The following is a 55,663-nucleotide window of genomic DNA, read 5'->3' on the forward strand; positions in this document are numbered from 1 at the left end:
ACAATAAAAAGCCTATGCCCTTACGAAAAGGTATAGGCTTTTGTCAACAATCTGAAGAGATGGAATTTTCCATCTCTTTTACTTTATTTGATGATTTTTAATGATTTCTAATAAATGATTTTCATCTGGGTCAATATAAATGGTCTTATTGGATTTCATTGTCACAAAACCAATCTTAGATCCAGGTACCTTTTTAATTTGTGAGATCAAACAATAATCTACGGGTACGGAACTTGAATCTTTACCTTTTGAGTAATACGCGGCTAACATTGCGCATAATCGAATTTGTGGTTCGGTAAAGTCTTCACTCTTTAATAGTACGTGCGAACCGTGATAGTCTTTCACATGGAACCATAAATCGTTCTTTCTAGAGACTTGGTGTGTCACATAGTTATTTTGAATGTTATTTTTACCTACATAGATTTCACAATCATCAAATTCTAAATGAAGGACATTTGGCTTATTGTTCTTCCTTTTACGTTTATTGTCCTTTTTAGGCATCAATACACGTTGTTTAACAAGTTCCTCTCGAATTTCCCCAGCATCAAAGACACTGCAGTATTGAAGCTGTTCTTCGAGTTGTGTATAGTATTCAATATCTTGTTTACATTGTTCAATTTGTTCTTCTAAGATCACTAAACTACGTTTCATCTTATGATATTTCTGATAATATTTATTCGCATTTGTTTTTAGATCGTAACGCATATCAATTGGAATTGTTACATCTTCATTGGTTTCAAAAGAAGGTAATACAATTGTTTTTTCTTTTTGAATCTGGTACATATACGCAAAGATCAAATCACCATATTCTTGATATTTATGATAGTCTTTTCCATCTTCTAAGGCTTGTTCTAGCTTTGGAAGCTTTTTTGTTTGTTTCAATTTTTCCTTTTCTACAGTACGAATAATATCGCCATATTGTTCTTTGATCCGCTTTTTTTGTTCATCTTCTTCATATAAATGATTTAGCCCTTCCATGATCGTATAGGTATTTGGTTGTTCATTTAAATGTTTGAGTTCAATACAATGAAAATCTTTTTGATAGATATATAAAGTGTTAGAAGTAATAAGTTCATTTAATATATTGATGTATTTTTCGTTGTTTTTTATGCGATACATAAATTCATTGGATAGTAATGGTGAAAAGCCATAGATCTGTTTAACAAGACTTTGATCTAAATCGATATCTTGGATCTCAAACGGATTTTTCTTTTCCGGTTGAGCAGGAGCTACATAGTTTGCGCCTGGATGGATGAATCGTTTGGCATTTTCATATACGGGAATCCGTTTTAATGCATCTACAATTACATCATCTTTGACTAAGATCATATTGGCGTATTTCCCCATAAGTTCGATATTTAGATCGTATTTCACAAGGTCTTGAAATTCATTGCGACAAGATAAGTGTAAACATAAAATGCGGTCATAGCCAACTTGTTCAAAAGATTCGACAATGGCTTGTGAGCAGAGCTTTCTTAAGACCATTACAAAGTTGGATGGTTCTGGTTGAATGCCAGGAACAAAGTTTGCGATATATACACGGTTTGTGTTGGAATGTACATTAATGACAAGCTTTTGGTTTCCTTCATTTCGTGTGTGTAGATGAATCAATATTTCTTCATCGCTGATATTTTGTATTTTACCAATTTTACATGGGGTATATGCGTTTAATTTTTCTTGAATATTGTATAAAAATAATCCGTCAATAGCCATAGTGGACCTCCTTAGTCTGATAAGAATTATAACATAGTTAAATTAAATTTGACACACATGGTTTGGACTTGTAAAATGGATGAAAAGAGGGAGAGCAAGATTGTCATGCAAAGAGGTCTATTAATCATTTTGAGCGGTCCTAGTGGTGTTGGTAAAGGGACAATTCGAAAATATTTTGAAACAGATGAACGCCTAAATTTAGCGTATTCCACATCAATGACAACACGTAAACCACGTGCTGGAGAAGTGGATGGAAGAGATTATTTCTTCTCAACACGTGAAGATTTTGAAAAAGCCATTCAAGAAGGTGGACTTTTAGAGTGGGCCGAGTTTGTCGGAAACTATTATGGAACACCTTTAAAGGAAGTCAATCGCTTGCGCGATGAAGGAAAGAATGTCTTATTGGAAATTGAAGTGCAGGGAGCGATTCAAGTCCAGGAAAAGTGTCCGGATGCGATTTCTATCTTTATTATTCCACCTTCAATGGAGGAATTGGAAAGACGTATTCGTGGTCGTAGCACTGAGCCTGAAGAAATCATTCAACAACGTCTTGCCAAGGCTAGCAATGAAATGAAAATGGTATCACAATACAAATATATTGTATGTAATGATGATCCAAAGCTTGCAGCTGAGCTAATCAAGACGATTATTCTTCGTCATGTTGAGCTTGAAGAAAACAAATAGTTGCAAAAAAAGCTTTTTTGTGCTATAAATAAATTGTATAGAGATTCAAGGAGTGGGTTGTACCACTCCTTATATTTTGCTACTAAGGAGAAATGTATGGACAATCTTAAAGAATGGATTGAAGAAGTTCTTAATGACAATGGATGCCATTTGTATGAATTAGAATGGATTACAAATCAAGGTACACCATTATTAAGAGTTTCGGTTGAAAAAGAAGACGGTACAATGGATTTGGATACTTGTGCAACTTGTTCAGATGCGATTGGCACAATGCTTGATGAAAAAGACTGGTATGCCAAAGAATACATGCTTGAAGTTTGTTCGCCAGGAGCGGAAAGAGAGCTTCGTACGGATGAAGAAATTCAAAGAGCAGTTGGCAAATATGTTTTTGTCAAAATGAAAGATCCAAAACAAGGCTTAGATCAAGTCATCGGTGATCTAATTGAAGCTACAGAAAATGATGTAACGATTTCATATCGTGATAAAACAAGAACTAAGAAGATCACTATTGAAAAGAGTAACATTCAGCTGATTATGACGGCTGTAAAGGTATAGGAGAAAAAAGATGAAACCAAAAATTAAAGTTGCAGATTTAGCAAAAGCTCTACAGGGCATTGAAACAGATCGTCAATTAACGAAAGAAATTGTTGAAGATGCTTTAAAAGAAGCTTTGACAAAGGCTTACCGCAAACACATCGAAATTCCAGATGCTTATGTTCGTGTGGATGTTGAGGATGGAACGATTCACATTTATCACGAGCGTATGGCTGTTGAAGAAGTGGAAGATGATGAATTAGAAATCGAACTGGAAGAAGCTCAAAAAGAAAATCCAAACATTCAATTAGGTGATATGGTTGGAGAAGAAGTAGATTTTACGGATTTTGATCGTGCGGCTGTTGTACTTGCCAAAAACGTAATGAAACAAAAGATTCGTGAAGCTGAAAAAGCATTGGTTTACGAAGAATATTGTGACAAAGTCGATGAAATGGTTTTAGGAACGATTGAAACAGTTGAAGAAAAATTCGTCATTGTAAATATTGGTAAAACATTTGCGATGATGAAAAAATCAGCTCAGATTCCAACAGAACATTATAAGGAAGGCGACAACATATTAGTTGTGATTACTGAAGTCAACAAAGAAACAAAGGGTGCTCAAGTTTTAGTGTCTCGTGCAACTCCAGTATTTGTTCGTCGTTTATTCGAACGTGAAGTTCCAGAAATCTACAATGGAATTATTGAAATTAAAGCCATTGCTCGTGATCCTGGTGAAAGATGTAAGATTGCCGTTTATTCACACAATGAAAACATCGACCCAATTGGAGCATGTATTGGTCCTCGTGGAAGTCGTGTACAGACAATTATTGAAGAATTGAACGGTGAAAAAATCGATATCTTCGAATGGTCTGACAACATTAGTGAGTTAATTGCGAATGCATTAAGCCCTAGTGTGGGTGTTGCGGTGATTCCAAATGAAAATGTAAAAGACGGATTGATTGTTGTTGTTCCAGATAATCAATTATCATTGGCAATTGGTAAGCGTGGTAAAAATGCGCGTTTGGCTGTAAAATTAACAAATCACAAGATCGATATCAAATCGGAAAGCGAAATGCAGGAATTGGGTATTGATTACATGGCTATTAGTGCGAAAATGCAAGAAGAGTATGAAGAAAAGAAAGCCAAAGAACGTGCTTATAAGCAACAACAGAAGATTGAAGAATTAAAGTCAAATGAAGCAGATATTGAAAACATCGATGTAGCTGATTTTACTTATGAAGATGAAGAAGTGGATGCTGTTGAAGAACATTCTCAAGATACATTATTTGAAAAAGAAAATACAGTTGAAGAAAAAGAAGTCGATGAAATGGAAGAATTGGCTCGTATTGCGAAACAAAATCGTAAAGAAAAGACAGCTGCCGATGTAAAGGAATATACTTCTAAGTTTGAATCTATGGCAGATGCTTCAAATAAACAAGAAGAGCCTCAAGTTTCTAAACCTAAAAAAGAAAAGGTTGAAGAAGAAAAGAAACCAGTTGAAGTAAAAAAATTCAACTATGAAGATATGAAACCAATCTATTCGGATGAAGAGTTAGCAGAAATCGAAGAACAGGAATATGAAGATGAAAATGCCTGGGACGATGATGTTGACTACGAAGAATATGATGAATACTATGATGACTAGGAGTTTGTTTAATGCGTAAGATTCCAATGCGAAAATGTGTCGTAACACAAGAACGTTTCCCAAAAAAGGATTTGATTCGTGTGGTACGTACACCTGAACAAACAATTGAGATCGATTTGACAGGTAAAAAGAATGGGCATGGGGCTTATATTTCTAAAAGCTTAGAAACGTTGGCTCTTGCCAAAAAGAATAAGGCTTTACAAAGGGCTTTAGAAACTGAAATTCCTGATGAAGTATATCAGGAATTAGAAGCAATCATTACCAATGAATAAAGTTACGAATTTGATACAGCTAGCTTATCGTGCTGGTAAAGTAGCAAAGGGTGATTCTTTACTTGTTAGTATTCAAAAATCTCAAGCAAAACTTGTACTTGTATCTTCTTTATGCGGACAAAACCGTATGAAGAAGATTCAGGATAAATGCACATATTACAATGTGCCGTATATAGTGGTAGAACCATCTGTATTAGATGATGTTTCTTATAAAAAGATGAGTGCTATTGCGATTGTAGATAATGGCTTTGCCAAAGCGATTATCGAAAAGATGAAAGGTTAGGTGATTCGATGGCTTATAACAACAACAATAAAAACAAAAAGAAACCAAATCGAAAAGGGCATAAGAGTTCGTATCAGTCTAATGCACCTAAAAAGGAAGAAGTAGTAAAGGAAATCACATATAGTGATGCGATTACTGTAGGTCAGTTAGCACAATTGCTTCACAAAAATAGTTCTGAAATCATTAAATTCTTATTTATGATGGGAAATATGTCAACAATCAATACAGTATTGTCAGATGAGGATATTGAATTGATCTGTATGAACTTCAATGTGGAAGTACATAAAGAGGTTGTTGTTGACGAAGATGATATTGAAGAACAACTTCAAAATGTGGAAGAAGATGAATCAAAACTAGTGTCTCGTCCTCCTGTTGTCACAATCATGGGTCACGTTGACCATGGTAAAACAACATTATTGGATACAATTCGTAAAGCGAATGTTACAGAAGGAGAATTTGGTGGTATTACACAGCACATTGGTGCGTACCAAGTATCCTTAAAGGGAAGAAAGGTAACATTCTTAGATACTCCAGGTCACGAAGCATTTACAGCTATGCGTGCTCGTGGTGCTGAAGTAACTGATATCGTTATTATCGTTGTTGCAGCAGATGATGGTGTCATGCCTCAGACAAAAGAAGCAGTAGACCATGCTAAAGCAGCGGGTGTTCCAATTGTAGTTGCGGTAAATAAAATTGATAAGCCAGGCGCAAATCCAGATCGTATCATGTCTGAAATGAGTGAACTAGGAATTATGCCTGAAGAATGGGGTGGAGATACAATCTTTACTCAAGTTTCTGCTAAAAAGGGAACAGGTGTTCCAGAATTGTTGGAAACAATGTTGTTAGTGGCAGATATGCAAGAATTAAAAGCAAATCCAGATACAAATGCTTCTGGTACAGTAATTGAAGCCAAGTTGGATAAAGGTCGTGGACCAGTTGCGACATTATTAGTTCAGCGTGGTACATTACAAACGGGAGATAGTGTTGTAGTTGGTACTAGTTATGGTCGTGTTCGTAAAATGACAAACGATCGTGGTATGGAAATCAAACATGCTGAACCAAGTTGTCCAGTTGAAATCATTGGTTTAAATGAAGTTCCTAGAGCTGGTGATGTATTCATGTCTTATGATAGCTATAAGAAGGCTGCTGAAATCGCGGGTCATCGTTTGGATAAACAAATTGAAAAAGAACGTAATTCATCAAGTGCTATGTCTTTAGAAGATTTGGCTAAGAAAATTGATGAGGGTGATGTTCAAGAAATCAATGTCTTGATCAAAGCCGATGTTCAAGGTTCTGCGGAAGCTTTAAAGGCAAGTATGGAAAAGCTAGAAGTTGATGGAAATGTTCGTATCAATGTCATCCGTTCAACTGTAGGTACTATTACAGAATCAGATATCTTATTGGCAAGTGCTTCAAATGCGATTATTTATGGATTCAACATTCGTCCTAGTGCAGCTATTCGTAAAAAAGCCGAAGAAGAAGGCGTGGAAATCCGTTTACACAACATCATCTATAAGGCTCTTGAAGAATTACAGGCTGCTATGAAGGGTATGCTTGCACCAGTATATGAAGAAGTTGTCATTGGTCAGGCGGATGTTCGTCAGATCTATAAGGTAAGTAAGATTGGTACAATTGCCGGATGTATGGTTATGGATGGTAAGATGAAACGTGACTGTAAAGTTCGTTTGATTCGTGAAGGTATTGTTATCTATACAGGAAAACTTGGATCATTACGTCGTTTCGACAATGATGTTAAGGAAGTTATAAATGGTTACGAATGTGGTATGACAATCGAAAACTTTAATGATATTAAAGTGGGAGATATTATAGAAGGCTTCGAAGATCAGGAAGTGGAAGAATAGTATGTCATTAAAAACAGAACGTATGGAAATGACAATTCAAAGAGAGATTTCACATATTCTTCAATTTGAATTGAAAAATCCAAATTTAGGTTTTTGTACGATAACGGATGTACAGTGTACAAATGATTTATCACAAGCCAAAGTCTATGTTACATTCCTTGGGAAACAAGGTCGTAACGATGCAGGTATGCGTGTTTTAAATCAATCAAAAGGTTTTATTCGTTCTCAAGTTGCAAAAAAAATTAAGATTCGTAAGATGCCAGAATTGATCTTTATTCAAGATACAAGTCTTGAACAGGGAAATAAGATTGAAAACATCTTAAAGGAAATCGAAAAATAGAGAAGACTTAACGGTCTTCTCTTTTATTTTGACTTGATAGTATAAAGAAACAAATGCCTAAGGGTATGTAGGTGATGTTCTTTGACAACAGGTAGGTAATAATAAATGCAATGCCTGCGATAATAAATAGTATTTGATGTAGATTATATTTCATAGTTACTCCTTCATATAGATTATAGCAGTAAAATTGTTAAAACAATGAAAAAAGAGATTCAGTTTTGTCTGAATCTCTTTTTAGGAGTAGTCAGTTATTATTGATTTAAATCAGTCACGTTCTACGATAGTCGCACAACCCATACCACCACCGATGCAAAGTGTAGCTAAACCTTTCTTAGCATCACGTTTTTGCATTTCGTGAAGTAAAGTAACTAGGATACGGCATCCACTAGCTCCAACAGGGTGTCCTAATGCAACGGCGCCACCGTTAACGTTAACTTTGCTCATATCGAATCCTAAGTCTCTAGCAACAGCAACTGATTGTGCAGCGAAAGCTTCGTTTGCTTCGATTAAGTCCATATCATCAACTGTTAATCCAGTTCTTTCCATAACTTTACGAGTGGCAGCAACCGGTCCAATACCCATTACTTCTGGTTCAACACCAGCTAATGCACCTTGTACCCAAGTAGCCATTGGTGTAACACCTAATTCTTTAGCTTTTTCTTCGCTCATAACAACGATTGCAGCAGCACCATCATTGATTCCTGAAGCATTACCAGCAGTTACCATTCCGCCTTCTTTACCAGAGCAGCAACGTAATTTAGATAATGATTCAGCAGTTGTTCCTGGACGAGGTCCTTCATCCACTTTAAATTCAACGATATCTTTTTTAACTTTAACTGGAACTGGTACGATTTCATCATCGAATTTGTGTTCAGCCATTGCTTTTTCAGCTTTTTGTTGAGAGTTAGCTGAGAATTCATCTAATTCTTCACGAGTTAAATTCCAACGATCACAGATGTTTTCTGCAGTGATCATCATGTGGTAGTGGTTGAATGCGTCTGTTAATGCATCATTTACCATTGTATCAACGATAGTAGCGTTGTTCATACGGTAACCGAAACGTGCTTTAGTCATAGCATATGGTGCCATTGACATGTTTTCCATACCACCAGCAACAACGATATCAGCTTGACCAGCCATGATCATTGCAGCAGCTTGGTTAACACAGTTCAAACCAGATCCACAAACAACGTTTAATGTTACGGCAGGAACTTCAATTGGTAGACCAGCTTTGATACTAGCTTGACGAGCAACGTTTTGTCCTTGAGCAGCTTGGATAACGCATCCCATTAATACTTCGTCAACTTGTTCAGGTTTAACACCTGCACGGTTCAATGCTTCTTTAATAACAATAGAACCTAATTCAGCAGCTGGAGTGTTACTTAAAGCTCCACCCATTTTACCAATAGCAGTACGACATGCACCTGCTAAAACTACTTTTTTTGTCATATTAATATTCCTCCATGTAAGACTATTAGTCATTTACCTTTTAAACTTTAACATAGTGAATGATGAAAATCAATCACAAATTAAAAAATTCACAAGTGAATTTAAAGAAATAAGGAGAACACGTCTCCTTATTGATTAATCGCACATTTTTACGATAACAGCGGCACCTTGTCCTCCACCAATACATAGGGAAGCAAGACCAATTTTTGATTTACGTTTTTGCATTTCGTATAACAATGAAACTAAGATACGGTTTCCACTAGCACCTACTGGGTGACCTAAAGCAATGGCTCCACCATTTACGTTTGTCTTAGCTAAGAATGCTTCACGATCCATACCTGTAGCTTCTTCTAATTCGTGGATAACACCTAATGATTGAGCAGCAAATGCTTCATTCAATTCAACTAAGTCAAGATCTTCAATCTTTAGATCTGCATATTTTAATGCATTTAAGATAGCTGGAGTAGGACCTAATCCCATAACTCGTGGATCAACTCCACCTTGTCCAAATCCGATAACTTCAGCAATTGGTGTTAAGTTATATTTCTTAACAGCGTCTTCACTAGCAACGATTGTAAATGAAGCACCATCATTGATACCAGAAGCATTACCTGCAGTTACAGTTCCATCTGCGTTGAAGGCTGGACGTAATTTAGCTAATTTTTCTAAGCTTGTTTTACGAGGGTGTTCGTCTGTATCGAATATTACTTCACCTTTACGAGTTTTATAAGTAATAGGAACAATTTCGTCTTTAAATTTACCTGCAGCAATAGCAGCTAAAGCTTTTTCTTGAGAAGCAAATGCAAATTCATCTTGTGCTTCACGTGAAATGTTGTATTTTTTAGCAATGTTATCTGCAGTACATCCCATGTGAATTCCATACATTGCATCTGTTAAACCATCATGTAACATAGCATCCACTAATTTTTGGTCTCCCATTTTAGTTCCTGTACGGTTTTTGTAGCTCAACATGAATGGAGCACGTGTCATAGATTCAACACCACCAGCAACATATAAGTCACCAAAGTTAGCTTGAATACGAAGTGTAGCTTCCATAACGGCTTTCAAACCTGAACCACATAACATATTGATAGATTGTGCACATACTTCAACAGGAATACCTGCATCGAATGCAACGTGACGAGCAATGTTTTGTCCTAAACCTGCAGCGATTACGTTACCAATAATAACTTCATCCAAGTTTGCTGGATCAATGTTTGCTTGTTTAATAGTTTCTTTTAAAACTGTAGCCCCAACAGTTGCTAAATCAACATCTGTTAGACTTCCTAAAAAAGTACCAATTGCACTACGTTTCGCAGCAACAATATAAGCTTTTCTCATTTGTATACCTACTTTCTACTCTGAATCGAGATTTACTTTACATGCTTAGTCTAGTCCTTAAAATAGGGGATGTCAACCACTTGTTTATATTTTCACATGTTAAAAATACTTTATATATATTAATAAGAATATGTGTTTAAAACAATTTGTTAAAATATTAACAAAATCATTGACGACACTCAAAAAAGTATGTAGAATATGACTGTGTGAAAAGTTTAACATACTTTCTCATGCTATCGATGTCCTAATTCGAATAGTTCAAGAAAACTGGAAAGGAGAACTTCATTTATGGATTTCAATTTAACAGAACAACAATTAATGATGCAAAAGTTGTTCAGAGAAGTTGCGCAAAACGAAGTAAAAGAAAACGCAGCGGATGTTGACGAAAACGAAAGATTCCCTAAGGAATCTGTAGAAGTGATGCGTCAAGCTAAGATGCTTGGTATTCCTTATTCTCGCGAATATGGAGGAGCTGGCGCAGATTATTTATGCTACATTTTAGCAATTGAAGAATTGTCTAAAACATGTGCAACAAGTGGTGTAGTTTTATCAGCTCACACTTCATTAGGTACTTGGCCAATTGCTCAATTTGGTACTGAAGAACAAAAACAAAGATTCTTAACTGATCTATGTACAGGTAAGAAATTAGCTGCCTTTGGTTTAACTGAACCAAATGCCGGTACAGATGCTGCTGGACAACAAACAACAGCTGTATTAGATGGTGACGAATATGTTATCAATGGTACAAAAATCTTCATTACAAATGCTGGAGAAGCTGATGTATATGTAATTTTTGCCATGACAGACAAAACAAAGGGAACTCGTGGAATTTCTGCTTTCATTCTTGAAAAAGGAACTCCAGGATTCACATTCGGTCTTCACGAAAAGAAATTAGGTATTCGTGGATCTGCTACATGTGAATTAATTTTCAATAATGTACGTATTCCAAAAGAAAACTTATTAGGAAAAGAAGGTATGGGATTCAAGATTGCCATGCAGACACTTGATGGTGGACGTATTGGTATCGCTGCTCAAGCATTAGGAATTGCTCAAGGTGCTATCGACGAAGCAGTTGCTTATGTAAAACAACGTAAACAATTTGGTCGTCCAATCGCTAAATTCCAAAACACTCAATTCCAATTAGCTGATATGCAAACAAAAACTGATGCAGCTCGTTGGTTAGTATACTCTGCAGCTACTGCTAAACAAGAAGGTCGTCCTTATACTCAATTAGCAGCTGAAGCAAAATTATTCGCTGCTGAAACAGCAATGGAAGTTACAACTAAGGCTATCCAATTGTTAGGTGGATACGGATATACTCGTGACTTACCAGTAGAAAGAATGTTTAGAGATGCTAAGATTACAGAAATCTACGAAGGTACTTCAGAAGTACAACGTATGGTTATCTCTGGCGCTATGTTGAAGTAAGAAAGGAATTGGTGTTGAAAAATGAAAATCGTTGTTTTAGAAAAACAAGTTCCGGATTCAACTGAAATTACAGTTGATAAAAAAACGGGTGCGTTAATTCGTGACGGTGTTCCTGCAATCACAAACCCTGATGATTTAGCTGGTTTGGAAGCTGCATTGGAATTAAAAGATAAAAACCCTGACACTGAAGTTGTCGTAATGACAATGGGATTACCTAAAGCTGCTGAAATGTTAAAAGAAGGCGTTGCTATGGGTGCTGACAAAGGTGTTTTATTAACAGACCGTGTATTAGGTGGGTCTGATACATGTGCTACAAGTATTGCTTTAGCTGCTGCTTTGAAAAAAGTAGGATTCGACTTAGTTATCGCTGGTCGTCAAGCTATCGATGGTGATACTGCTCAGGTAGGACCTCAAACTGCTGAACGTTTGGATATTCCTCAAATTACTTACGTAGATGAAATCTTAGAAGTAAAAGAAGATTCAATCACAGTAAAACGTTCATTAGAAGATGTTGAACAAATCGTAACTGCTAAGTTGCCATGTGTTATCACAACATTATCCGGAATGAACAAACCTCGTTACATGCAATGTGATAATATCGTTGACTTGTGTAAAGAAGACAAGATTGAAGTTTTAACAAATGCTGAGTTAGGAATTGATCCTGAAACAGTTGGTTTCAAAGGTTCTCCTACATCAGTTAAAACTACTTTCACAAAAGACGTTACTGATAAAACAGAAGTATTCACATTGTCTGAGCAGGAAACTGCAGATATGATTGCTAAGACTTTGAAAGAAAAGCAAATCATTACAAAGTAGGGAGGATGAAGTAGAATGGCTCGATTTGAAGAATTTAAAGATATCTTCGTTTTCGTTGAACAAGAAAACGGAAACATTGCAGAAGTAAGTTATGAACTTATTTCAGAAGCAAGAAAACTAGTTGCTTCTATCCCTGAATTTGGATACAAAGTAGTTGGTGTATTGCTTGGAGAAAATGTAAAAGAAAAAGCTCAAGAAGTTATTAGTCACGGAGCTGATAAAGTAATCGTTGTTGATGATGCTTTATTAAAAGACTATTCAACTCAATTCTATGCTGATGCTTTAACACAAGTTGTTTTAGCTCACAAACCAGATTCAATGTTAACTGGTGCCACTCCATTAGGACGTGATTTAGCACCACGTGTAGCTGCTCGTTTAAATGTAGGTCTAACTGCAGATGCTACTAAGATCGAAGTAGACTTAGAATATGCTAAAGAAAATGGTGAATCATTATTAGACGTAACTCGTCCTACATTCGGTGGTAACTTATTTGGTACAATCGTATGTAAAGATACTCGTCCACAGATGGCTACAATTCGACCAAAAGTATTCGAATTAGCTCCAGCAGATACAACTCGTACTGGTGAAGTTGAAGAATTTACACCAACTTGGAGAACAACAGATCCTCAAGTATTCGTAGAAAAAGTAATTGAAAAAGTTAAAGCTGATGTAGATATCACAAAAGCTGACATCTTAGTAGGTGCTGGTCGTGGTGCTGAAAACTGCTTAGATGTACTTCAAAAAGTAGCTGACGAATTAGGTGGAGTAGTTTGCTGTACACGTGCCGTTGTTGAAGATGGATTCTTAGACAAAGATCGTCAGGTAGGTCAAACAGGTAAGACTGTACGTCCTTCATTATATATTGCTTGCGGTATTTCTGGAGCTGTACAACACTGTGCAGGTATGGATAAATCAGATTTGATCATCTCTATCAACCGTGACCCTCAAGCAGAAATCTTCAATATTTCTAACATGGGATTTGTTGGAGATTGCGCAACTGTATTACCTTTATTAGTAGAATCAATTAAAGCTGCAAAAGCTGAATAATAAAAAGGAGCATATTTAAAATGAAAAATGTAGGTGTTATTGGTGCTGGAACAATGGGGCAAGGTATTGCCAATGCATTTGCTACAGCTGGATACAATGTAACTGTGTGTGATATTAAAATCGAATGGGCACAAAATGGTATCAACAAAATTTGTGCTAAATTAGATAAATTAGTATCTCGTGAAAAAATGACTGCTGAAAAAGCAGAAGGTATCAAAGCTAACTTAACTGCTGGTGAATACAAAGACTTAGCTGACTGCGATTTAATCGTTGAAGCTGTTCTTGAAAAAATGGAAATCAAAAAAGACTTATTCAAGACTTTAGATGAAATCTGTAAAGAAGACTGCATTTTCGGAACAAACACTTCAAGTTTAAGTGTTACTGAAATTGCTAACGGAATCAAACACAACGTTATCGGTATGCACTTCTTTAACCCAGCTGATCGTATGAAATTAGTTGAAGTTATTTCTGGTGAAAACACTCCAGTTGAAACAAAAGAAGCTATCATCGAATGCTCTAAATCATTAGGAAAAACTCCAGTAGAAGTTGCTGAAGGACCTGGATTCGTAGTTAACCGTATCTTAATTCCAATGATCAATGAAGCTTGCTTCATTTACCAAGAAGGATTGGCAAGTGTTGAAGATATCGATACAGCTATGAAACTTGGAGCTAACCACCCAATGGGACCATTGGCTTTGGGTGACTTAATTGGATTGGATATTGTTTTAGATGTAATGGAAGTATTATATACTGAAACAGGAGATCCAAAATATCGTCCATGTACATTATTAAAGAAAATGGTTCGTGCTGGAAAATTAGGTCAAAAAACTAAACAAGGATTCTACAGCTACAACTAGTGAAATAACTAAAGTGAAACACTCGTTGTTTCACTTTTTATTTAAATATAGAGGAGAACAATCATGGAAAACGTATTATTAGAAAAACAAGGTCACGTTTCAATTATCACAATTAATCGTGAAAAAGCATTAAACGCTTTATCAACAGCTGTATTAAACGACTTAGAAGAAGCTGTGAATACAGTAGAAGCAGATAAAGATACTTATTGTGTAGTTATCACTGGTGCTGGAAACAAATCATTCGTTGCTGGTGCAGATATTGCTGAAATGAAAGACAAAACTGTTGAAGAAGCTGCTGAATATGGAGCTTACGGAAACAAAATCTTCCGTCAAATTGAAACTTTACACTGCCCAGTAATTGCAGCAGTAAATGGTTTTGCATTAGGTGGTGGATGTGAATTAAGCATGGCTTGTGATATTCGTATTGCGGCTGAAAATGCTGTATTTGGACAACCAGAAGTAGGATTAGGTATTACTCCAGGTTTTGGTGGAACTCAACGTTTAGCTCGTTTAGTACCTGCTGGAATTGCTAAAGAAATGATCTTTACAGCTCGTAATATCAAAGCAGATAAAGCATTGGCTATTGGATTAGTAAATGCGGTCGTTCCTCAAGAAGAATTAATGGCAACTGCTTTAAAGATGGCTAATGGAATCTGCAAGAACGCTCCAATTGCTGTTGCTCAATCTAAAAAAGCAATCAACGCTGGACTTCAAACAGATATGGATTCAGCTATCGCTATCGAAGTAAAAGATTTCTCGGATTGCTTCGCAACAGAAGATCAAACTTACGGAATGGAATGCTTCGTAAACAAAGTAAAAGAAAAAGAATTTAAAAACAAATAATTATTTGAAAGGATGATTTAAATGTCAAAAGTAATGTCAGCCCAAGAAGCCATCAGTTTGATCAAAGATGGCGATAAAATTGGTGTTGGTGGATTTATTGGGATGGGTCACCCTCAAGAACTTAGTGTTGCCATTGAAAAGAGTTTCTTAGAAACTGGACACCCTAGAGATTTAACAGTTATGTTCTCTGCAGGTGTAGGAGATGGAACACCTGATCTTGGATTGAACCACATAGGTCACGAAGGATTGTTAAAAAGAATTATTGGTGGTCACTGGGGATTGATTCCTACTTTCCAAAAATTAGTTTTTGAGAATAAAGTAGAAGGATACAACTTACCACTAGGAACCATTAGTTTGATGTTCCGTGAAATTGCTGGACACCGTCCTGGCGTTATCACTAAAATAGGTTTGAAAACATTTATTGACCCACGTATAGAAGGTGCGAAAATGAATGAACGCACTAAAGAAGACTTAGTTGAATTAATCAATATGGATGGAGAAGAATGGTTACGTTATAAATCATTCCCATTGGATATTGCTTTAATTCGTGGTACATATGCCGATGAAGATGGAAACTGCTCAATGTGTAAAGAAGCAGCTACTCTTGATTCAATCAGTATTGCCCAAGCTGTTAAAAACAGTGGTGGTAAAGTTATTCTACAGGTAGAAAAAATCGTAGAACGCGGTTCATTAAAACCAATGGATGTTAAGATTCCTGGTATTTATGTTGATGCAATCGTGGTTGCAAATCCAGAAAATCACTGGCAAACTTACTCAGATCCATACAATCCATCATTCTGTGGTGAAATTCGTGTACCAGTTAATTCAATTGAACCAATGCCCTTAAATGCACGTAAAGTTGTTTGTCGTCGTGCTGCTATGGAATTGGATCCATCAGCTGTTATCAACTTGGGAATTGGTATGCCAGAAGGTATCGCAAATGTTGCCAATGAAGAAGGTTTACCAGGACTTAAGATGACTGTAGAAGCTGGAGGAATTGGTGGTGTTCCAATGAATGGAACTGCCTTCGGTGCATGTACAAATCCAGATGCAATCATTGACCAAACATATCAGTTTGACTTTTATGATGGTGGTGGATTAGACCAAGCTTTCTTAGGACTTGCTGAATGTGATCCAAAAGGTGATATCAACGTTTCTCGTTTTGGACCAAAAATTGCTGGATGTGGTGGATTTATTAATATTACCCAAACATCACCAGTTGTTGTTTATTGTGGAACATTCACAGCTAAAGGTTTAAAAGAAACAATTGGTAATGGTAAATTGACAATTGATCAAGAAGGTCAAATCAAAAAATTCAAGAACCATATTGAACAGGTTACTTTCTCAGCAGATTATGCGAATGAAACAGGTCAAAAAATCTTATATATCACTGAGCGTGCCGTATTTAAGTTAATTGATGGTAAATTAACATTGATCGAAATCGCTCCAGGTGTAGATTTACAAAAAGATGTATTAGATCAAATGGAATTTAAGCCATACATCGCTGAAGATTTGAAGTTGATGGATGCACGTCTATTTACGGATGAAATCATGGGTTTAAAAGAAGAATAAATTGAATAAACAGGTCAAATGACCTGTTTTTTGTGCTACAATGGTTTTGGGAGTTGATAAAGATGTTATTTTTTAGAAATGATTATGGCCAAGGATGTATTCCAGAAATCATGGAATATATGAATACTACCAATGGTCATTCTTTTACTGGATATGGTATGGATGCGATTTGTCAAAATGCCAAAGAAACCATTAAAAAACATATTCCAGACTACGATGTAGATATCCACTTTTTAGTTGGAGGAACGATTACTAACCAAACCATCATCAAAGCTTGCTTAAAACCATTTGAAGCCGTGATTGCCTGTGATACAGGACATATCGCCACCCATGAAACGGGTGCGATTGAAGCTGTAGGACATAAAGTAATTCAGGTAAATAATTATGCTGGAAAGATCAATCCTAGCGATATTCGTAAAGTATTTGATGCACACATGCTCTCATATGAACACATGGTTTATCCAAAAATGGTTTATATTTCCAATGCCACAGAATACGGAACGGTGTATACATTAGATGAATTAAAAAACATTCGTGCGGTTTGCGATGAATTAGGTCTATATTTAATGATGGATGGTGCAAGACTAGGTGTTGCCTTATCCACTGTAGATTATACTTTAAATGACCTGGCTAATATTTGTGATGTATTCTATATTGGCGGTACAAAAAATGGAGCTTTAATGGGAGAAGCTGTTGTCATCTCCAATCCTGAATTAAAGCCATATTTCCGTTTTGTGATGAAACAAAATGGAGCAATGCTTGCCAAAGGATGGTTTTTAGGTATTCAATTCTTAGGCTTATTTGAGCACGATGCTTTCTTTGGATATGCCAAGCAATCGGTTGTTTTAGCACAGAAAATTCAATCTAAACTACAAGAACTTGGCTATGCCTTATTCATGAAGAGTGATACAAACCAGATTTTTGTGAATGTATCAAAGGAACAATACCAATTCTTAAGTGAAAACATTGATTTTGAAATCTGGGAAAAATGCGATGATCACTATGTCATTCGATTCGTAACAAGTTGGCACACAAGTGAAGATGAAGTCAATGCATTGATCACATATTTAGAACAAGCAATCGAAAAAAAAGAATAGTATCATTCTAGGTTCGAACGATAGGTCCAGCCTAGTATACCATTCTTTTTGATTTGAACTTTATCTTGATAGGCGAATACCTCTTTGACGGTATCGCCTTTTTTTAATGGAATCTCATAATTTGTATAATCATACGCCTTCATGTCTTTTGTCACAAATTCATTTTCAACCCAGAATGTACGATTGTTGTAGGGACAATATACTTTTGATTGTATCGAATGTTGTTCAAGGATTTGAATATTACTATGATTAAAAGTAATAAAGAAGGGAATTTGTGTATGATATTTGACATCATGAATGACTTTTCTTTCTTGAAGAAAATCACATCGATCCATTTTTACGGTATTGTCTTCAAATATAAGGGCATTTAATTGACCGCCATATTTCACCATATTACCACCATCAATACTATAAATATTATGTTTTGCATCATAAATAGGATCAAAAGAGGCAATATGCGTACAATATTCGGTTACAGGCATATGGCCTACTACGACATTCTTTTTGAAAACTTCGTTTGTTTCTAAAAAGAAGGCATGGGTCATGACTTGTTTAAAATCGGTTCCATAATTTTCATTTGATTCAATGCCCGCATGCACATAAATATGGTCTTCATCTTCTAAAACATGAGGTAAATCATTTAAGAAACATAATTCTTTTAAATAGTGCTTTCTTAGAATCTGACAAACATTTGCCATATTACTATTATGTGTAATCTCAAAATTTAGATTTCTTGCCATTTCATGAATCAAACTTTCTTTACGAAAACCAAGCACATGTTTTAAAAAATCTAAGCGATACGAATAAAGAACATTCTTCGCAATAAAATCACAATTTCCCATGATACAATGTACATCTTCATTTTGTGCTTGGTGCATAATATAATGCAGGGTATCTAGATTTCTTTTTCCTTTTTCAATTAAATCTCCTAAAAGAATCAAACAATCTTCATTGGGCTTATAAGAAATTTGATCTAATAATTTTAAATATAAATCTAAATTTCCATGGATATCACTAATGACAATCTTACGTTTAGCTTTTGTTTCAAGCTTTTGAATCACTACACTTCGATTCATTGTACCAAGAAAGGAAGGAATGTATCACATTCTTTTTCCCAGTCTTCCTCACAATGTCTTCCTTCAGGAATTACATTGTACAAGACGTCGACTCCTTTTTTAGACAGGGCATTGCCAATTTCTGTACAAGCCTTTGTTTGCCAAACAAATTCATGCATCAAGCTTGTTTCATTTGAACCCCAAGATAGATAGATAGAAGTGTTCTTTTGAATATGACTTTGATGGATATCTTTCAGAATCGCATCCATACTTTCTAATACATAAGGAGAAATCACAATGGCCTTTGAATATACATTGGAATAGGCATAGGCTGCATATAAAGCCATTAAACCACCACAGCTGCTTCCACCAATAAATGTATTCTTTCTTGTTTTTTTGGTTCTATAGTGATCATCTATATAAGGTTTTAATTCATGTACGAAAAAATCCATCGTTTCTTCTCCTTGACCTTCAAAAGAGCCATATTCCGGATCATAGAAAGAGTAGGGAGCGTATTCCTTTAAGCGATTATTTCCAACATGGCTACATTCTTGTCCAACAACAATCATATCGATACCTAGCTTTTCTATATGTTGTTGAATATGAATAGCCTTGCCATAAGTGGCATATGCATCTAAAAAGATATTGTGTCCATCAAAGGCATATAAAACAGGATATTGTTTATTACTTGTATCATAGTCATCGGGTAAATAAATAAAGATTTTTCTTGTGTCATTAAGCTTTGTCATGAAAAGTTCTTTTTCAACGATCATAATCGATCCTTCCTTCTTAATGCACTCTTAAAGAATTCATCTCGCCTTGCAGGACTTGTAAATTTGGCAACAATTGCGACATCGCCCATCGCAGCCGCAAAAGCTTCAGGAAGATATAAGACTTCAATCATATCTTCTTTAAACATCTCTTCCACTTCTTTTACTGTAAAACGATATTTGATGGAGTTTCTTCTTCCTACAAAACCAGCCGAATATCTTCTAAGCTTTGAATAAGAAGCACTTTGTTTCAAGATGACTTCGGCCCATAAACGATAAACATCCAATTCTCCGGCATAATTCATTAAATCCGGACAGAATCCTCCTGGTGGTCTGAAATTCACTTCTAAACCAAAGACGCGTCCCTTTTCGCCTAAACCTTGCACATCATGATTCAATCGAAAGAATTCGCAATGGAAGAAGCGATTCTTGATTTTAAACGCATGGATTGTTCTTTGTACAATGTCACGATATTCATCACTGATCTCAAAAGTTGTATAACAACCAATACTTTGTTGGTAAAGCACAGAATCCATACAATTACCGACATATTCTAAACTGTTTAAATAGCGAATATCCCCGTTTTCATCACAAATACCATCTAAGGTAAAGACATCTCCATCGATATATTGTTCTAGAATCATCACATGATCCTTTGTCTGCATATATACGGATTCTAATTGTTCAGCATTCATGATCTTGTAAGTCATGCTTGCACCTACACCATGATCGGGTTTCATGACTAATGGATAGCCTACTTGTTTGGCAAAATCTAAGCCATCTTTAAGTGTATGTAGTACTCTATAATCTGCCACTGGGACATTAGCTTCTTTATAATATTTTTTCATTTGGGACTTAGATTGAAGTTCTTCAATTCTTTCTAGAGAAAAACCTGTTTTCACATTGAAATCATCACGAAGACGTGCATCTAAATCCAACCAAGCCTCATTATTGGATTCAATCCAGTCAATCTTTCCATACTTAAATGTAAAATAACCACAAGCTTTGACCATTTCATCATAATCATGGAAACTTTTTACGACATAGATCTCGTCACAATATTCTTTTAATTCTTGTTTCAATTGATTGTAGGGTGTATCAACAATGGCTAAAACTTTAGCTCCATTTTCTTTTAAACCCCTGCAAAACATCCAGTAGCTTTCTGGATAGTTTGGTGAAATCACCACAAAATTCATAATCTTAATTCCTTTCTGCCATCATTTGACTGATCGCAATCACAGTCTTCCCGTCATCAATCTTTCCGTTTCTTGTATACTCAAAGGCAGTTTCTAAATCCAGCCACAAAGTATCAATTTCTTCATCTTCATCTAAGCTAAGTTTTATATCCGCTTTTTTTGGATTGATCGCTTTATAAATCCAGATTCTTTCATCGCAAAAGCCTGGAGTGGATACAAAACTTAATAATAATTCTAGCTTATCACAAGCCATACCCGTTTCTTCATTTAATTCACGAAGACCACATTCCATTGGATTTTCACCATATTCGAGTTTACCTGCCGGAATTTCTAATGTTTCTTTACCAATAGCTGGACGCTCTTGCCTTACAAGCAAGATCTTACCATCAACGATACAAATCACACCTACACCACCTGGATGACGGATGATGTCTCTTTTATAGGTTTTATTCTTGATTTCAACATCTTTTTGGACCAAATCAAAAATAATTCCTTTATATATTAATTTTTCTTCCATAAATTACCTCTTTTTCTTTTAATTATAGCACAAAAAAACACTCCGAAGAGTGTTAGTTGATTTGATCTAAAAAGCTTTCTGTGATCGCATTCGCAATCTTTTGTTGGAAAGTTTCATCCGTTAATTTTGTGTAGTCTTCACTATTGCTTAAATATCCAAGTTCTAATAGAATCGAAGGAATTTGACTATCATATAAGATAGGGAAGTTTTCATAATGATCCGAATCAATACCTTCAAATTGCGATAGGTTGATGGAATTCATGGTTTGGGCAAGTTTTTTGGCAAGCTGAATCATATTATCGTTAGGCTGCGTAAAAATGGAGTAGCCTTTGGATAGAGAATCCGAACTTGAATTCATTTGAATGGAAATCAAATACTTTGCCTTTTGCGAATTGATTGAAGTAATACGATCTTCTGTTGAAAGAGAAGAGTCATCACTTCTTGTATACACGACGTTATATCCTACCGAAGCTAGGCTGTCTCCAATCTTCTTGGCAATAATCAGGTTTAGATCTTTTTCACTCGTCTGTCCATCACTTGTATATCCTGCATCACTACCTCCATGACTTGCATCAATACAGATGACAGCTTTCGATTTGCAGCGCGAATTGTCAACTGTATCATTGGTAATAATTGTCGAATTGGTTTGTTCAGGAACATCGATTTTTGATTTTTCTTTAATTTGTTTATTTAAATTTGGCTGAATGACCATCGCTAAAAACAACGCAAAAACTAAAAAGAGAATGGCTCTACGCATGAAATACCTCCTGCCCAATTATTCTAACATTACTCGTTAGAGATGAAAAGCTTTTTAAAATTTGTTATAATGGCTAATATGGGTGATAGTATGGATTTTTTAATAACGTTAGATCAGTTCGAAGGTCCTTTGGATCTGATGCTGCATTTGATCAAAGAAAATAAATTGGATCTGTTTGACTTAGATATGAATGTTTTGGCAACACAATATATTGATTATATTCATGCCATGCAAAATATGCATCTAGAAGTAGCTAGCGAATATTTGTCAGAGTTGGCAAGTCTAATCGCATATAAGTCAAAGAAACTTCTGCCAAGAGAAACGGTTGAGGTAGAAGAAGAATATGAAGAAGATCAGCGTGATCAACTGGTCGCAAGATTATTGGAATATCAAAGATATAAAGAAGTAAGTCTTGCCTTAAAGGAAGATTACGAACAAAGACAACTGCATTTTTCGCGTCCCGTTTCTAGTTTAGTGGAAGAATGGAAAGTACCTGTTGAAAGTGATACTTTAGAAACACAATCACCTTATGATTTAATGAAGGCAATGCGCCATTGTATTGTGCGTATGGAGCTTTTACAACCGTATGAAACAAAGATCACAATCAAAGAATTATCAATCGAAGAAAGAGCTGTACAAATCAAAGAGAGAATGAAACATCTTGAGGGGTCTATTTCATTTCAAGATCTATGTGCAGATTGTACAAGCTTACATATGGTGATTGTGACTTTTTTATCGATATTAGATTTAATACATGAAAAATGGATGACGTATTCCATTGATGAGACGCAGATGATTTGGGTCGCAAGAGAGGATTTATAGAATGGATAATGCGAAAGCAATATTAGAAGGTCTTTTATTCTTAAGTGGAGAAGAAGGCTTGACTATGGATCAGATGATGCATGGTCTACAAAATTTAGAAATGGATGATATACGTGTTTTGTTGGATGCGTTAAAAAAAGAATATTCGAGTTCTTCAAAAGGTATTGAACTTGTAGAATATGCGAATCGTTTTAAGTTTGTCACAAAAGAATTTGTATATCCTTATGGCAAACAATTATTTGAAGAATATAAACAACCCACTCTTTCGCAGGCTGCCATGGAAACTTTAGCTATTATAGCTTATAAACAACCGATTACGCGTGTTGAAATTGAAGAGATTCGTGGTGTAAATTGTGAAATGATGTTAAAGAAATTAGTGGCTCGTGGCTTGATTGAAGCGAAAGATCGTTTAGATGCGATTGGTAAGCCCTTATTATATCGTGTAACCGATGAATTCTTGGATGCTTTTCAATTGGAAGATCTAAAAGAATTGCCGGAACTACCTCAAACTAGAAACAATAGTGAAGAATTATTTGAAGGAGAATAGATAATGGAAAGACTACAAAAAGTAATTGCCCAAGCAGGTATTTGTTCAAGAAGAAAAGCCGAAGAATTGATTTTAGATGGTAAAGTTAAAGTCAATGGAAAAGTATGTGACGTTTTAGGTACAAAAGTATCCAATCAGGATAGTATAGAAGTCAATGGAAATATGATTTCGAAAGAAGAAAAAGTATACTATATCATGAATAAACCAAAAGGTTGCCTATGCACAAGTAGTGATGACAAGGGCAGAAAAACCGTATTGGATTACATGCCACAAAACCAAAGAATCTTCTCTGTAGGACGTTTGGATTATGATACGAGTGGTGTTTTATTACTTACAAATGATGGCCAATTCTGTAACCATATGATTCATCCTCGATATCACTTAGAAAAGACATATGTTGTTAATCTTCAAGGTATCTTAAGTGATGATGACATCAAACAATTACGAAGAGGATTAAAAACTAAGACAGAAAAGTATCAACCAGCAAAAGTATTTGTGCTTCAAAAAGATTTAACTCGTAATCGTACCCAATTCGAATTAACGATTTCAGAAGGAAAAAATCATCAGGTTAAAAATATGATGTTGGCATTAGGCCATGAAGTGCGTCGTTTGCACAGAGTGAAGTTTGCGTTCTTAGACGTAAAGGATTTAAGAGCCGGAGAATATCGTCGTCTAAAACCATATGAAATCAAACAATTGAATCGCTTAAGTATGGAAGGCGAACAAAAATAATGAAACAAGTTTATTTAGATCAAAATGTTTCGGTACAGGATGTAATTTGTTTAGATGTTAAACAAGCGCACCACATCTTTGATGTACTTCGTACGACATCAAAAGAAAAGATTCGTATTGTTACTAAAAATTCAGGGGTATTCTTTGGACATGTTGAAAATAAGCCTAATTTAGTGATTGATTCCATGGTGGATGTCTTTGAAGAAAATCAATCGATCACCTTATGTTGTGCTTTGATCAAACAAGATAAGTTCGAATGGATGCTTCAAAAAGCTTGTGAACTTGGAGTTCATAAAATCGTTCCTTTTGTATCGAAGAATACAGTGGTAAAACTGGATGAAAAAAAAGCTGAAAAGAAACTCATTCGTTGGAATGAAATCTTACTTGCAGCTACAAAACAGTGCAATCGAAATACGTTAGTGGAATTAGAGCCTGTGATTGCGTTAAAGGATCTATCAAATTATAAGAGTGAATGTAATTTAGTGGCCTATGAAAAGGAAAATGATCCTTCAAAACATATGGCCCATTATTTAAAAGACAATCCACAATCCATTACTGTATGTATTGGGCCTGAGGGTGGATTTGAAGAGAGTGAAATTCAAGTATTAAATGAATTTGGTTTTGACAATTGTTCTCTAGGTAAAAACATCTTACGTGCAGAAACGGCTGCTTGTTATGTGTTGACAGCTATTGAATACCAAAATCATGTGGAAGGATAAGGGGAAAATGAAATTTTCAATTATTACACTAGGCTGTAAAGTAAATACGTATGAGTCACAATACTATGCAGCTCAATTAGAAGAATTAGGATATGAACAAGTATCACCGGATCAAGCGTGTGATATTTGTATCATCAATACGTGTACTGTCACAAACACAGCCGCCAGCAAATCACGTCAAAAGATTCATTATGTCAAACGAATGAATCCAGATGCATTATGTGTTGTTGTGGGATGTTTTGTGCAGTTCGCAAGTGAAGATGAAAGAAAGGCTTTGGATGCTGATCTTGTGATTGGTGCTAAACAAAAAAATGAATTGGTGAATTTAATCCAAAAAGCATTGCAGGATCATGAAAAAATTGACGTTGTCAATGAGGTTACGCAATTTAAAGATTTTGAAGCTATGCCCGTACATTGTTTTGAATCGATGCATAGAGCTTTCTTAAAAGTACAAGATGGATGTAATCAATTCTGTTCCTATTGTGCGATTCCTTTTGCGCGTGGTAGAGAGCGTAGTTTAAATCATGAACAGGTGATTCAAATTGCTAAAGATTTATGTGATAAAGGACATACAGAAATTGTGTTAACTGGTATTCATACGGGGCGTTATGATGATGGAGAATACGATTTAGCTAAATTAATGAAAGCCTTATTAGAAAATACTCCAGATTCTGTGTATTATCGTATTTCAAGTATAGAAATTACGGAAGTCAGCGATGCATTGATTGCCTTAATGAAAGAGAATCCTCGTATGTGTCATCATTTGCATATTCCGGTACAATCGGCATGTAATGAAACGTTAAAACGTATGAATCGTCCATATACAATTGAGCAATTCAAAGAAAAAATCAACTATATTCGTTCTTGTATTCCGAATATTTCAATTTCAACGGATGTAATTGCAGGCTTTGTCCAGGAAAGTGATGAAGAATTTGAAACGACATATGAAAATCTAGCGGATCTAGAATTAAGCTTCTTCCATGTTTTCCCTTATAGTAAGCGTAATGGTACTAAGGCTAGTACTTTAAAGGGTGAAATCAATGGAAATGTCACAAAAGCTAGAGTGGCTCGTTTACTTGAACTTTCGAATGCTTGCAGAGAACGTGACATGAAGCGTTTTAATCCTGTACAAGTCTTGATTGAAAGAAAACAAGATGGCTATTATACTGGTTATACAAGCCAATATCATTCTTGTAAGATATTGAGTGATACACCATTAAGTGGTAGAATCACTATCGAATGGGATCGTATTGAAGATGGTACGTACTATGGAAAGAAGGATGATGTATGCGATTAAGCAAACTATTTAAAAATGCACCGACAGTCAATATTACGGGTTTAAGTTTTGATTCAAGAACCGTTCGTCCGGGAAATATTTACTTCTGTTTACCAGGACTTACAAATGATGGCCACGATTTTATTGATTCTGCAATAAAAAATGGAGCTGTTTGTATTGTACATTCAAAAGAATTATTGAATATGGCACCTGGTGCTGTATATATTCGTGTAGAAGATGTCAATGATGCCATGAATAAAGTGGCTCGTATTTTCTATGCTCGTCCAAGTGATAAAATGAAGATGTATGGTGTAACGGGCACAAATGGAAAATCAACAATCACAAATATCATTCGTGATATTATCAACGACAAAACGCCATGTGGCTATATTGGTACGATTGCGATTAAATATGGTGATATTGAGTTGCAACCAAATTTGACTACGCCAGACGCATTGTTCTTGCAGTCTAAATTGGCAGATATGGTTCGCTGTGGAATGAAGGCTTGTGCTTTAGAAGTATCGAGTCATGGTTTGGCTCAACATCGTGTCGATGGTATTTCTTTTGATTGTGCGATTTTCACAAACCTTACATATGATCATTTGGATTTCCATGGCACAATGGAAAATTATTTTGAAGCGAAGTCTTTGTTGTTTAAAAACTTAGTCAAAGAAGATGGCGTATCCGTAATTAACAAGGATGATGAAAAATATGGAGCTTTAAAGGATTGTTCAAAAGCACGTGTTATTTCTTATGCGATAAATAGTGAAGCAGATTATCGTGCTATTAATATTAAGATGAGTTCACAAGGTACGCAATTTGACTTGGTATATTCAGGTCATATGTATCCGGTTAAGACAAATTTAGTGGGTAACTTTAATGTTTATAACTTATTAGCTGCCATTGCAGCGCTCAATGAAACAGGCTATGATTTAGAAAGAATTATTGAAAAATGTGCACATATTGCCCAAGTTGAAGGTCGTATGGAACGTATTGATTGTGGTCAGCCATACAACGTAATCGTTGATTTTGCACATACACCCGATGGTATGGAAAAAATGATGCAGTTTGGACGCAGTGTCACAATGCCAGGTCATCGTTTGATTGCGGTATTTGGATCAGCTGGTAAGCGTGATGTACACAAGCGTAAAGTCTTTGGTGAACTTGCCGATAAATATTGTGACTATATCATAGTGACAGAAGACGATCCTCGTGATGAAGATCCTAAAGAAATTGCCGAACAAATCAAGTCAGGCATTCAAGATACACCACATGTGTTTGTACAAGATCGCTATGAAGCCATTCATCAGGCAATCAGCTCAGCCCAAGAAGGAGATACGGTATTGCTTCTTGGTAAGGGTGATGAAAGCTTTATCTATCGTGAAAATGGAAGAGCCCCTTGGGTTGGCGACAATGTAGCGGCTAAAGAGTGTATTAAGGCAAGTTTAGCTTAAAAAATCAAATTGTGCTTGCATTATATGAAATCTTTGATATAATGTTTTTGCTAATCTTGGGAAGGGAGGTTTGTGAATATGCCAAAAGTAGTTCTTAAAGAAAACGAAGGACTTGATGACGCTTTAAGAAGATTTAAACGTCAGGTTTCTCGTAATGGCACCCTTGCTGAGGCGCGCAAAAGAGAATTTTACGTAAAACCAGGTGTACGCAGAAAGTTAAAATCTGAAGCTGCACGTAAAGCACGTAGAGGTAAATAATCTGCATTTTTAATGCAGATTTTTTTCTTGAGGAGGAGATTTGTGGCTTTTTTTGAATTTGATTGTTCCGACAGAACATTTGAAGAGATTCAGATTTTTGCAGGATTTCAAGATTCCAACTTGGATATGTTGAGTAAATGCTTTAAATCTGTATGTATGATTCGTGACCAGAAAATCAAAGTGGAAGTAAACGAGACTTTAGATACACATTTAGTAGAAGAAGTCATTGCGGCTTGTTTTTCAATTATTGATACGCAACATCGTTTAAATTCACAAGATGTAAGCTATATTTGTTCTTTGGCTTTTAAAAATCGTTTAAAAGATTTTAAGGCTCATCAGCTACATGCTGTATGCAAGACAAAAACCGGTAAAATGATTTATCCAAAAACAATTGGACAAGCTATTTTATGTGATGCGATGCGTCATAATGAAATTGTTTTTGCGACAGGTGTTGCTGGTACCGGTAAAACATATCTTGCGGTAGCTTATGCGGTGAGTATGTTAAAGAGTGAACGGGTCGAAAAAATCATTCTTACGCGTCCAGCTGTTGAGGCAGGGGAATCTCTTGGTTTTTTACCTGGCGATATGAAGGAAAAAGTAGATCCTTATTTAAGGCCTTTATATGATGCATTAAATGAGATGCTTGGCTTAGAAACAGTTGAAAAATATGTGGAGAAACAAGTCATTGAAATTGCACCTTTAGCGTTTATGCGTGGACGTACTTTAAATGATGCCGTTGTGATTTTGGATGAAGCACAGAATGCGACGTGTGCGCAGATGAAGATGTTTTTAACGCGTATGGGTAAAAATTGTAAAATGGTTGTAACGGGAGATGTTACACAGATTGATTTGATCAAGAAAAAGGATTCAGGTTTGATGCAGGCTTGTACAATCTTGGATCATATTGATGGTATTTCAATTATTCATTTGGAAAATAGTGATGTAGTTCGAAATCCATTGGTTCAAAAAATTATTGAACGTTATGCCAAGGTTGAATAATTTGACTTTGACTGTTATAATAATTAACTGTAAAAAATAAATTGAAAGGTGATAAATCTATGGGAAGACATTTTGAGGTTCGTGCTGCAGCAATGCAGAAGACAGCCAATGCGAAGGCAAAAATTTATTCAAGATATTCTAAAGAGATTTTAGTTGCTGCAAAGAACGGTGACCCTAATCCAGATATGAACCAAACTTTAAAGAAGGCGATTGATCGTGCAAAGGCAAACAACGTGCCTGCAGACGTAATCAAGCGTGCTATCGAAAAAGCGAAAAGTAGTGCAGATGAAAGTTATTCAAGTGCTCGTTATGAAGGATTTGGACAGGGTGCTGGATCTACAATCATCATTGATTGTTTGACAGATAATGCAAACCGTACAATCGCAAACTTAAGAGCTTGTTTTAATAAATCGCACTCTAAATTAGGTGTTGGTGGATCTGTATCATTTGGATATGAACACTTAGGTGTAATCGTTATTCAATATGATAATGAAGAAGCTATGATGGATGCTTTATTAGAAGCAGAAATCGAATTAAATGACATTGAAATCGAAGAAGGATATATGACAATTACGGTGGATCCAACACAATTGGATGACGCAAAAGTTGTTGTTGAAAAATTGATTCCTGATGTTAAATTTGAAGTCTTAGAAGATAAGATGATTCCAAATGAAGAAGTTGAACTTCACGGTGAAGATTTAACTTTATTTAAACGTTTAGTTACTTTACTAGATGAAGTTGATGATGTACAAAATGTATATCACAATGTTTCAAACCTAGATGAAGCTGAATAATTAATCCTAAGAAAAAGAAGAAAATAAGGATATACTGTAGAGAGAAAATGGTTGGTGAAAATTTTCGTAGAATACTTATTGGGACACTTTGGAGGAGTTGGACAAAAACCAACCGTTCGTCGCGTTAAGACTTGAGGTGTATACTTTACGTATAAAATAAGGTGGTACCGCGTTTAAAACGTCCTTATATCAGGGCGTTTTTTTGTTTATTTAAAGGAGGAAAACGCATGGCATATCAAATTCCTAGAGGTTGTCAGGATGTATTTGGAAATGAATCCTATAAATGGCAAGCTCTTGAACAAACATTAAGAAGTTTCTGTTACATGTACAATTATGATGAAATTCGTACACCTATTTTTGAACATACAGAAGTCTTCAAAAGAGAAAATGATTCAAGTGACATGGTAAACAAAGAAATGTATACTTTTAAACTTGAAAACTCAAAAACATCATTAACACTTCGTCCAGAAGGAACTGCAGGTGTTGTTCGTAGTTTTGTTGAAAATAAAATGTTCGCAAATCCTGATCTACCCGCAAAATTCTATTATATGGGACCTATGTCAAGACATGAACGTCCTCAAAAAGGGAGAATGCGTATTTTTAACCAGTTTGGTGTAGAGGCTTTAGGTGTTAAAAGTCCTTATGTCGATGTAGAAACAATCGTACTTGCATTCTCAATTCTTAAATCACTAGGATTAAATGATATTAAAGTATGTCTAAATACATTAGGTGATGATGAGTCTCGTGCAAACTATCGTAGTGCATTAAAAGAATATTTTGCTCCTTATGTAGATGAGTTGTGTGGAGATTGTAAACGTCGTTATGAACAAAATCCATTACGTATTTTAGACTGTAAAGTAGATCATGATCATGAATGCATGAAGAATGCACCTAAGATGTCAGACTATTTAAATGAAACCAGTCAAGAATACTTCAATACAGTATGCGAATTATTAGATAAATTAGAAATTCCATATGAAGTAGATGACAAGTTGGTTCGTGGATTGGATTACTATACTCATACAGTATTTGAGATTGTATCTATGAATTCAGAAATGGGTGCACAATCCACAGTTTTAGCAGGTGGACGTTATGATGGATTGATTTCATATTTTGGTGGACCCGAAGGCATGAGTGGTATTGGATGGGCTCTAGGTATGGAACGTCTATTGATTGCCTTAGAAGCTGAAGGTATTGAATTGGAACAAAAACCGGCATTAGATGCTTACGTAATGTGCCTTGATAAAGAAGCTAGAACCTATGCTTTTGAAGTGTTGACTGAGCTTAGAGCATATGGATATCGTTGCGATATGGATATGATGGAAAGAAGCTTTAAGGCACAATTTAAGGCTGTGGATCGCGCCAAGGCTAAACTTGCGATTTTGATTGGTAAATCGGAATTAGAAGAAAAGAAAGTCACAGTTAAAAATATTGCACATAAAGAACAAGAAACTATTAGTGTTGAAGAATTGATTCCATATGTTGATTCTTTATTAGTAGAAGAAAATCATCATCACGAACATGAAGGAGAATAGAAATGTATAGAACTCATAACAATGGAGAATTGCGTCTTCAAGATGTAAATTTAGAAGTCACTTTATGTGGCTGGGTTGCGAAACGCCGTAATTTTGGAGCTTTGGTCTTTATCGATTTAAGAGATCGTTATGGTATTACACAACTTGTATTCAATGAAGATATAGCAACACAAATCAGTGATGTACGTAATGAATATGTACTACAAGTAAAAGGAACGGTTGTTGAAAGAAAAGACAAAAACCCTAAGCTTGAAACGGGGGAAATTGAAGTTGTAGTTCGTGAAGTAAAAATTGTTAATACAGCTATCACCACACCAATTATCATTGCGGATGAAACAGATGCTTTAGAGGATACTCGTTTAAAATATCGTTATTTAGATTTAAGAAGACCAGTTCTTCAAAAGAATCTAATCTTAAGAAACCGTATAACTTTATTAGTTCGTAACTACTTAGCTAAATATGGCTTTACAGAAGTGGAAACACCTATTTTATGTCGTTCGACTCCAGAAGGTGCACGTGACTATTTAGTGCCTAGTCGTATTAGTAAAGGGGAATTCTATGCACTTCCACAATCGCCACAGCTATACAAACAGTTATTGATGGTCGGGGGAATGGATCGCTACTTCCAAATTGCTCGTTGTTTTAGAGATGAAGATTTAAGAGCAGACCGTCAACCTGAATTCTCACAGATCGATATTGAAATGAGTTTTGTGGACGAAGAAGACATTTGGTCAATGACAGAAGGTTTGATGAAAGAAATCTTCAAAGATATCAAAGGTATTGAACTACCAGAATTTAAACGTATTCCATATGATACTTGTATGGAAAGATATGGTTCAGATAAACCAGATTTACGTTTTGACATGCCTTTATATAATGTCAGTGAAGTATTCGCAAACACTGAATTTAAAGTATTCGAAAATTGCTTAAATGAAGGTGGCATCATCCAGGCTATGAATGTTAAAAATGGAGCGGACAAGTTCTCAAGAAAACAATTGGATAAACTACAAGATTATGTAAAAGTATATGGTGCAAAAGCACTTGCCAACTTAAAATTAACAGCGGAAGGCTTTGCGGGAAGTGTCACAAAAGTTTTATCCGATGCCGAAAAAGAAGCATTGCGTACAATGTTGAATATCGAAGAAAATGATATTGTATTCTTCGTAGCGGATAAGAAGAAAGTGGCTCAATCCTCACTTGGTGCATTGCGTGTAAAATTAGGTCATGATTTAGATTTGATCAACAAAGATGCCTATGAATTTTTATGGGTTACAGATTTCCCAATGTTTGAATATGATGAAAATGAAAACCGTTATGTAGCGGCTCACCACCCATTCACATCACCTAACTTAGAAGATGTCGATAAATTGTTGAGTGATCCAGCACATTGTTATTCTAGAGCTTATGACTTAGTGTTAAACGGCTATGAATTATTATCAGGATCCATTCGTATTCATGATCAAAAGCTTCAAGAAAAAGTATTTGAAGCTATCGGTATGACTTTAGAAGAAGCACATGAAAAATTCAGCTGGTTTATGGATGCATTCCAATATGGAACTCCACCTCATGGAGGTGTAGGTATTGGTCTAGAACGTTTAACTATGATTTTAGCTGGTACAGACAACATTCGTGATGTAGTCGCATTCCCTAAAACAGCAAGTGCATCGGATTTAATGGCACAGGCACCAAGTCCTGTAGATCCAGCACAATTAAAAGAATTGGGTATTGAAACAAAGTAAGACAGGAATCTTTTCCTGTCTTTTTGATTTAAAAAAACAAGTCATCTAGACTTGCTTATCTAAAAAATATGTAGCCTCCATATCGGCAGTACTTAGCGCAAAGGCAAGCGGGAATAATTCAAAAGCTTTACCCACATTATTGACTGGGTCGCTTCCAGAAAATCCCATATGATAACGAATCGCAAACGCTTCTTCACGAGTTATACGCATGAATGGCTGAATCATATAGACACTTTTTTCACCATGACCAAATGGAATATTGTCTTCAAATTCAAAAACATCCACTTGATGCCACTCACCATCGATTTTCTTGTTTCTTGTACCTTTTTTATAGACATTGATCTTACATACATCATGAAGTAGGGCTACAAGAGCAATGGTTTCATCGCTGTAGCGCATATTGTACGTATCTTGAACTCTTTGTCTTGATAAATAGTCCTTTAAACAATGATACACATGTACACTGTGTTCACAAAGACCACCTTCCATGTTGCCATGAAAACGTGTGCTTGCAGGGGCCGTAAAAAAATCAGAGTGAACTCCTTCTAAGAATTCTAGAAAGGTATCGGCACCTTCACGTTGGATATTTTCTTTATATATTTGAATAAATTCTTCTTTTGCGTTCATATTTTTTACCTATTTAAAAAGCCCAAGAACATGAGATCTTTCCCTGTTAAGTACAGGTGGGTAATCTGTGAATAGCATTAGGATCCCCACGCGTAGCGGGTCTTCAACACAACAATTCAACATCCGATTTCCCTTATCTCGAGTGTAGGAAAAATTAATGTCCTTAGGCACCTCTATAATAACGAACTTCATATTAGAATACAAGTCTTGACTTTTTAGTGCCAGATGTGCATAGTTGCAAGTACCCTTAAAAACAAGTAAAATATAAAAGGTGAAATTATGGATGGAATTTTAATTATTGATAAACCGTATGGTATGACAAGCCATGATGTTGTGAATTGGCTTCGAAAAAAATATAAACAAAAAAAATTTGGACATACAGGTACACTAGATCCCAACGCAACCGGAGTTTTAGTTGTTCTTTGTGGAAAGTCGTGTAAATTATTACAGTTTTTAAGTGATACAGATAAAGAATATGTTGGGCAGATCGAATTTGGTAAAAGTACATCAACCGATGATATTTGGGGTGAAGTGGAAGTTGAAAAAGAAATGAATTTGGATTTTTGTTTTTCAGAGGAACTTCAAAAATTTGTTGGTAAGAACCATCAATTGGTGCCAAAGACTTCCAATAAAAAAGTGAATGGGAAAAAATTAATGGACTATCAAAGAGAGGGACTTGAAGTTCCTAAAGTCTATAGCGATATTGAAATTTATTCGATGGAAGATCTTGGTGACTACAGTTTTAAAGTGGCATGTTCGAGTGGAACGTATGTTCGTAGTATTTGTCGTGATTTGGCTTTAAACACAAATAATCTAGGTTGTATGAAAAGTTTAAGACGAACTAAAGTTGGTCGCTTTACAATTGATCAGGCTCAAACACTAGAAGATCTTGAAACACAAGAACCTGTCTTATATCCTTCAATCTATGTATTGGATCATTTAGATAAGATTGACTATCAACCGATTCAAGATGTGTACCAAGGAAAACGCATTCGTTTAGATAATCAAAATCAAGAAGTATGTATTGTAGATGCAGGTGAGCCTATCGCAATCTATGAAAAAGAGCGTGAAGGAATTTTTAAGAGTAAAAGAGGTCTATGGTAATGGAAGTCATTCGTATTGATTATTTACATGTACAAGAAAATTTGCCAAAGAGTTCTTGTTGTATAGGCTTCTTTGATGGCCTACATACAGGGCATCAGGCATTGCTTGAGAATTGTATTGCCAAAGCCAAAGAGTTAAACATTCAAAGTGGTTTGATCACATTTGATCCAGATCCTTGGAAAATCTTTTTTCCAGATTGTGTATGTCGTCATATCACAACGTTAGAAGATCGTATTCACTTGGCAAGCGTGATGGGTATTGAAGTGATGTATGTCATTACTTTCTCTAAGGATTTTGCAGCCTTAGACGTAGATGCCTTTCATATACTGTTAAAAAAGATGAATGTAGCACATATTACTTGTGGATTTGATTTTAAATATGCTTCAAAAAATACAGGGAATGTTGATACAATTTCTTCACAAAACTATTTTGATGTTTCAGTGATTGCCAGTGTAAATTCGAAAAACGAAAAAATCTCATCCAGTCGCATTGAGCCACTAATTCAAAGTGGCAAGATGGATTTAGCCAATGAATTATTAGGCTATATGTATTCAATCGAAGGTGTGATTGAGCATGGCTTTAAACGTGGCAGCACACTCTTGAAGTTTCCAACCGCAAATCTTGGGGCAAATCCCGATTATTTAATGCCTTCCAGTGGTGTTTATGCAGGCTTTGTATATGTGGATGATACATTTTATGGGGCTATGATCAATGTGGGAAATAATCCTACTTTTGAAAATACAAAAGTTTCAATTGAGGCACATATCTTTGATTTTGATCAAGATATTTATGAACGACAAGTACGCTTTTTCTTCTTGAAAAAGACGCGGAATGAGATTCGTTTTGATGGTTTTGAAGCCTTAAAGAAACAGTTGCAGAGTGATATTGTTACTTGTAAAAATGTAATTTTGTATGAAAAGCAATATGTTGCGAAAACCGCATCACTTTGGGATGCGAAAGTTTTTGAGTTTAAATAACTTTTTTGGTATACTAAAAGAGAAGTGAAGGTGAAAATATGGCGAAAGAATATATCGAGCTAGAACCAGGCAATGAATATGGTGTTATTTCTTTAAATAAATCAGTTTTTTCTACAATCGCAAAGAACGTGATCGAAGAAGATGAAAATGTTCAGATTGCCGAAGGAACAAAACCATTTAAGACAGGAATTGTCACTCGTGTAGAGGGCAATAAATTGACTTTATCAATTCCTGTAAAAGTGAACCACAAATCAAATGTAAGTGATGTTTGTTTAAATCTACAAAACAAGATCTTTGAAAGTATTTCTTATATGACAGACTTTAAACCTGAAGCGATTGAAATTCAGGTGACTGGATTTATTTTTTAAGGAAATCTTTCAAAGGTTTCCTTTTTTCAATTTTATGAGTGTATCTTTTGAAAATTATCTTGTGGTAGGTATTAGTTCAAGAGCTTTATTTAACTTAGAAAAAGAAAATGAGGTTTTTGAAAAAGAAGGATTAGACGCATATCGTGACTATCAAATTGTTCACGAAAATGATGTGTTAAGTCCGGGTAGTGGTTTTGTGTTAGTTAAAAACTTATTAAACATCAATAAACTCGCGAATCGAAAACTTGTTGAAGTTATTGTGATGTCAAGAAACAGTGCGGATACGTCTTTGCGTATCATTCACTCACTTGAGTATTATGATATGGACATTGGTCGAATGGTTTTGAGTGGTGGAGAAGACATCAGTCGTTATTTATCGGCGTTTGGTGTCGATTTATTCTTATCGTGTAATGAAAATGACGTATCTAATGCGATTCATGCAGGCTTTGCGGCCGGTATGATTTATGCCAGAGATACTAAATATAGTTTTCCTGATAATCAGATTCGTATCGCCTTCGATGCGGATGCCGTATTATTTTCGGCTGAATCGGAAAAGATCTATCAGGAACATGGTTTAGAAGCATTCAATGAAAATGAGATTCTAAACCAGGATGTTGCCTTACAAAAAGGTCCAATGGCTTCTTTACTAAAGAGTTTATCTTGGCTTCAAAATGAAACTAAAGATTTAAATGTATTAAGAACAGCGATTGTGACAGCACGAAACAAAGATACGGGTGTTCGTGTAATAAAAACTTTAAGAGCATGGAATATTGTCGTAGATGAAGTATTCTTTATGCAAGGAGCTAAAAAAGCGGATGTATTAGCTTGTTTTGGCGCCAATATATTTTTTGATGATCAAGATGTGCATGCCGGGCCTGCAAGTGATGTAGTTCCAAGTGCGCGCGTACCATATAAAGAAGGAGAAATGTAGATGAATAGACATGAACAACGTCTAGTTGCGATGCAAAGTGTGTATCAACACTTATTATTAGGAAAGGATATTCGTAAATGTGTATTTGATGTAATGAAAGGTTCAAATGACATTGATGGATATTTATATAGTTTAACAATTGGAACTGTTGAAAACAAAGAAGCTTTTGAACAAAAAATCAATGAATTATTACGTGATGACTGGGATTTTGATCGTTTAAGTATGTTAGAACAAGCCATTCTTTTAATTTCTTTCCAGGAAATCTTGGCAAACGATACACCGAAAGCTGTTGTAATCAACGAAGCGATTACTTTGGCTAAAAAGTATTGCGATGATAATTCTTATAAATTATTAAATGGAGTTCTTGACCAGCTATGAGAAATGAAATGGTTGTAAGTATTTCTAGTGTTATTGCTCGCATTAAAAATGTTTTAACACAAACCATGGATCTGGATGGTATCTGGATTCAGGGTGAAATCAGCAACCTGACAAAACACAGATCGGGACATTATTATTTTTCTTTGAAAGATAAAAGTGGAGAAATGAGTTGTGTTATGTTTTCAAGTTATGTATCACGTTTAAACTTCAATGTAGAAGAAGGTATGCGCGTTTTAGTTTCAGGAAGCATTAATGTGTATGAGCAAAGGGGCAGTCTTCAGCTTGTGATTCGTCAAATGAAACAAGATGGTTTAGGTGATTTATATCTTGAATTTGAAAAAAGAAAACAAGATCTTTTAAGGGCTGGATATTTTGATGAAAGTCATAAAAAGACTAAACCTGACTATATTGAAAATATTGGTGTTGTAACTGGGGCACAGGCTGCTGCCTTACAAGACGTATTATCAACCATTCAAAGACGTTGGCCGATGATGAAGGTCACTTTATATCCTAGTTTAGTGCAAGGTAGTTTTGCACCTAAAAGTTTGATTCAATCCTTGAAAGAGGCTGATACACATAATCATGATGCCTTATTGATTGTTCGTGGTGGAGGAAGCTTTGAAGATTTGTTCTGTTTTAATGATGTCCAGCTTGTAAAGACGATTTACAGTTTAAATACATATATTGTCAGTGGTGTAGGTCATGAAGTGGATACAACATTATGTGATCTTGTCTGTGATCATCGAAGTGTTACCCCTACAGCAGCTGCACAATGGGTGACTTTGGATCAATATGAAGTGATGACTCAAATTTTAAAGGATACAGAATTGTTGAGGCAAAACATGTCTATGATTTTAAATCACAACAAGTTAAAACTGGATTCGTATAAGAATCATCCGTATTTGAAGGACCCAAAATCTTTTATTATAGAAAAACAATTAAAACTAGATGGCTACAATACACAATTTGAACATATACTAGAGATAGAGCTGCAAAAGAAAAATGTCATCAAGAATTATACGCAACAGATGCATTTGCGTATGATGAATGTAGTAAAGGTACAAGAAAATAAACTTTCTATGGTGCCTGAAAAATTAAGATCGAATATGCAAGTTTTACTACAAAATTCTAGACATTCTTTACAAAAAAATTGTGCTTTATTGGATGCCTATTCACCTTTAAAGGTACTTTCTCGTGGTTATAGTATCTCAAAGATTGAAGATAAAGTTATTAAGAATGTCAAAGATGTCGCAAGTGATGATATAATGGTGACAAGAGTAAATGATGGTGTGATCACTTCATGTGTTGTATCCACTAAGGAGGAATAAAATGGCCGCTAAACAAATGAAATTTCAAGAGGCGATGAAACGATTGGATGAAATCGTGACTTTGTTAAATAATAATGAATTGGAGCTTGAAGAGGCCATGTCATTATTTGAGGAAGGCTTGAAATTGAGTGCGCAATGCGAAAAACAATTAAAAAAATTTGAAACAAAAATGGATCAGTTGATGGAGGTGAATCAAGATGATGGTGAATAAAGAATTTGAAGATTATTTATTGATGCGAGTACATGAAAATGATGATAGTCGTACAAAAGATGCAATGGCCTATTCATTGATGAATGGGGGTAAGCGTGTACGTCCTACCTTGCTGTTTTCTGTACTAGAAGGCTATGGAATCGATGCTAGAGTTGGTTATCCTTGTGCTTGTGCCATTGAAATGATTCATACATATTCATTGATTCATGATGATCTTCCAGCCATGGATAATGATGATTTGCGTCGTGGTAAACCAAGTTGTCATAAAGCTTATGATGAGGCAACTGCCATTCTTGCAGGCGATGGACTATTGACGAAGGCATTTGAAGTTGCATTGGATAGTGAATGTAGTGCTGAACAAAAAGTGGCTTTAGTAAAGGCTCTTTCTTGGTATTCCGGGATTGATGGCATGATTTATGGACAAACTTTAGATTTACAGTCTGAAAATGATCTAAATCCAACACTTGCACTTTTACAGGAAATTGATCACTACAAGACTAGCAAATTATTAACATTACCATTGGTTTGTGGATGTATCTTAGCGAATAAATTCGATGATGTGGAACACTTCCGTAAGATAGGTCTTGTCTTAGGTCTAGAATTCCAGATGCAGGATGATATTTTAGATGTTACGGGTAGTGAAGAAGTTGTTGGAAAATCATTAAGCGATGAAGATAATCATAAAGTCACAGCTGTATCTTTATTAGGACTTCAAGGTGCTAGGGATATGGTCGCAAGCTATGATGAAACAATTCGTAAAGAATTGGGATATGTGAGCTGTGATGTGACTTCACTGTCAAAAGTATTGGATACTTTATTAAAGCGTACATATTAATATATGGAATTTCTTTGAAAAAAGGGGTATATTAATAATAGCTAAAACTAGTCTTTAGCGGACTAGTTTTTTTAACGAGGGTTATAAAATGAGAAAGATTAGTCAAGTGTATGACATTGAGTCACCTAGTCAAATCAAAGATATGTCAATCGATGAGCTTACACAATTGTGCAGTGATATTCGAACCTTTTTAATCGAGTCGATCTCGAAAACAGGCGGGCATTTATCAAGTAATCTTGGAATCGTCGAAGTCACAGTTGCGATGCACTATGTCTTTGATTCACCAAAAGATAAAATGATTTTTGATGTAGGACATCAATGTTACACACATAAAATATTAACAGGCAGGTCCATTCAATTTGCGACATTACGTAAAAAAGGTGGGCTTTCCGGATATCAAAAGCGAAGTGAAAGTAAGTATGATTGTTGGGAAGCAGGACACTCTTCTACTTCTTTATCTGCCGCACTAGGCTATGCGATTGCACGTGATTTAATGCACGAGGATTATCAAGTTATTGCCGTAATTGGAGATGGCTCATTAACGGGTGGTATGGCACTTGAGGCTTTAAATGATATTGGTTCTAAACAAAAGAAAATGGTCATCATCTTTAACGATAATAATATGTCGATTTCAAAAAATTATAGTGGTGTTGAAAAACGAATTACAGATATTCGTGCTTCTCACTTATATATCGATTTAAAACATGATGTAAAAAATAACTTAAAATCCAATAAATTAGGAGCTAACGTATTAAATACATTGTCACATTTCCGTGATAAGATCAAAGATGAAGTGATCGATGCCCCATTATTTAAGGAGTTTAACTTAGATTATATGGGTCCTGTCGATGGTCATGATATCGCAAGTCTGATCAAAGTTTTGCAGGCTACCAAAGAACATGATGGTCCAATTGTCATACATGTCTTAACGCAAAAAGGAAAAGGCTATAAATTTGCAGAACAAGACAAAGTTGGTAAGTGGCATGGAGTAAGTCCGTTTGATGTCGTAACGGGAAAATCTTTGAGTTTACTTCCACCAAATGAAATTTCCTGGTCACAGGTGATCTCAAATACGGTTATGGATCTTGCGGAAAAAGATAAAAGTATTGTCGCAATCACACCCGCTATGGCGCAGGGTAGTAAATTATTAGAATTTCAAAAACGCTATCCAGATCGATTCTTTGATTGTGGAATTGCAGAGCAGCATGCCGTGACAATGGCTTGTGCTATGGCTTTAGGTGGACTAAAACCCTTTGTGAGTATTTATTCGTCTTTCCTTCAAAGAGCTTATGATCAAGTGAATCATGATATGGCTAGAATGAATGTACCTGTTGTGATTGGAATCGATCGTTGTGGTTTAGTAGGAGATGATGGTGAAACGCATCAAGGTGTCTTTGATATAGCGATGCTTAGAAGTATACCAAATCTTGTCTTATCTCAGCCTAAAGATGCCAAAGAAGCACAGAATATGATTTATACAGCCTTTGCCTCTAAGAAGCCATTTTGTGTGCGTTATCCTAGAGGAAATGTAAGATACGCAAAAAACAAGTCGTACTCATTGATTCCAATTGGTACTTGGGAAAAATTTGTGGTTGGAACCCCAACGCAAATTGTGATCACGTATGGACCAGATGTGGATCATGTGATCAATAAGTCAAGAGAAAATCAGATTGGCTTACTTGTTGTCAATGCACGTTTCTTTAAACCAATCGATGAAGTTATGATGAAAGATTTATTAAAATTAAATCTTCCTATTACAGTTTATGAAACGGATATTAAGATGGGTGGCTTATCGAGTGCTATTTTAGAATACATGAATACATTGGATGAAAAGATTCATGTATTAGGTATTGATGATCATTATGTAGGTCATGGTTCAGTTCGATCTTTACGTATTCAAGAAGGTATTAGCACAGAATGTTTATTTGAGGAATTAGAAAAACATGGATAAGATTCGTTTAGATAAAGCATTACTCAATCAGATATCGTCTCGTGCAAAAGCACAGGATATGATCAAAGATGGTAAAATAAGTGTCAATGGAAGAGTCGTCACAAAGGCTAGTTTTTTAGTTGGGGATGAAGATGATATTATCGTAACACATACAGAAGATGAATTTGTATCTCGTGGTGCCTTTAAGCTAAAGGGTTGTTTAGATAAGTATAATGTGAATGTTCAAAATCAGGTTGTATTAGATATTGGAGCGAGTACAGGTGGATTTACAGATGTTTGCCTTCGGTATGGAGCTAAAAAAGTATATGCCTTAGATGTAGGACATCTTCAACTTGCCAAAGAATTAGATCAAGATTGTCGTGTCATCAAAATGGAAGGGCACAATGCTCGTGAAATTGTACCGGAATGGTTTGATGAGGCTATTGATTTTATGTGTATGGATGTTAGTTTTATATCTTGTAAGACCATATTGGAACATATATTACGTGTTTTATCCATTCGCCATATTGCCATACTTGTAAAACCGCAATTTGAGTGTGGTCCTACTGCTTTGAATAAGCATGGAGTTTTAAAGAATTCTAAACTTGCCTTAAAGATCGTTGAAGATGTAAAATCTTTTTTATTTCAATATTATGGAAGCGTTGAAGCGATGCCAAGTATTCTAGAAGGTAGAAGTGGCAATCAGGAATATATGGTGTATGCCAAAGATTTAAGAATATCTTAATGTGAAGATATTCTTATTTTTTTGTTTTCGTGTTCACATGGATTATAATCGTTTATTTTCCTTTGGATTTAAGTTAAAATATTAAGTAGACATGAGGTGGTTTTGTGATTGAACAATTGTCAGTAAAAGATTATGTGTTATTCAAATCTTGTATCATAGACTTTAAAAATGGAATGAGTGTGATTACCGGGGAGACAGGTGCTGGTAAATCATTATTGATTGATGCGATTGGCTATTTGAGCGGTGATCGTATTAAATCAAATGTGATTCGTAATGGAAAAGATAAGGCAATCTTATCGATGGTTTTAACATCGAATGAAAAGGTCAATGCGATCTTAGAAGAGAATGGCTTTGAGGTTGATGATCAAGTGATTATTTCACGTACTGTTTTAAATAATAATAAGAGTACCGTACGCATCAATCAACAGATTACGACACTCTCTTTTGTACGTAAGATCGTCAATCTATTGGTCGATATACATTCGCAAATGGATACGTACCGTTTAATGGATACATCTGTTCAAATGGAATTGTTGGATAGTTATGCGAAGACTATGGGTTTAAAAGCTTCTGTAAATGAAGCGTATGTGAAGTACTCAAATGTCTTACATGAATTAGAAACTTTAAAAAGCGAAGAATTTTCGGATGCCGAATTGGAATTTTTAACAGCGCAGCTGGATGAAATTGAGAATGCGAACGTTCAAGAAAATGAATTGGATGCATTAAATGATCAGATTTATGAGGCAACCAGCTGGTATAAAAATTCAGAGGATCTTTCGTCTTGTCTATATGAAATTGATAAAGAAAACGGAGCGTTAGATTCTTTATATACTTTATATAAACAAGCTTCAAAATCACCCATCTTAAATGACTATGAAGAATCATTCAAAAATTTATATTATTCTTTACAAAGTGTGGATGAAGAATTAAAGCATATGCGTGATACACATTCTAATGATTCTTTAGATTTGGATAGTCTGCAAAGTCGTCAATATTTGATCAAGAAATTATATCGTAAATATGGTGGTTCATATACGAGTTTAATGGAGTCTAAAAAGAGTATCACAGATAAGATTGATCGAATTATTCATCGTCAGGATGTGTTTGATAAATTAGAGAAAGAAAAAGAAGAATCGTTTACGTTGTATATGAAGTTGGCAAATGCATTGTCATTAAAAAGGAAAGAAGTCTTTTCTCAACTCGAATCAAAAGTGATGGAACATTGTAAAGACTTGATGTTAGAAAATGCTCGCTTTATGATTTCTTGTATGGAAAAGAAACCATCAAACAATGGAATTGATGACATTGAATTTCTAGTTTCTATGAATCCAGGACAGGATTTTTCAAGTTTAAGTGCTTCTGCATCTGGAGGAGAACTTTCAAGATTGATGTTGGCATTAAAAGTGGTGTTCCAAGCTTCGAATGGCATTGAAACGATCATCTTTGATGAAATTGACACGGGTGTGAGTGGTAAAGTTGCCTTAGCTATGGGTGCTAAGATGAAGGCTTTATCCAAAAATTACCAAGTTTTATGTATTACCCACTTGGCAAGTGTTGCCGTCTATGCCAATACGCATTATTTGGTCAATAAAAAGACATCCGCAAGTGAAACCATCACAAGTGTACAAGAACTTGATCAAGACAAAACGATTCAAGAATTAGCTGTAATGACAAGTGGGGAAGCGAGTCAAAAAGCGAAAGAATCGATGCAAGATCTATGGGTGAAGATTCATGGCTAGAGTCATATTACATATTGATTTAAATGCTTTTTTTGCGAGTTGTGAAGAAATAAAGAATCCGGATTTAAAAGAGTTTCCGGTTGCGGTAGGCTCCACTTCAAAACGAGGCGTGATTTCAACTGCAAACTATGAAGCAAGAAAATATGGTGTACATAGTGCGATGCCTGTTTATGAGGCTTTGCGTCTATGTCCAGATTTAGTATTGATCCAAGGTGATTATGGCTATTATCGTTCCATGTCAGCTCAGTTTTTTGCGTATTTAAAGACATTTACCCATCAAATTGAACCGGCGAGTATAGATGAGTGTTACATGGATGTAACGGATATTATTAAGCGTTATAAAAGGCCTTTGGATCTTGTGTTTGAAATTCAAAACGGTGTTTATGAAAAGTGTCATTTAAATTGTTCGATTGGTGTTGCTCCCAATCGTTTTCTTGCGAAAATGGCGAGTGACATGCGTAAGCCCAAAGGAATCACGGTTTTAAGAAAGTCGGAGCTTTCAACAAAACTATGGCCTTTAAAGATTCATGAAATGAATGGCATTGGTAAAAAGAGCGTGCCTATTTTAAATGAAATGGGTATTTATACGATTGGTGATTTTGCGGATGAAAAGAATGAACAAAAGATCATACATAGATTTGGTAAATCATCTTATTCTTTGATTCAAAAGGCAAGAGGGAATTCGAGTGCGACTCTATGTTATTCGACTACACAAAAGAGCATTTCGATTTCTAGAACATATTCCAATGATCTATATTCAATTGATGAAGTGAATAGTTGTCTTGAGAATATCGTTCGAGAACTAACGCATAAGATGCAGCAAGAAAACCAAAAAGGAAAACTTGTTACGTTAACTTTAAGAGATACAACGTTTCATAATGTGTGTCATAGTATGAATCTAAGTCAGTATGCGAATACGTATCCTATGATTTTTGGGGCTTGCAGGCAATTGTTAGAAGAATATTTTGAACCCATTGGCTATCGCTATATAGGTGTACATATTGGGTCTTTAAAAGATGTCAAACAGATTGTAGAACAGATTGATCTATTTGAAGCTCCACAAGAAAATACGGATTTTATATTGAATCGTCTGAATGAAAAAATGGATAGTAAATGTTTTATAAAGGCGAGTGATTTGTTGAAGAAGGAGGATGCCAGTTGAGTTTAACTTTAGATTATTTTATGGATGAAAACTTGAAGTTATATCAAGATAAAGAACATTTTCGTTTTAATACGGATACGAAACTTTTAGCTAAATTTGTGCATTTAAAAAAGCAGGAGCGCATTTTAGATATTGGTACCAATAATGCGGCTTTACTCGTTTATTTTGATCAGTTTAATGTCAAAGAACTTGTGGGTGTTGAAATATTAGAACATACTAGTAAGGTTGCTCAAAAGAATGCGGATATGTTTATCAAGCATCCTGTAAAAATTGTCAATCAGCCAATACAAAGGTATGAAGATGAATTGTTTGATGTGATTGTTTCCAATCCGCCATATTTTAAAATGGATGCCAATCAGCTTCCGGAACAATTAAATTTTCGCCATTTAGGAAGAATGGAAGAGAATTTGACTTTGGAACAATTGGTCTTTCATGCGAATCGATTATTGAAGAGTTATGGGCGCTTTTATATGGTGCATCGTCCGAATCGTTTAAATGAGATCAATAAGGTTTTGTATGCGAATCACTTTAATATTCGTAACTTGCAGTTTGCGTATGATCATCGCGACAACCAAGTAAAATCGGTGTTGATTGAAGCAATTAAAGAATCAAATTGTGATATGAAGGTATTAGAACCAATTTATATTTGATTTGTGTTATAATAAATCACATCTAAAGAGGTATAAAAACACTTTAAATAAAGCATAAATATGTATTGTTAAAAAAATCGGATTTATAACAAATTAATGAAAATCCGATACAAATCGATACAAATATGTGTCGAGTGTGTCCAAAACTGTGTCCAAAATTTAATACAAAAAAAGCGCCTATGAGGAAACATAATCCTCTAAGCGCTTTTTATTTTCTACGACAGCCAGTGAGCTGATCGCATTATTTAGATTACTAACATCTAACCCTGCATAGCGATTCATGAAGTCTTCAAGTTCCATTCTGGAGAACATATAACTTCGTCCAGTCTTGATAGCTTTAAGAACTCCTGCTTCACGCAGCATGGTTACATTGTCTTTATTGCAGTGCAGAATGTCTGCAACTTCTGCTTGTGTAAACATTTTAATTGAATCAATCCGTTCCATAATTTACCCCTAGATAGTTGAAGGTTCAACTATTCTTTATTTGAGACATGATATCTAAGATCGATGCTAAATAGCACGTAACCTAATTCGTACCATGTAACAGCAACATCTCTTCCAATTTGTTTGCACTCAACACCATTCTTCCATTGTTCTCTGCGATTGAATTGCATTTCATAGAAATAATATTCTCGTTTGAAATGCTCAAGAGAAGTATTAGGAATGATTTCCGTGTGTGCAATTTCCCTTAGCATGGTTAATCTCCATGATAGTCATTAAGCAATAGTTTGCTAAATCAATTAATGTATCTTCTAAACTTTCATCAGTGTCTGATCCGTCTTCGTTATTTTCAATAAGATTTTCTAGACGATTCCACTTATCTTCCATTCGATCCAGAGCAGACATTAACCCTCTTTTTCTAACTTTTTTACCAAACGAATCTCCATACTTTGCATTTTTAACTTTATATAGCCAATTTAACTGCTCCGTCAATTCTTGATGTTCCTGAACTAATTTTCCATTGTAATTATCTTTTTCTGTTGTGTTAATCTCTTTAGAAGATTGAGATAATTCTTCTGAACTAATGCCAGCTTTGATAAGTGTACCAACAAGTTCTTCTGACTTGTTTTCCATAGTTTTAACCAATACGGCATGTTTGTCGATAATTTTGTTACTTAATACTCTAATTCTATGGTCTCCAAATTTACTAACAAGAACATAGTGATCTACTGTTAGTGCGATGATAATATAATCACTTCCAACATTACCTTCTCTAAAAACGATAACGTCTCCAACATTAAATTTATTTTCTTTCATTTCTTTCTCCTTATTTTTAAAAGACAAAAACCTTACGGAATCTGCCTCAATATTTACCGAATAATTTTCGGACTTCTTGTCTCATTGTATATGATGCAATCTTATCTTCTACATCATCTGATCTATATAGAACTCTTAATTCATCCCAAGGCAATGAAACTTCTTTGCCGTCTGAATCACGTCTAAAACGCAAGATATCTAAGTAATTACAACCAATATAAGTATGCATTTGATTACGAATTACAGCTTTTGTTTCGTTAGGTATTAGATCAGGTATTGAATAAGAATAGTCATCATACAATACAAATTCGGCTATCCGCAATCTGAGGTTGAAAACACTGCTTTCACCAATGCCAGCCTAAACTGATTTTCAATCTCATCCTGTGGTTCATGCTTCCTCGACAGACATCTACATACACTATACAAGCTGTATGCCCGAAGTTCCTGTCTCCACATGCGTTTGTTTTACTGTTTCGATGTGCCTCACCGTACAGTCTATTTATTTTTACTACATTACTTCTAGTAATCGCAGGCCTTCCTGCTTGATATTGATAGCAGCGTTGATATCTCTGTCGTGCTCTGTACCACACTCTAAGCATGTCCATTTACGAATGCTTAGGTTTTTTAATGCAGAGTTTATACATCCGCAAATGCTGCACGTCTGTGAAGATGGATACCATCTGTCAATTTTTTGCAGATACTTGCCATGCTCTTCCATTTTATAATTCAGCATTGTGGTGAACATACCCCATCCATTATCAAAAGTGGCTTTGCCATTGCCGAACCCTTTGTTGGCAATGGCTTTCATGTTTAAATCTTCAATCAGAATAGCATCGTACTGATTTGCTAATCTTGTACTTTCTTTATGAAGATAGTCAAGTCTCTGATTGGCAATATGTTCATGAAGCTTTCGAACTTTCTGAAGCTGTTTTGAATAATTATGAGACTTTAGTTCTCCTCTTTTAGAGCCAACTTTGTTTCTTAACTTTCGCTGTTCTTTTTTCAACTTAGCCTGACTATCTCGAAACCATTTTGGCATGCCAGCCATATTACCATTGCTATCTACATACAGTCCGTCCGACTTATAGTCCAAACCGAGAGCTTGGTTTTCACTCACAGCTACAAGACGTATAGTCTTTTCAATACTGTATGTAATGGAGACATAATACTTTCCGTTTTGCTTGGATACAGTTGCATACTTAAACTCTGGATTATTAAGGATCCGATTGCCTGAACATTGCATCCATCCGAGGAAAGGAAGTTTAACTTTGCGATTCTCGGCATCGTAGGCAATACTAGTTTTCTTTGTTGTAGTATATGCCTGCCGATTCATTCTCTTGCTGTGAAATTTTGGAAAGCCGGACTTCTTTTTAAAGAAACAGTCGTAGGCTGTATTCAGCTGACGACAGGCGTACTTTAAAGCTTGCGAATCAGCTTCCTTCAACCAAGGTAGATAGTTCTTCATAACAGGAAGAAGATTCTGCATATCATAATACGATAGATGTTCTTTCCGTCTTTCATACACCTTCTGGTTTCTGGCAAGCATGTGATTATAGACAAAACGACATGATCCAAGTGTCTTGTCGATCTTCGCCTTTTGCTCATTATTAGGATAGATTCGCATTTTCAAAGCTCGAATGAATTCCATAGATGTCTACCTCCTTTCTGTCTTGATGTCAAACTTCTATATATTATAAATATTTATATTTACAAAATTGATGTATCTGCTTAGTGATTTTAAAGTAGAGACTTTCTTTTACCTACTTTTCAACCTCGTATTTCGGATACCGATAAATTCTTCCATTATTAAGCCTCTGTAGAACCAATTCCACCTGTACGTGTTTCTGTAGTTGTATCATCGTCTGCTACTAGATAAGGCACAAATACGCCCTGCATTACACGCTCACCTGCTTTTAATGTGATGTCATTATCTGTTTCATTACGTAATGCCAAACAAATATTTCCATCATTAGATTCATTAGAATAATAATCGGCATCAATTACACCTGTTCCATTAGCAAGAACTAATCCTTTTTTAATACCAACTGAACTACGCACGTAAAGCAATAGAACTTCGCCATCTTGCATATATGCCTTTACATCAGTAGGAATAGCTCCTGACGTGCCATGAGCAGGCACTGTTACATCTTCTGGTAAATAGAAATCATATCCTGCAGAAAATGCAGTTGATCTCTTAGGAAGGAAAATCTCTCCCTTTGTTTTTCGGAACTCTTTACTTACAACTTCAAAACCTCTTGTTTTCATCTTTTTATCTCCTTTATCGATTTTTGTTCCATTTGGGCAAAACGTATATGCCTTGTTATTGCATATAACTTTATTTAGCTGTGACTTATCCTTCATAACGATTATTGCTTTCTTTTAAATAAACATCTAAATATGTTTCATTCTTATCTCCGTTATGAGTTATTTCGCAAATACGTTTGTCATGAATGGTAGTGGAACAAATAGCTTTCCAATTCTGCAATGTTTTACAAAACCAAACAATCAACACATAATCTTTAGTAATCTTAAATTCTGTATTTTCGTTATACCATTTAGCAACCAGCTCTCTAGCTTTATTTAACATGAGTTCATTGTCATTAGATAGTGTATAACTTGAATTATATACTTTAGGTAGTGCTTCGATAATTTGAATACCATAATCTTCAGATGCCTTATGTTCCATTTGACATCCTCTATAATCATCCCAGCCTTCGCAGAAATAAGCTACATCAGCATATCCTAACATTTTAATACTTTCTCCTAAGTACCAAAGTGGCTTAGCATCGTGAGGTACATCTTGAAAGAAAGAGTTAATTACTTTTACATCGTCATAGCCAAAAATTGTACTAACTGCTTTAATTGCCTTTTCTCTTTCTGCTAAAATTTCTTCATCTGTTTTGTCTCTCATTGGCTGAGAAATAAATAGTTTAATACTCATCTTTTATCCTCCTTAATTTTCCAATATTTTATCAAGTGTATATAAATGATATCCTTCAGCAATTTCCTTCAACGCTTTGGTATCTGGATTACTGGTACAATATTTACAAAAATACACGACATTCGCTTCTGCTATTTCATCAATGGCATTACATAAATCACTTAAAGACTAATCTTCTTGTGGTGAATTATAATACGTACATTTTATGTCTTTGCCAAAAATTCTCATTGCCTCTTCTGTAACATGAATACGCACTGCTTCACGATCTTCTTCTGTGTAGAGTCCGTCTGGCAAAATAATATAAAAATGAAGTCCGCCCATATTTAATCCTCCAAATCATATAACTCTTCATAATTCAATGATTCATCTGAAGTTATAAAATAGAAGTGTGACCATGAACCATAATCAAAGCCAACATAACGTTTGCCAACAATCATACGTACATAATGTGTTTGTGGTTTCTCATTGATTAAACTTATTACATATGTTTCTGCTTCTTGATATGACTTAAATTCTTTAATTAAAGAAAGGGAAGAGAAATCTTTTTCATCTCCCTTTTCTTCAATATGTGGTGAATGATATCCTTCTTGAACCTTAAACATCAAAGTCACCCGTAATTAATTCTGAGTATGGCAATGTTTCAATCCACTTACAGAACTCAACCCATTCAGGTAGTCGATGATTTTTACGAGATTTGTAAATGTTAGCTAAAACTTCATAATTTGCCATCCAAGTATATCTAACGTTATATCCTTGTGGTAATATTTGCCTGATTGCTAAAAAATAATTTTCATCTTTTGTTTCTAAATACGCACTGCGAAACTGGTTCAGTGTATCAATCGTTTTTTCCCACGTATAAGCTAAGCGGAATATCTCCTCGTCATCACAACGTTTATTAAACAACAAACCATGAATTTGTCTAAGTGTCATGTCGTATTTTTTACTCAACTCAACTGCAGTTGCCTGTTTTGATTTATATTCTGAACGTATACGAAATTTAATCTCAGGCAGTACATTGCGGTGTCCGTTTTTCCACGCCTGATAAGAAAAGTGTAATTTATTTTTGTCATACAAACCATCTTCTCTAGCTTTCGCTATATTTTCAATTCTACTACACCATTCTAAATTTTCGACTGAATTGTCGCCCTTATTAGAGTTGATATGGTTAACAGTTTCATATCCATCAGGATTGGCGTGCCATACAGTCGCAATCAGTCTATGGACTTGCCACCTTTCTCCGCTTCTTCCACCAATGTTAACTTCAAAATAGCCACATTTAGTCTTTGACGGTTTGATTTCTCGTTCTGGAAAAACACGAGTTCTTCCACTACCATAATTATCAGTGCACGAAAATTCACAAGCAACGATTCTTCCATTACGGAAAATCTTATACTCTCGACCATTATCTAGTCTATAAATTTTATACTCATCTGTTTCATATGGATAAGTTAATTCGTATTGCTCTCTTACTATTGGATTCAACAAATAAGAAACTTTATCCTCAACACTGAAGTCATCAATATCAAACGGTTTAGATACACCTTTATGCATGAAACTACAACTATTTCTAACAGTCCCGACTTTATAAGTATCTTGCTCTGCAATCCAATAAAGTGGTGCTGTAATATCCATATATATAGGTATCATACGCATAAACTTACGATGATCTATACCGGCTTTTGCCAAGCGTCTCATTAAGTTTTGATCTTTTTCTCCAATTGTAAACGTAAAATCTTCTTTGTTATCGTTATTAATTTCTTCAGTTATGCCGCTATCACTCTTATCCCAAGAATTCATAGGATTTCTCATACCACGAATTACCGCAAGCCATTGTTCATCACTAGGCAATACCACATTTTCAATTTTAATCATTTTATCTCCTAACAATGTTGAAGCTTATATGCTTCTACAACATTCTTAATTACAAAGGCAGTGGTCAAAATACCAACGCCCTTTGGCACTGGCGTAACTTGCACAGATGTAAAGGCAAATGAATCTTTGTCTACATCTCCACAAAGTTTGCCGTTTAAATCTCTTGTAATACCCGCATCAATAATCTGCAATACATTACAACAGTCTCCAACGATAGTGTGTGTGACACAATCTTCTAGACTTAGCCATTTTGGTTGACCTGTAGCAGTAATGATAATATCGGCTTTATGCAGCATCAATGTCATAAGATTTTTATCTGTCTTAGAATGACATAACACCGGCGTTGCATTACGCTCCTCTAACATCTTTACCAACGGTTTACCAATCAATCTAGAACGGTTGATAATAACTACTGTGTGCTCACGTAAATCATCATCTAATAAGCTCATGATGCCTTGTGCTGTAGCTGGCTTTAAGCAACGCTTGTTACTCCATAAACGACCCACGCTTTCTGTAGAAAGACCATCAATATCTTTCTTCCAGTCAATCATGTCCAAGAAGTCCTGTTCGAACTTTTTTAAGTGTTCGGGCAAGGGAAGTTGTAACATTAACCCAGTTACCTTGCTATCTTCGTTAAGACCTTGGATAATCTTAACAACATCAGAATAGGAAGCATCTTCACGTAGATTACAGTGGATGCATTCAATGCCACACTCTTCAGCCGTTTTCTTTTTGTTTCTTACATAAACATCAGAAGCAGGATCGTTTCCAACCTGAACAACTGTCATAACTAATTCTTTGCCTGCAGCTTCTGCTTTAACATTTTGTAAGATTTCATCTCTGTTAAATTCACAAATATTCATAAAAAATATTACACTACATACTATGCTTAAAAAATAAATTAGCATCAATAAACAACACTTCTAGAGTCAAGAAAATGCACAGAGCTTTTAAAGTGTTTGGGCTAAATAAATTAAATATAATCCCAATAATTAAAATGATTGCTAAAATAAAATTCAACGTAAATGATTTAGAAATACTAAGGAATACTCCTTTAATTAAATCACTTTTTCGCATTGTATATCTCCTTTCTGTAATCTATTTTAACATACAGTAAACCAAAAAACAATATTATACTACATACTAAATGAATTGTTTCGTTTTATGTCAGTTTGTACTGACTTGTTTCGCTTAATAACTTATTTATATCAGATGTTATAAACAAGTTTAGCATTGTCTTCAGTTTTATTCTATGATTTAATATAAATGTCTTCTATGTTCTCTGAAGACTATCACAGTTAGAGTCCGCCAAAGGACTCTTTTTAAATACAAAAAAAGGACGAAATTAATCGTCCTGTCTGTTTTCTAAAATTGTTTTGTCATCATTGAAGTATGCATACATTTGCTTTTCAAATTCAGTAGGCACATGCCACCCATCTTCAATGCCAAAAATCAATGCTTGTAATTTAGCCTTTGCTCTTTCCACATTCATTTTTAAGCCTCTTTTCTACTTGTTTTAAAGTGTTCCCTAAGAACACTTTTTTCTTTTCTGTAAGAGGGAATTGATCGACAAGTTTATAAAATCTATCTTTCTTGCCAATCACTTGTTCTATAAATAATTCCACTCCGTATTTATCTTCTAATTCTTCCATTTTACCTAAAGGTATATTCATCTTCGTTTCTCCTTACAATAAAAAAAGAGAGATATTAATCTCTCTAAGCTAATATTCTTCTTGGCTGAATGCCAAATTCTTTTGCACACTCTAAGATTTCACTTTCAGTATAGTTCTGTGTCATATCATAAACCAAAGGAGCCAACTTCTCAGCATCACAACTAAATTTAATAGGTGCGTGCAGTATTGTCATACAAACAACGTAACTAAACGCAGTAGCATCTAATTCAATAGGTTGATTCTCATGACCTGCGTCTTTGCTATTTAAATAGTCATCCATATTCTTTCTCCACGCTTCAACTGTCTGTGGATCAACCTCTCCTTTAAATCCTTCTTCATTCGCAATCACATCACATTGAAAGATATGACGCAATTCATGCGCCAATACCTGATAAACGATAGATAAATCTTTGAATTTATTTAAGTCGATTCGTACCATACGTTTCTCATGATATGTTACACCGCCTGCCGTACTTCTTAATTTAAAAGGAGCGACGGGCTTTCCAAACTGATTGTAAAATTTTGTGCCTTTCTTGTATTGGACTTCTGGCATATCAATTACCAGTAAATCACACAAAAATTCAATATAATTTAAAAATGTTTCCATGCATCTATATTAACATAAAACAAAAGAGAAGTGAATTAACACTTCTCAATTTGGGACAAACCCATTTCACATACATGCATATTGTAACATAGATTTATCTTCTGTCAAAGGAAAAGTACTTGTTTAAACAATGCATTTTGTATGATTTAATTTAACAGTATTTTCTGCAACTTTAGCATAAATCATAGTCGTACTAATATTTTCATGTCCTAGCATTTTTTGAACTTCTTCTACCCTCATACCACGGTTCAAACCGTTTGTTGCTGTCGTATGTCTAATAAGGTGAGGGAAGATCTTGCGTTCGATTTGCGCTATCTCCCCAAGCTGTCCAATTCGTTTTTCAATTGCATTCTTTTTTAATCTGTTGTGAGGATGTCTATCTGAAACAAACAATGCATCATTGTTATCATCCCTAGAGTCTAGATAATTTTTTAAAGCAAGTTCAGCTCTTGCATTTAAATATGACGTGCGATGTTTATTACCTTTACCAAACAAAACAACTTCCTTTGTTTCAAAATTAACATCACTTTTATTAATGTTGACAATTTCTGTAACTCGACAGCCTGTTGAATATAGAAATTCCACCATCGCCTTATCTCTTGTAGTAGCACATGCATTACGTAGCTGTTCTAATTCAATAGCGGTCAATGGCTTACGTTCCTTAGTTTCGTATTTAATTTTTTTGATTGTTCTACAAGGATTGCGATCAACATACTCCTCATTACAACACCACTCAAAGAATGCATTGATAATTGTTCTTCTACTATCCAAGCTTCTATTGCTAAGCCCTCTTTGTGTTTGAACCTTATATAGATATACTCGAATATCATTGGTTGTAATATTTTTAATCGGCTTATTAATTTGTCTAAAGAAATCTTTTAAGTATAAATCATAAAGTTCCAACGATTTCATACTCATTCCTTCTATCTTTCTTGTTACAAAATACACTTGATAACATTCGGGCAGGTAGTCTGTATAAATAGCTATTGATGTCTCTACAGGTTTGATTTCGTACTTGTTCACAAATACAGTTAACTTCTTAAACAATACACTTAAAATATCTTCATCAAAATCACCTGATAAAGACGAAATAAATTCATTCACAAATTGTTCTCTCATAATTTCTCCTTCTGGCATAAAAAATACACTTAAGGTCGAAATTATGGTATAATAAAAACGACCTAATCAAGGTTGAAGTTGGATGTCGTTTTAGCGGATGAAATCCAACTTCTTTTTTTTATGCTCTTTTATACTTGTTATGTTACAACAATTTATGACTATATTCAACTACACACCTTAAATTTTTGAGTTAGCAACTATATTCTTATTTAGTCAATTACTGCATAAGATACAACAGTGCATTAAATTCTGCATC

General features: G+C 35.2%; 63 protein-coding genes and 1 other annotated feature. Of the genes, 38 read left to right on the forward strand and 25 right to left on the reverse strand.

The genetic code is table 11. The annotated features are described in order from the left end of the window. Window positions 1–78: 78 nt before the first annotated feature. Window positions 79–1,713 carry an NFACT family protein gene (locus LJE08_RS02885; protein WP_227402361.1) on the reverse strand — a complete coding sequence of 545 codons (1,635 nt, stop codon included), beginning with the start codon at window positions 1,711–1,713 and terminating at the stop codon, window positions 79–81. A gap of 105 nt (window positions 1,714–1,818) precedes the next feature. On the opposite strand from LJE08_RS02885, the gene gmk reads away from it, so the two are divergent. From gmk to rbfA, 7 genes are all read left to right on the forward strand, one after another. Beyond that, a complete protein-coding gene (gene gmk, locus LJE08_RS02890) occupies window positions 1,819–2,397 on the forward strand; it encodes a guanylate kinase (RefSeq protein ID WP_117923877.1) in 579 nt (192 codons plus the stop codon). Between the two features lie 96 nt (window positions 2,398–2,493). Beyond that, entirely contained in the window at window positions 2,494–2,952 is a 459-nt protein-coding gene (rimP, locus tag LJE08_RS02895; RefSeq protein WP_117923879.1) for a ribosome maturation factor RimP, read from the forward strand. 10 nt (window positions 2,953–2,962) lie between these two features. Further along, the gene (gene nusA / locus LJE08_RS02900; protein ID WP_222620921.1) at window positions 2,963–4,576 is read left to right on the forward strand and encodes a transcription termination factor NusA; all 1,614 of its coding nucleotides are present in this window, start codon (window positions 2,963–2,965) and stop codon (window positions 4,574–4,576) included. Between the two features lie 11 nt (window positions 4,577–4,587). Then, entirely contained in the window at window positions 4,588–4,848 is a 261-nt protein-coding gene (rnpM, locus tag LJE08_RS02905; RefSeq protein WP_117571801.1) for an RNase P modulator RnpM, read from the forward strand. After that, window positions 4,841–5,131, forward strand: a complete 291-nt coding sequence (locus tag LJE08_RS02910; protein ID WP_117923883.1) for a ribosomal L7Ae/L30e/S12e/Gadd45 family protein — start codon at window positions 4,841–4,843, stop codon at window positions 5,129–5,131. The genes rnpM and LJE08_RS02910 overlap by 8 nt, the downstream gene beginning before the upstream one ends. Window positions 5,132–5,139: 8 nt before the next feature. Beyond that, on the forward strand, window positions 5,140–6,993 hold the full coding sequence (gene infB / locus LJE08_RS02915) for a translation initiation factor IF-2 (protein WP_186998418.1): 1,854 nt from the start codon (window positions 5,140–5,142) through the stop codon (window positions 6,991–6,993). Window position 6,994: 1 nt separating this feature from the next. After that, a complete protein-coding gene (gene rbfA, locus LJE08_RS02920; RefSeq protein ID WP_186998417.1) occupies window positions 6,995–7,333 on the forward strand; it encodes a 30S ribosome-binding factor RbfA in 339 nt (112 codons plus the stop codon). 264 nt (window positions 7,334–7,597) lie between these two features. Here the strand turns inward: rbfA and LJE08_RS02925 are convergent, their stop codons facing one another. Both LJE08_RS02925 and LJE08_RS02930 read right to left on the reverse strand, forming a co-directional pair. After that, on the reverse strand, window positions 7,598–8,782 hold the full coding sequence (locus LJE08_RS02925; protein WP_117923889.1) for an acetyl-CoA C-acetyltransferase: 1,185 nt from the start codon (window positions 8,780–8,782) through the stop codon (window positions 7,598–7,600). Window positions 8,783–8,917: 135 nt separating this feature from the next. Next, the gene (locus LJE08_RS02930; protein WP_186998416.1) at window positions 8,918–10,123 is read right to left on the reverse strand and encodes an acetyl-CoA C-acetyltransferase; all 1,206 of its coding nucleotides are present in this window, start codon (window positions 10,121–10,123) and stop codon (window positions 8,918–8,920) included. A gap of 288 nt (window positions 10,124–10,411) precedes the next feature. On the opposite strand from LJE08_RS02930, the gene LJE08_RS02935 reads away from it, so the two are divergent. The 7 genes from LJE08_RS02935 to LJE08_RS02965 all read left to right on the forward strand — a co-directional run bounded on the left by LJE08_RS02935 (window position 10,412) and on the right by LJE08_RS02965 (window position 17,783). Continuing rightward, entirely contained in the window at window positions 10,412–11,551 is a 1,140-nt protein-coding gene (locus LJE08_RS02935; RefSeq protein WP_117571806.1) for an acyl-CoA dehydrogenase, read from the forward strand. Between the two features lie 21 nt (window positions 11,552–11,572). Next, the gene (locus tag LJE08_RS02940) at window positions 11,573–12,367 is read left to right on the forward strand and encodes an electron transfer flavoprotein subunit beta/FixA family protein (protein WP_117571807.1); all 795 of its coding nucleotides are present in this window, start codon (window positions 11,573–11,575) and stop codon (window positions 12,365–12,367) included. 15 nt (window positions 12,368–12,382) lie between these two features. Continuing rightward, window positions 12,383–13,414, forward strand: coding sequence for an electron transfer flavoprotein subunit alpha/FixB family protein (locus LJE08_RS02945; RefSeq protein WP_117923891.1), 1,032 nt, complete (start codon window positions 12,383–12,385; stop codon window positions 13,412–13,414). A 20-nt stretch (window positions 13,415–13,434) separates the two neighbouring features. After that, window positions 13,435–14,271 carry a 3-hydroxyacyl-CoA dehydrogenase family protein gene (locus LJE08_RS02950; protein ID WP_117923893.1) on the forward strand — a complete coding sequence of 279 codons (837 nt, stop codon included), beginning with the start codon at window positions 13,435–13,437 and terminating at the stop codon, window positions 14,269–14,271. Window positions 14,272–14,334: 63 nt separating this feature from the next. Continuing rightward, window positions 14,335–15,114: an enoyl-CoA hydratase-related protein gene (locus tag LJE08_RS02955; RefSeq protein WP_117923895.1), complete on the forward strand. Its 780-nt coding sequence runs from the start codon at window positions 14,335–14,337 to the stop codon at window positions 15,112–15,114. A 21-nt stretch (window positions 15,115–15,135) separates the two neighbouring features. Further along, window positions 15,136–16,686: an acyl CoA:acetate/3-ketoacid CoA transferase gene (locus LJE08_RS02960; protein ID WP_117923897.1), complete on the forward strand. Its 1,551-nt coding sequence runs from the start codon at window positions 15,136–15,138 to the stop codon at window positions 16,684–16,686. Window positions 16,687–16,748: 62 nt separating this feature from the next. Then, window positions 16,749–17,783 (forward strand): low specificity L-threonine aldolase, encoded by a 1,035-nt coding sequence (locus tag LJE08_RS02965; protein ID WP_227402362.1) that lies wholly within the window; start codon window positions 16,749–16,751, stop codon window positions 17,781–17,783. A gap of 2 nt (window positions 17,784–17,785) precedes the next feature. On the opposite strand, the gene LJE08_RS02970 is transcribed toward LJE08_RS02965, so the two are convergent. The 5 genes from LJE08_RS02970 to LJE08_RS02990 are packed head-to-tail and all read right to left on the reverse strand — an operon-like array spanning window position 17,786 to window position 22,078. Then, window positions 17,786–18,859 (reverse strand): metallophosphoesterase, encoded by a 1,074-nt coding sequence (locus LJE08_RS02970; RefSeq protein ID WP_227402363.1) that lies wholly within the window; start codon window positions 18,857–18,859, stop codon window positions 17,786–17,788. Further along, window positions 18,856–19,611, reverse strand: coding sequence for an alpha/beta hydrolase (locus LJE08_RS02975; protein WP_217255762.1), 756 nt, complete (start codon window positions 19,609–19,611; stop codon window positions 18,856–18,858). Before LJE08_RS02975 ends, LJE08_RS02970 begins: the two co-directional genes overlap by 4 nt. Beyond that, window positions 19,608–20,804, reverse strand: coding sequence for an acetyl-CoA carboxylase biotin carboxylase subunit family protein (locus tag LJE08_RS02980; protein WP_117926335.1), 1,197 nt, complete (start codon window positions 20,802–20,804; stop codon window positions 19,608–19,610). The genes LJE08_RS02975 and LJE08_RS02980 overlap by 4 nt, the downstream gene beginning before the upstream one ends. Before the next feature lie 4 nt (window positions 20,805–20,808). Beyond that, window positions 20,809–21,321 carry an NUDIX hydrolase gene (locus tag LJE08_RS02985; RefSeq protein WP_117926336.1) on the reverse strand — a complete coding sequence of 171 codons (513 nt, stop codon included), beginning with the start codon at window positions 21,319–21,321 and terminating at the stop codon, window positions 20,809–20,811. Between the two features lie 52 nt (window positions 21,322–21,373). Further along, window positions 21,374–22,078, reverse strand: a complete 705-nt coding sequence (locus tag LJE08_RS02990; protein WP_117926339.1) for an N-acetylmuramoyl-L-alanine amidase — start codon at window positions 22,076–22,078, stop codon at window positions 21,374–21,376. Window positions 22,079–22,168: 90 nt separating this feature from the next. On the opposite strand from LJE08_RS02990, the gene LJE08_RS02995 reads away from it, so the two are divergent. The 11 genes from LJE08_RS02995 to aspS all read left to right on the forward strand — a co-directional run bounded on the left by LJE08_RS02995 (window position 22,169) and on the right by aspS (window position 32,953). Further along, the gene (locus LJE08_RS02995; protein WP_186998413.1) at window positions 22,169–22,900 is read left to right on the forward strand and encodes a ScpA family protein; all 732 of its coding nucleotides are present in this window, start codon (window positions 22,169–22,171) and stop codon (window positions 22,898–22,900) included. Window position 22,901: 1 nt separating this feature from the next. Continuing rightward, window positions 22,902–23,447: an SMC-Scp complex subunit ScpB gene (gene scpB / locus LJE08_RS03000; protein WP_117926341.1), complete on the forward strand. Its 546-nt coding sequence runs from the start codon at window positions 22,902–22,904 to the stop codon at window positions 23,445–23,447. A gap of 3 nt (window positions 23,448–23,450) precedes the next feature. Beyond that, window positions 23,451–24,179, forward strand: a complete 729-nt coding sequence (locus LJE08_RS03005; protein WP_117926343.1) for a pseudouridine synthase — start codon at window positions 23,451–23,453, stop codon at window positions 24,177–24,179. Beyond that, window positions 24,179–24,898, forward strand: a complete 720-nt coding sequence (locus LJE08_RS03010) for a 16S rRNA (uracil(1498)-N(3))-methyltransferase (RefSeq protein WP_186998412.1) — start codon at window positions 24,179–24,181, stop codon at window positions 24,896–24,898. Before LJE08_RS03005 ends, LJE08_RS03010 begins: the two co-directional genes overlap by 1 nt. A gap of 7 nt (window positions 24,899–24,905) precedes the next feature. Continuing rightward, window positions 24,906–26,195, forward strand: a complete 1,290-nt coding sequence (gene mtaB / locus LJE08_RS03015) for a tRNA (N(6)-L-threonylcarbamoyladenosine(37)-C(2))-methylthiotransferase MtaB (protein WP_227402364.1) — start codon at window positions 24,906–24,908, stop codon at window positions 26,193–26,195. After that, window positions 26,186–27,628 carry a UDP-N-acetylmuramoyl-L-alanyl-D-glutamate--2,6-diaminopimelate ligase gene (locus LJE08_RS03020; protein ID WP_227402365.1) on the forward strand — a complete coding sequence of 481 codons (1,443 nt, stop codon included), beginning with the start codon at window positions 26,186–26,188 and terminating at the stop codon, window positions 27,626–27,628. The genes mtaB and LJE08_RS03020 overlap by 10 nt, the downstream gene beginning before the upstream one ends. 78 nt (window positions 27,629–27,706) lie before the next feature. After that, on the forward strand, window positions 27,707–27,886 hold the full coding sequence (gene rpsU / locus LJE08_RS03025; protein ID WP_003865021.1) for a 30S ribosomal protein S21: 180 nt from the start codon (window positions 27,707–27,709) through the stop codon (window positions 27,884–27,886). Window positions 27,887–27,898: 12 nt separating this feature from the next. Next, window positions 27,899–28,885, forward strand: a complete 987-nt coding sequence (locus LJE08_RS03030; protein WP_227402366.1) for a PhoH family protein — start codon at window positions 27,899–27,901, stop codon at window positions 28,883–28,885. Between the two features lie 59 nt (window positions 28,886–28,944). Next, on the forward strand, window positions 28,945–29,679 hold the full coding sequence (locus tag LJE08_RS03035; protein WP_117926353.1) for a YebC/PmpR family DNA-binding transcriptional regulator: 735 nt from the start codon (window positions 28,945–28,947) through the stop codon (window positions 29,677–29,679). Further along, window positions 29,679–29,868 (forward strand) — a binding site (T-box leader). (Overlaps the previous gene by 1 nt.) A gap of 38 nt (window positions 29,869–29,906) precedes the next feature. Next, entirely contained in the window at window positions 29,907–31,214 is a 1,308-nt protein-coding gene (hisS, locus tag LJE08_RS03040) for a histidine--tRNA ligase (RefSeq protein ID WP_186998408.1), read from the forward strand. Between the two features lie 2 nt (window positions 31,215–31,216). Further along, complete coding sequence (gene aspS / locus LJE08_RS03045; RefSeq protein ID WP_227402367.1) at window positions 31,217–32,953, forward strand: aspartate--tRNA ligase; 1,737 nt, start codon at window positions 31,217–31,219, stop codon at window positions 32,951–32,953. Window positions 32,954–32,998: 45 nt separating this feature from the next. On the opposite strand, the gene LJE08_RS03050 is transcribed toward aspS, so the two are convergent. Next, window positions 32,999–33,580: a hydrolase gene (locus LJE08_RS03050; RefSeq protein ID WP_117925653.1), complete on the reverse strand. Its 582-nt coding sequence runs from the start codon at window positions 33,578–33,580 to the stop codon at window positions 32,999–33,001. Between the two features lie 279 nt (window positions 33,581–33,859). Between LJE08_RS03050 and truB the strand changes: the two genes are divergently transcribed. From truB to LJE08_RS03115, 13 genes are all read left to right on the forward strand, one after another. Further along, entirely contained in the window at window positions 33,860–34,684 is an 825-nt protein-coding gene (gene truB / locus LJE08_RS03055) for a tRNA pseudouridine(55) synthase TruB (RefSeq protein ID WP_186998405.1), read from the forward strand. Continuing rightward, the gene (gene ribF, locus LJE08_RS03060; protein ID WP_227402368.1) at window positions 34,684–35,661 is read left to right on the forward strand and encodes a riboflavin biosynthesis protein RibF; all 978 of its coding nucleotides are present in this window, start codon (window positions 34,684–34,686) and stop codon (window positions 35,659–35,661) included. Before truB ends, ribF begins: the two co-directional genes overlap by 1 nt. A gap of 38 nt (window positions 35,662–35,699) precedes the next feature. Further along, a complete protein-coding gene (locus LJE08_RS03065; protein WP_186998403.1) occupies window positions 35,700–36,029 on the forward strand; it encodes an Asp23/Gls24 family envelope stress response protein in 330 nt (109 codons plus the stop codon). A 34-nt stretch (window positions 36,030–36,063) separates the two neighbouring features. Then, window positions 36,064–36,960, forward strand: coding sequence for a 5'-nucleotidase (locus LJE08_RS03070; RefSeq protein ID WP_117925649.1), 897 nt, complete (start codon window positions 36,064–36,066; stop codon window positions 36,958–36,960). Beyond that, window positions 36,961–37,338 carry a transcription antitermination factor NusB gene (gene nusB / locus LJE08_RS03075; RefSeq protein WP_117925648.1) on the forward strand — a complete coding sequence of 126 codons (378 nt, stop codon included), beginning with the start codon at window positions 36,961–36,963 and terminating at the stop codon, window positions 37,336–37,338. Beyond that, window positions 37,335–38,666 (forward strand): exodeoxyribonuclease VII large subunit, encoded by a 1,332-nt coding sequence (gene xseA / locus LJE08_RS03080; protein ID WP_227402369.1) that lies wholly within the window; start codon window positions 37,335–37,337, stop codon window positions 38,664–38,666. Before nusB ends, xseA begins: the two co-directional genes overlap by 4 nt. Before the next feature lies 1 nt (window position 38,667). Beyond that, the gene (xseB, locus tag LJE08_RS03085; protein WP_117925646.1) at window positions 38,668–38,877 is read left to right on the forward strand and encodes an exodeoxyribonuclease VII small subunit; all 210 of its coding nucleotides are present in this window, start codon (window positions 38,668–38,670) and stop codon (window positions 38,875–38,877) included. Next, window positions 38,864–39,712, forward strand: a complete 849-nt coding sequence (locus LJE08_RS03090; RefSeq protein ID WP_199593212.1) for a polyprenyl synthetase family protein — start codon at window positions 38,864–38,866, stop codon at window positions 39,710–39,712. The genes xseB and LJE08_RS03090 overlap by 14 nt, the downstream gene beginning before the upstream one ends. A gap of 88 nt (window positions 39,713–39,800) precedes the next feature. Beyond that, window positions 39,801–41,663: a 1-deoxy-D-xylulose-5-phosphate synthase gene (gene dxs / locus LJE08_RS03095; RefSeq protein ID WP_227402370.1), complete on the forward strand. Its 1,863-nt coding sequence runs from the start codon at window positions 39,801–39,803 to the stop codon at window positions 41,661–41,663. Next, window positions 41,656–42,387: a TlyA family RNA methyltransferase gene (locus LJE08_RS03100; RefSeq protein WP_117925644.1), complete on the forward strand. Its 732-nt coding sequence runs from the start codon at window positions 41,656–41,658 to the stop codon at window positions 42,385–42,387. Before dxs ends, LJE08_RS03100 begins: the two co-directional genes overlap by 8 nt. A 104-nt stretch (window positions 42,388–42,491) precedes the next feature. After that, entirely contained in the window at window positions 42,492–44,126 is a 1,635-nt protein-coding gene (recN, locus tag LJE08_RS03105) for a DNA repair protein RecN (protein WP_227402371.1), read from the forward strand. Further along, window positions 44,119–45,288, forward strand: a complete 1,170-nt coding sequence (gene dinB, locus LJE08_RS03110) for a DNA polymerase IV (RefSeq protein ID WP_117925642.1) — start codon at window positions 44,119–44,121, stop codon at window positions 45,286–45,288. Before recN ends, dinB begins: the two co-directional genes overlap by 8 nt. After that, entirely contained in the window at window positions 45,285–45,938 is a 654-nt protein-coding gene (locus tag LJE08_RS03115; protein ID WP_227402372.1) for a tRNA1(Val) (adenine(37)-N6)-methyltransferase, read from the forward strand. Before dinB ends, LJE08_RS03115 begins: the two co-directional genes overlap by 4 nt. 177 nt (window positions 45,939–46,115) lie before the next feature. Here the strand turns inward: LJE08_RS03115 and LJE08_RS03120 are convergent, their stop codons facing one another. The 16 genes from LJE08_RS03120 to xerA all read right to left on the reverse strand — a co-directional run bounded on the left by LJE08_RS03120 (window position 46,116) and on the right by xerA (window position 55,407). Then, window positions 46,116–46,382, reverse strand: a complete 267-nt coding sequence (locus LJE08_RS03120) for a helix-turn-helix domain-containing protein (protein WP_227402373.1) — start codon at window positions 46,380–46,382, stop codon at window positions 46,116–46,118. A gap of 29 nt (window positions 46,383–46,411) precedes the next feature. Next, window positions 46,412–46,633 carry a hypothetical protein gene (locus LJE08_RS03125; protein ID WP_227402374.1) on the reverse strand — a complete coding sequence of 74 codons (222 nt, stop codon included), beginning with the start codon at window positions 46,631–46,633 and terminating at the stop codon, window positions 46,412–46,414. Beyond that, entirely contained in the window at window positions 46,596–47,195 is a 600-nt protein-coding gene (locus LJE08_RS03130; protein WP_227402375.1) for a nucleotide modification associated domain-containing protein, read from the reverse strand. The genes LJE08_RS03125 and LJE08_RS03130 overlap by 38 nt, the downstream gene beginning before the upstream one ends. 46 nt (window positions 47,196–47,241) lie before the next feature. Further along, window positions 47,242–47,517 carry a hypothetical protein gene (locus LJE08_RS03135; protein ID WP_227402376.1) on the reverse strand — a complete coding sequence of 92 codons (276 nt, stop codon included), beginning with the start codon at window positions 47,515–47,517 and terminating at the stop codon, window positions 47,242–47,244. Window positions 47,518–47,703: 186 nt separating this feature from the next. Next, complete coding sequence (locus LJE08_RS03140; protein WP_227402377.1) at window positions 47,704–48,843, reverse strand: transposase; 1,140 nt, start codon at window positions 48,841–48,843, stop codon at window positions 47,704–47,706. 158 nt (window positions 48,844–49,001) lie between these two features. Continuing rightward, entirely contained in the window at window positions 49,002–49,460 is a 459-nt protein-coding gene (locus tag LJE08_RS03145) for a deoxyuridine 5'-triphosphate nucleotidohydrolase (RefSeq protein ID WP_227402378.1), read from the reverse strand. Between the two features lie 85 nt (window positions 49,461–49,545). Next, window positions 49,546–50,136: a DUF6275 family protein gene (locus LJE08_RS03150; RefSeq protein WP_227402379.1), complete on the reverse strand. Its 591-nt coding sequence runs from the start codon at window positions 50,134–50,136 to the stop codon at window positions 49,546–49,548. Between the two features lie 168 nt (window positions 50,137–50,304). Next, on the reverse strand, window positions 50,305–50,457 hold the full coding sequence (locus tag LJE08_RS03155; RefSeq protein WP_227402380.1) for a hypothetical protein: 153 nt from the start codon (window positions 50,455–50,457) through the stop codon (window positions 50,305–50,307). 2 nt (window positions 50,458–50,459) lie between these two features. Further along, the gene (locus LJE08_RS03160; protein ID WP_227402381.1) at window positions 50,460–50,738 is read right to left on the reverse strand and encodes a hypothetical protein; all 279 of its coding nucleotides are present in this window, start codon (window positions 50,736–50,738) and stop codon (window positions 50,460–50,462) included. Next, on the reverse strand, window positions 50,731–52,008 hold the full coding sequence (locus LJE08_RS03165) for an HNH endonuclease (protein ID WP_227402382.1): 1,278 nt from the start codon (window positions 52,006–52,008) through the stop codon (window positions 50,731–50,733). The genes LJE08_RS03160 and LJE08_RS03165 overlap by 8 nt, the downstream gene beginning before the upstream one ends. 8 nt (window positions 52,009–52,016) lie before the next feature. Then, the gene (locus tag LJE08_RS03170; RefSeq protein ID WP_227402383.1) at window positions 52,017–52,871 is read right to left on the reverse strand and encodes a bifunctional 5,10-methylenetetrahydrofolate dehydrogenase/5,10-methenyltetrahydrofolate cyclohydrolase; all 855 of its coding nucleotides are present in this window, start codon (window positions 52,869–52,871) and stop codon (window positions 52,017–52,019) included. Window positions 52,872–52,884: 13 nt separating this feature from the next. Further along, window positions 52,885–53,085: a hypothetical protein gene (locus tag LJE08_RS03175; protein ID WP_227402384.1), complete on the reverse strand. Its 201-nt coding sequence runs from the start codon at window positions 53,083–53,085 to the stop codon at window positions 52,885–52,887. 268 nt (window positions 53,086–53,353) lie between these two features. After that, window positions 53,354–53,500: a hypothetical protein gene (locus tag LJE08_RS03180; protein ID WP_227402385.1), complete on the reverse strand. Its 147-nt coding sequence runs from the start codon at window positions 53,498–53,500 to the stop codon at window positions 53,354–53,356. Next, window positions 53,475–53,681: a hypothetical protein gene (locus LJE08_RS03185; protein ID WP_227402386.1), complete on the reverse strand. Its 207-nt coding sequence runs from the start codon at window positions 53,679–53,681 to the stop codon at window positions 53,475–53,477. Before LJE08_RS03185 ends, LJE08_RS03180 begins: the two co-directional genes overlap by 26 nt. 43 nt (window positions 53,682–53,724) lie before the next feature. Continuing rightward, window positions 53,725–54,288: a hypothetical protein gene (locus tag LJE08_RS03190; RefSeq protein WP_227402387.1), complete on the reverse strand. Its 564-nt coding sequence runs from the start codon at window positions 54,286–54,288 to the stop codon at window positions 53,725–53,727. Between the two features lie 123 nt (window positions 54,289–54,411). Then, window positions 54,412–55,407: a site-specific tyrosine recombinase/integron integrase gene (gene xerA, locus LJE08_RS03195; protein ID WP_227402388.1), complete on the reverse strand. Its 996-nt coding sequence runs from the start codon at window positions 55,405–55,407 to the stop codon at window positions 54,412–54,414. Between the last annotated feature and the right edge of the window lie 256 nt (window positions 55,408–55,663).

The organism is Holdemanella sp. DFI.5.55, assembly GCF_020593575.1.
GTDB lineage: Bacteria > Bacillota_I > Bacilli_A > Erysipelotrichales > Erysipelotrichaceae > Holdemanella > Holdemanella hominis.

What these genes read in the sequence shown, in the direction of transcription:
- gmk (WP_117923877.1), top strand. Translation starts at nt 1,819, where the DNA reads ATGCAAAGAGGTCTATTAATCATTTTGAGCGGTCCTAGTGGTGTTGGT.
- LJE08_RS03065 (WP_186998403.1), top strand. Translation starts at nt 35,700, where the DNA reads ATGGCGAAAGAATATATCGAGCTAGAACCAGGCAATGAATATGGTGTT.
- LJE08_RS03050 (WP_117925653.1), bottom strand. Translation starts at nt 33,580, where the DNA reads ATGAACGCAAAAGAAGAATTTATTCAAATATATAAAGAAAATATCCAA.
- LJE08_RS02955 (WP_117923895.1), top strand. Translation starts at nt 14,335, where the DNA reads ATGGAAAACGTATTATTAGAAAAACAAGGTCACGTTTCAATTATCACA.
- xseB (WP_117925646.1), top strand. Translation starts at nt 38,668, where the DNA reads ATGGCCGCTAAACAAATGAAATTTCAAGAGGCGATGAAACGATTGGAT.
- mtaB (WP_227402364.1), top strand. Translation starts at nt 24,906, where the DNA reads ATGAAATTTTCAATTATTACACTAGGCTGTAAAGTAAATACGTATGAG.
- LJE08_RS03020 (WP_227402365.1), top strand. Translation starts at nt 26,186, where the DNA reads ATGCGATTAAGCAAACTATTTAAAAATGCACCGACAGTCAATATTACG.
- LJE08_RS03165 (WP_227402382.1), bottom strand. Translation starts at nt 52,008, where the DNA reads ATGATTAAAATTGAAAATGTGGTATTGCCTAGTGATGAACAATGGCTT.
- LJE08_RS03030 (WP_227402366.1), top strand. Translation starts at nt 27,899, where the DNA reads ATGCAGATTTTTTTCTTGAGGAGGAGATTTGTGGCTTTTTTTGAATTT.
- LJE08_RS02930 (WP_186998416.1), bottom strand. Translation starts at nt 10,123, where the DNA reads ATGAGAAAAGCTTATATTGTTGCTGCGAAACGTAGTGCAATTGGTACT.
- infB (WP_186998418.1), top strand. Translation starts at nt 5,140, where the DNA reads ATGGCTTATAACAACAACAATAAAAACAAAAAGAAACCAAATCGAAAA.
- LJE08_RS03005 (WP_117926343.1), top strand. Translation starts at nt 23,451, where the DNA reads ATGGAAAGACTACAAAAAGTAATTGCCCAAGCAGGTATTTGTTCAAGA.
- LJE08_RS03155 (WP_227402380.1), bottom strand. Translation starts at nt 50,457, where the DNA reads ATGGGCGGACTTCATTTTTATATTATTTTGCCAGACGGACTCTACACA.
- LJE08_RS03035 (WP_117926353.1), top strand. Translation starts at nt 28,945, where the DNA reads ATGGGAAGACATTTTGAGGTTCGTGCTGCAGCAATGCAGAAGACAGCC.
- LJE08_RS03185 (WP_227402386.1), bottom strand. Translation starts at nt 53,681, where the DNA reads ATGAATATACCTTTAGGTAAAATGGAAGAATTAGAAGATAAATACGGA.
- LJE08_RS03160 (WP_227402381.1), bottom strand. Translation starts at nt 50,738, where the DNA reads ATGTTTAAGGTTCAAGAAGGATATCATTCACCACATATTGAAGAAAAG.
- LJE08_RS03145 (WP_227402378.1), bottom strand. Translation starts at nt 49,460, where the DNA reads ATGAAAACAAGAGGTTTTGAAGTTGTAAGTAAAGAGTTCCGAAAAACA.
- rimP (WP_117923879.1), top strand. Translation starts at nt 2,494, where the DNA reads ATGGACAATCTTAAAGAATGGATTGAAGAAGTTCTTAATGACAATGGA.
- LJE08_RS03175 (WP_227402384.1), bottom strand. Translation starts at nt 53,085, where the DNA reads ATGCGAAAAAGTGATTTAATTAAAGGAGTATTCCTTAGTATTTCTAAA.
- scpB (WP_117926341.1), top strand. Translation starts at nt 22,902, where the DNA reads ATGGATAATGCGAAAGCAATATTAGAAGGTCTTTTATTCTTAAGTGGA.
- xseA (WP_227402369.1), top strand. Translation starts at nt 37,335, where the DNA reads ATGAGAAATGAAATGGTTGTAAGTATTTCTAGTGTTATTGCTCGCATT.
- LJE08_RS03120 (WP_227402373.1), bottom strand. Translation starts at nt 46,382, where the DNA reads ATGGAACGGATTGATTCAATTAAAATGTTTACACAAGCAGAAGTTGCA.
- aspS (WP_227402367.1), top strand. Translation starts at nt 31,217, where the DNA reads ATGTATAGAACTCATAACAATGGAGAATTGCGTCTTCAAGATGTAAAT.
- nusA (WP_222620921.1), top strand. Translation starts at nt 2,963, where the DNA reads ATGAAACCAAAAATTAAAGTTGCAGATTTAGCAAAAGCTCTACAGGGC.
- LJE08_RS02975 (WP_217255762.1), bottom strand. Translation starts at nt 19,611, where the DNA reads ATGATCGTTGAAAAAGAACTTTTCATGACAAAGCTTAATGACACAAGA.
- nusB (WP_117925648.1), top strand. Translation starts at nt 36,961, where the DNA reads ATGAATAGACATGAACAACGTCTAGTTGCGATGCAAAGTGTGTATCAA.
- LJE08_RS02885 (WP_227402361.1), bottom strand. Translation starts at nt 1,713, where the DNA reads ATGGCTATTGACGGATTATTTTTATACAATATTCAAGAAAAATTAAAC.
- rpsU (WP_003865021.1), top strand. Translation starts at nt 27,707, where the DNA reads ATGCCAAAAGTAGTTCTTAAAGAAAACGAAGGACTTGATGACGCTTTA.
- LJE08_RS03130 (WP_227402375.1), bottom strand. Translation starts at nt 47,195, where the DNA reads ATGAAAGAAAATAAATTTAATGTTGGAGACGTTATCGTTTTTAGAGAA.
- LJE08_RS02985 (WP_117926336.1), bottom strand. Translation starts at nt 21,321, where the DNA reads ATGGAAGAAAAATTAATATATAAAGGAATTATTTTTGATTTGGTCCAA.
- xerA (WP_227402388.1), bottom strand. Translation starts at nt 55,407, where the DNA reads ATGAGAGAACAATTTGTGAATGAATTTATTTCGTCTTTATCAGGTGAT.
- LJE08_RS02935 (WP_117571806.1), top strand. Translation starts at nt 10,412, where the DNA reads ATGGATTTCAATTTAACAGAACAACAATTAATGATGCAAAAGTTGTTC.
- LJE08_RS03010 (WP_186998412.1), top strand. Translation starts at nt 24,179, where the DNA reads ATGAAACAAGTTTATTTAGATCAAAATGTTTCGGTACAGGATGTAATT.
- LJE08_RS03100 (WP_117925644.1), top strand. Translation starts at nt 41,656, where the DNA reads ATGGATAAGATTCGTTTAGATAAAGCATTACTCAATCAGATATCGTCT.
- LJE08_RS03070 (WP_117925649.1), top strand. Translation starts at nt 36,064, where the DNA reads ATGAGTGTATCTTTTGAAAATTATCTTGTGGTAGGTATTAGTTCAAGA.
- LJE08_RS02980 (WP_117926335.1), bottom strand. Translation starts at nt 20,804, where the DNA reads ATGAATTTTGTGGTGATTTCACCAAACTATCCAGAAAGCTACTGGATG.
- LJE08_RS02970 (WP_227402363.1), bottom strand. Translation starts at nt 18,859, where the DNA reads ATGAATCGAAGTGTAGTGATTCAAAAGCTTGAAACAAAAGCTAAACGT.
- LJE08_RS03170 (WP_227402383.1), bottom strand. Translation starts at nt 52,871, where the DNA reads ATGAATATTTGTGAATTTAACAGAGATGAAATCTTACAAAATGTTAAA.
- ribF (WP_227402368.1), top strand. Translation starts at nt 34,684, where the DNA reads ATGGAAGTCATTCGTATTGATTATTTACATGTACAAGAAAATTTGCCA.
- dxs (WP_227402370.1), top strand. Translation starts at nt 39,801, where the DNA reads ATGAGAAAGATTAGTCAAGTGTATGACATTGAGTCACCTAGTCAAATC.
- truB (WP_186998405.1), top strand. Translation starts at nt 33,860, where the DNA reads ATGGATGGAATTTTAATTATTGATAAACCGTATGGTATGACAAGCCAT.
- LJE08_RS02965 (WP_227402362.1), top strand. Translation starts at nt 16,749, where the DNA reads ATGTTATTTTTTAGAAATGATTATGGCCAAGGATGTATTCCAGAAATC.
- LJE08_RS03190 (WP_227402387.1), bottom strand. Translation starts at nt 54,288, where the DNA reads ATGGAAACATTTTTAAATTATATTGAATTTTTGTGTGATTTACTGGTA.
- LJE08_RS03150 (WP_227402379.1), bottom strand. Translation starts at nt 50,136, where the DNA reads ATGAGTATTAAACTATTTATTTCTCAGCCAATGAGAGACAAAACAGAT.
- LJE08_RS02990 (WP_117926339.1), bottom strand. Translation starts at nt 22,078, where the DNA reads ATGCGTAGAGCCATTCTCTTTTTAGTTTTTGCGTTGTTTTTAGCGATG.
- LJE08_RS03140 (WP_227402377.1), bottom strand. Translation starts at nt 48,843, where the DNA reads ATGGAATTCATTCGAGCTTTGAAAATGCGAATCTATCCTAATAATGAG.
- LJE08_RS02910 (WP_117923883.1), top strand. Translation starts at nt 4,841, where the DNA reads ATGAATAAAGTTACGAATTTGATACAGCTAGCTTATCGTGCTGGTAAA.
- rbfA (WP_186998417.1), top strand. Translation starts at nt 6,995, where the DNA reads ATGTCATTAAAAACAGAACGTATGGAAATGACAATTCAAAGAGAGATT.
- LJE08_RS02925 (WP_117923889.1), bottom strand. Translation starts at nt 8,782, where the DNA reads ATGACAAAAAAAGTAGTTTTAGCAGGTGCATGTCGTACTGCTATTGGT.
- rnpM (WP_117571801.1), top strand. Translation starts at nt 4,588, where the DNA reads ATGCGTAAGATTCCAATGCGAAAATGTGTCGTAACACAAGAACGTTTC.
- LJE08_RS02950 (WP_117923893.1), top strand. Translation starts at nt 13,435, where the DNA reads ATGAAAAATGTAGGTGTTATTGGTGCTGGAACAATGGGGCAAGGTATT.
- LJE08_RS02960 (WP_117923897.1), top strand. Translation starts at nt 15,136, where the DNA reads ATGTCAAAAGTAATGTCAGCCCAAGAAGCCATCAGTTTGATCAAAGAT.
- hisS (WP_186998408.1), top strand. Translation starts at nt 29,907, where the DNA reads ATGGCATATCAAATTCCTAGAGGTTGTCAGGATGTATTTGGAAATGAA.
- LJE08_RS03125 (WP_227402374.1), bottom strand. Translation starts at nt 46,633, where the DNA reads ATGCTAAGGGAAATTGCACACACGGAAATCATTCCTAATACTTCTCTT.
- LJE08_RS02940 (WP_117571807.1), top strand. Translation starts at nt 11,573, where the DNA reads ATGAAAATCGTTGTTTTAGAAAAACAAGTTCCGGATTCAACTGAAATT.
- LJE08_RS03180 (WP_227402385.1), bottom strand. Translation starts at nt 53,500, where the DNA reads ATGAATGTGGAAAGAGCAAAGGCTAAATTACAAGCATTGATTTTTGGC.
- LJE08_RS02995 (WP_186998413.1), top strand. Translation starts at nt 22,169, where the DNA reads ATGGATTTTTTAATAACGTTAGATCAGTTCGAAGGTCCTTTGGATCTG.
- LJE08_RS02945 (WP_117923891.1), top strand. Translation starts at nt 12,383, where the DNA reads ATGGCTCGATTTGAAGAATTTAAAGATATCTTCGTTTTCGTTGAACAA.
- LJE08_RS03090 (WP_199593212.1), top strand. Translation starts at nt 38,864, where the DNA reads ATGATGGTGAATAAAGAATTTGAAGATTATTTATTGATGCGAGTACAT.
- dinB (WP_117925642.1), top strand. Translation starts at nt 44,119, where the DNA reads ATGGCTAGAGTCATATTACATATTGATTTAAATGCTTTTTTTGCGAGT.